Source organism: Methanothermobacter sp. K4 (genome assembly GCF_022014235.1).
Classification (GTDB): Archaea; Methanobacteriota; Methanobacteria; order Methanobacteriales; family Methanothermobacteraceae; genus Methanothermobacter.
Genome location: NZ_JAKLTD010000003.1, coordinates 84781 through 141007, shown reverse-complemented (window position 1 = coordinate 141007; position 56227 = coordinate 84781). Strand labels below are relative to the sequence as shown.

67 protein-coding genes (1 of these 67 cut by a window edge) are annotated in these 56227 nt (G+C 48.7%); 24 read left to right on the top strand and 43 right to left on the bottom strand.

The genetic code is table 11. The features are described from left to right. From argJ to L5462_RS07565, 10 genes are all read right to left on the bottom strand, one after another. Positions 1–222: the beginning of a bifunctional ornithine acetyltransferase/N-acetylglutamate synthase gene (argJ, locus tag L5462_RS07610; RefSeq protein WP_237780177.1), read on the bottom strand. 978 nt of this gene lie to the left of the window's left edge; only the first 222 of its 1200 coding nucleotides appear in the window; its start codon is at positions 220–222; its stop codon lies off the left edge, out of view. 41 nt (positions 223–263) lie between these two features. Continuing rightward, positions 264–551 carry a hypothetical protein gene (locus L5462_RS07605; RefSeq protein WP_237780176.1) on the bottom strand — a complete coding sequence of 96 codons (288 nt, stop codon included), beginning with the start codon at positions 549–551 and terminating at the stop codon, positions 264–266. A gap of 50 nt (positions 552–601) precedes the next feature. Further along, complete coding sequence (locus L5462_RS07600; protein ID WP_237780326.1) at positions 602–1807, bottom strand: hypothetical protein; 1206 nt, start codon at positions 1805–1807, stop codon at positions 602–604. Further along, entirely contained in the window at positions 1807–2832 is a 1026-nt protein-coding gene (locus L5462_RS07595) for a Zc3h12a-like ribonuclease (RefSeq protein ID WP_237780175.1), read from the bottom strand. Before L5462_RS07595 ends, L5462_RS07600 begins: the two co-directional genes overlap by 1 nt. A 17-nt stretch (positions 2833–2849) precedes the next feature. Continuing rightward, on the bottom strand, positions 2850–3587 hold the full coding sequence (locus L5462_RS07590) for a metallophosphoesterase (RefSeq protein WP_237780174.1): 738 nt from the start codon (positions 3585–3587) through the stop codon (positions 2850–2852). Continuing rightward, a complete protein-coding gene (locus L5462_RS07585) occupies positions 3587–3940 on the bottom strand; it encodes a nascent polypeptide-associated complex protein (RefSeq protein ID WP_237780173.1) in 354 nt (117 codons plus the stop codon). The genes L5462_RS07590 and L5462_RS07585 overlap by 1 nt, the downstream gene beginning before the upstream one ends. Next, the gene (gene tgtA, locus L5462_RS07580) at positions 3941–5878 is read right to left on the bottom strand and encodes a tRNA guanosine(15) transglycosylase TgtA (protein ID WP_237780172.1); all 1938 of its coding nucleotides are present in this window, start codon (positions 5876–5878) and stop codon (positions 3941–3943) included. Between the two features lie 112 nt (positions 5879–5990). Then, positions 5991–7193: a tRNA (5-methylaminomethyl-2-thiouridine)(34)-methyltransferase MnmD gene (locus L5462_RS07575; protein ID WP_237780171.1), complete on the bottom strand. Its 1203-nt coding sequence runs from the start codon at positions 7191–7193 to the stop codon at positions 5991–5993. A gap of 41 nt (positions 7194–7234) precedes the next feature. Next, entirely contained in the window at positions 7235–9598 is a 2364-nt protein-coding gene (locus L5462_RS07570) for a PAS domain S-box protein (protein WP_237780170.1), read from the bottom strand. A 230-nt stretch (positions 9599–9828) separates the two neighbouring features. Beyond that, on the bottom strand, positions 9829–10956 hold the full coding sequence (locus L5462_RS07565) for a glycosyltransferase family 4 protein (RefSeq protein WP_237780169.1): 1128 nt from the start codon (positions 10954–10956) through the stop codon (positions 9829–9831). A 209-nt stretch (positions 10957–11165) separates the two neighbouring features. Between L5462_RS07565 and L5462_RS07560 the strand changes: the two genes are divergently transcribed. Further along, positions 11166–12161 carry a glycosyltransferase family 2 protein gene (locus tag L5462_RS07560; protein WP_237780168.1) on the top strand — a complete coding sequence of 332 codons (996 nt, stop codon included), beginning with the start codon at positions 11166–11168 and terminating at the stop codon, positions 12159–12161. Between the two features lie 26 nt (positions 12162–12187). Here L5462_RS07560 and L5462_RS07555 read toward each other — a convergent pair whose 3' ends face one another. Together L5462_RS07555 and glmS are read right to left on the bottom strand one after the other, a co-directional pair. Continuing rightward, positions 12188–13078, bottom strand: a complete 891-nt coding sequence (locus L5462_RS07555) for a bile acid:sodium symporter family protein (RefSeq protein WP_237780167.1) — start codon at positions 13076–13078, stop codon at positions 12188–12190. 5 nt (positions 13079–13083) lie between these two features. Continuing rightward, positions 13084–14856 (bottom strand): glutamine--fructose-6-phosphate transaminase (isomerizing), encoded by a 1773-nt coding sequence (glmS, locus tag L5462_RS07550; protein WP_237780166.1) that lies wholly within the window; start codon positions 14854–14856, stop codon positions 13084–13086. Between the two features lie 131 nt (positions 14857–14987). Between glmS and purC the strand changes: the two genes are divergently transcribed. Genes purC through L5462_RS07510 form a run of 8 tightly spaced genes read left to right on the top strand, consistent with a single transcriptional unit; the run spans position 14988 to position 20625 of the window. Next, positions 14988–15734, top strand: a complete 747-nt coding sequence (gene purC / locus L5462_RS07545) for a phosphoribosylaminoimidazolesuccinocarboxamide synthase (protein WP_237780165.1) — start codon at positions 14988–14990, stop codon at positions 15732–15734. A 9-nt stretch (positions 15735–15743) separates the two neighbouring features. Further along, the gene (gene purS, locus L5462_RS07540; RefSeq protein ID WP_237780164.1) at positions 15744–15998 is read left to right on the top strand and encodes a phosphoribosylformylglycinamidine synthase subunit PurS; all 255 of its coding nucleotides are present in this window, start codon (positions 15744–15746) and stop codon (positions 15996–15998) included. A 3-nt stretch (positions 15999–16001) separates the two neighbouring features. Beyond that, positions 16002–16652, top strand: coding sequence for a phosphoribosylformylglycinamidine synthase subunit PurQ (purQ, locus tag L5462_RS07535; RefSeq protein WP_237780163.1), 651 nt, complete (start codon positions 16002–16004; stop codon positions 16650–16652). A gap of 23 nt (positions 16653–16675) precedes the next feature. Beyond that, on the top strand, positions 16676–17392 hold the full coding sequence (gene cobA, locus L5462_RS07530; protein ID WP_237780162.1) for a uroporphyrinogen-III C-methyltransferase: 717 nt from the start codon (positions 16676–16678) through the stop codon (positions 17390–17392). Further along, positions 17358–18158, top strand: a complete 801-nt coding sequence (locus L5462_RS07525) for a uroporphyrinogen-III synthase (RefSeq protein WP_237780325.1) — start codon at positions 17358–17360, stop codon at positions 18156–18158. The genes cobA and L5462_RS07525 overlap by 35 nt, the downstream gene beginning before the upstream one ends. After that, entirely contained in the window at positions 18155–18424 is a 270-nt protein-coding gene (locus L5462_RS07520) for a signal recognition particle subunit SRP19/SEC65 family protein (RefSeq protein WP_237780161.1), read from the top strand. Before L5462_RS07525 ends, L5462_RS07520 begins: the two co-directional genes overlap by 4 nt. A 12-nt stretch (positions 18425–18436) precedes the next feature. Further along, positions 18437–19834, top strand: a complete 1398-nt coding sequence (gene recJ, locus L5462_RS07515) for a single-stranded-DNA-specific exonuclease RecJ (RefSeq protein ID WP_237780160.1) — start codon at positions 18437–18439, stop codon at positions 19832–19834. Next, positions 19831–20625, top strand: a complete 795-nt coding sequence (locus tag L5462_RS07510) for a MarR family transcriptional regulator (RefSeq protein ID WP_237780159.1) — start codon at positions 19831–19833, stop codon at positions 20623–20625. The genes recJ and L5462_RS07510 overlap by 4 nt, the downstream gene beginning before the upstream one ends. 31 nt (positions 20626–20656) lie before the next feature. Here the strand turns inward: L5462_RS07510 and L5462_RS07505 are convergent, their stop codons facing one another. Together L5462_RS07505 and L5462_RS07500 are read right to left on the bottom strand one after the other, a co-directional pair. Beyond that, complete coding sequence (locus L5462_RS07505; protein ID WP_237780158.1) at positions 20657–21088, bottom strand: ACT domain-containing protein; 432 nt, start codon at positions 21086–21088, stop codon at positions 20657–20659. A gap of 15 nt (positions 21089–21103) precedes the next feature. Next, entirely contained in the window at positions 21104–22399 is a 1296-nt protein-coding gene (locus L5462_RS07500) for a phenylacetate--CoA ligase family protein (protein WP_237780157.1), read from the bottom strand. Positions 22400–22602: 203 nt separating this feature from the next. Here L5462_RS07500 and L5462_RS07495 point away from each other — a divergent pair, with 203 nt between their 5' ends. Further along, positions 22603–23043 (top strand): hypothetical protein, encoded by a 441-nt coding sequence (locus L5462_RS07495; RefSeq protein WP_237780156.1) that lies wholly within the window; start codon positions 22603–22605, stop codon positions 23041–23043. 109 nt (positions 23044–23152) lie between these two features. Here the strand turns inward: L5462_RS07495 and L5462_RS07490 are convergent, their stop codons facing one another. From L5462_RS07490 to L5462_RS07465, 6 genes are read right to left on the bottom strand one after another with little or no spacing between them, the layout of a single operon-like run. Continuing rightward, positions 23153–23761, bottom strand: a complete 609-nt coding sequence (locus L5462_RS07490; protein ID WP_237780155.1) for a superoxide dismutase — start codon at positions 23759–23761, stop codon at positions 23153–23155. Further along, positions 23762–24448: a peroxiredoxin gene (locus L5462_RS07485; RefSeq protein WP_237780154.1), complete on the bottom strand. Its 687-nt coding sequence runs from the start codon at positions 24446–24448 to the stop codon at positions 23762–23764. It abuts the gene before it with no gap. A gap of 3 nt (positions 24449–24451) precedes the next feature. Continuing rightward, positions 24452–24970 carry a ferritin gene (locus L5462_RS07480; RefSeq protein WP_013295428.1) on the bottom strand — a complete coding sequence of 173 codons (519 nt, stop codon included), beginning with the start codon at positions 24968–24970 and terminating at the stop codon, positions 24452–24454. Next, positions 24960–26132, bottom strand: a complete 1173-nt coding sequence (locus tag L5462_RS07475; protein WP_237780153.1) for an FprA family A-type flavoprotein — start codon at positions 26130–26132, stop codon at positions 24960–24962. Before L5462_RS07475 ends, L5462_RS07480 begins: the two co-directional genes overlap by 11 nt. Beyond that, entirely contained in the window at positions 26133–26294 is a 162-nt protein-coding gene (rd, locus tag L5462_RS07470) for a rubredoxin (RefSeq protein WP_237780152.1), read from the bottom strand. It abuts the gene before it with no gap. Between the two features lie 11 nt (positions 26295–26305). Continuing rightward, positions 26306–26467 (bottom strand): rubredoxin, encoded by a 162-nt coding sequence (locus L5462_RS07465; protein WP_237780151.1) that lies wholly within the window; start codon positions 26465–26467, stop codon positions 26306–26308. 317 nt (positions 26468–26784) lie between these two features. On the opposite strand from L5462_RS07465, the gene L5462_RS07460 reads away from it, so the two are divergent. Further along, positions 26785–28881: a pseudomurein-binding repeat-containing protein gene (locus L5462_RS07460; protein WP_237780150.1), complete on the top strand. Its 2097-nt coding sequence runs from the start codon at positions 26785–26787 to the stop codon at positions 28879–28881. Positions 28882–28943: 62 nt separating this feature from the next. Here the strand turns inward: L5462_RS07460 and L5462_RS07455 are convergent, their stop codons facing one another. From L5462_RS07455 to L5462_RS07440, 4 genes are all read right to left on the bottom strand, one after another. Then, on the bottom strand, positions 28944–29132 hold the full coding sequence (locus L5462_RS07455) for a hypothetical protein (protein WP_370005135.1): 189 nt from the start codon (positions 29130–29132) through the stop codon (positions 28944–28946). A 95-nt stretch (positions 29133–29227) separates the two neighbouring features. Further along, positions 29228–29623 carry a universal stress protein gene (locus L5462_RS07450; protein WP_237780149.1) on the bottom strand — a complete coding sequence of 132 codons (396 nt, stop codon included), beginning with the start codon at positions 29621–29623 and terminating at the stop codon, positions 29228–29230. 10 nt (positions 29624–29633) lie between these two features. After that, positions 29634–30185, bottom strand: coding sequence for a flavin reductase family protein (locus L5462_RS07445; RefSeq protein WP_237780148.1), 552 nt, complete (start codon positions 30183–30185; stop codon positions 29634–29636). Between the two features lie 5 nt (positions 30186–30190). Further along, positions 30191–31897, bottom strand: coding sequence for an ABC transporter ATP-binding protein (locus L5462_RS07440; RefSeq protein WP_237780147.1), 1707 nt, complete (start codon positions 31895–31897; stop codon positions 30191–30193). Between the two features lie 179 nt (positions 31898–32076). Here L5462_RS07440 and L5462_RS07435 point away from each other — a divergent pair, with 179 nt between their 5' ends. The 7 genes from L5462_RS07435 (at position 32077) to L5462_RS07405 (ending at position 36672) form a co-directional block, all read left to right on the top strand. Next, a complete protein-coding gene (locus tag L5462_RS07435) occupies positions 32077–32604 on the top strand; it encodes a nicotinamide-nucleotide adenylyltransferase (protein WP_237780146.1) in 528 nt (175 codons plus the stop codon). 9 nt (positions 32605–32613) lie between these two features. Next, complete coding sequence (locus L5462_RS07430) at positions 32614–33045, top strand: molybdenum cofactor biosynthesis protein MoaE (RefSeq protein ID WP_237780145.1); 432 nt, start codon at positions 32614–32616, stop codon at positions 33043–33045. A 10-nt stretch (positions 33046–33055) separates the two neighbouring features. Further along, a complete protein-coding gene (locus L5462_RS07425; RefSeq protein ID WP_237780144.1) occupies positions 33056–34276 on the top strand; it encodes an HD domain-containing protein in 1221 nt (406 codons plus the stop codon). 103 nt (positions 34277–34379) lie between these two features. Beyond that, positions 34380–34946 carry a UbiX family flavin prenyltransferase gene (locus tag L5462_RS07420; RefSeq protein WP_237780143.1) on the top strand — a complete coding sequence of 189 codons (567 nt, stop codon included), beginning with the start codon at positions 34380–34382 and terminating at the stop codon, positions 34944–34946. Positions 34947–34969: 23 nt separating this feature from the next. Then, the gene (gene cbiT / locus L5462_RS07415; RefSeq protein ID WP_237780142.1) at positions 34970–35539 is read left to right on the top strand and encodes a precorrin-6Y C5,15-methyltransferase (decarboxylating) subunit CbiT; all 570 of its coding nucleotides are present in this window, start codon (positions 34970–34972) and stop codon (positions 35537–35539) included. An 18-nt stretch (positions 35540–35557) separates the two neighbouring features. Beyond that, positions 35558–36316, top strand: coding sequence for a hypothetical protein (locus L5462_RS07410; RefSeq protein WP_237780141.1), 759 nt, complete (start codon positions 35558–35560; stop codon positions 36314–36316). Between the two features lie 152 nt (positions 36317–36468). Then, on the top strand, positions 36469–36672 hold the full coding sequence (locus tag L5462_RS07405; protein WP_013295413.1) for a pseudomurein-binding repeat-containing protein: 204 nt from the start codon (positions 36469–36471) through the stop codon (positions 36670–36672). Here L5462_RS07405 and L5462_RS07400 read toward each other — a convergent pair. The 14 genes from L5462_RS07400 to cbiM all read right to left on the bottom strand — a co-directional run bounded on the left by L5462_RS07400 (position 36662) and on the right by cbiM (position 47683). Further along, positions 36662–37261 carry a molybdenum cofactor guanylyltransferase gene (locus tag L5462_RS07400; protein WP_237780140.1) on the bottom strand — a complete coding sequence of 200 codons (600 nt, stop codon included), beginning with the start codon at positions 37259–37261 and terminating at the stop codon, positions 36662–36664. The genes L5462_RS07405 and L5462_RS07400 overlap by 11 nt on opposite strands. A 27-nt stretch (positions 37262–37288) precedes the next feature. Then, complete coding sequence (gene guaB / locus L5462_RS07395) at positions 37289–38770, bottom strand: IMP dehydrogenase (protein ID WP_237780139.1); 1482 nt, start codon at positions 38768–38770, stop codon at positions 37289–37291. A 32-nt stretch (positions 38771–38802) separates the two neighbouring features. Next, positions 38803–39513: a (5-formylfuran-3-yl)methyl phosphate synthase gene (locus L5462_RS07390; RefSeq protein ID WP_237780138.1), complete on the bottom strand. Its 711-nt coding sequence runs from the start codon at positions 39511–39513 to the stop codon at positions 38803–38805. 102 nt (positions 39514–39615) lie between these two features. Beyond that, positions 39616–40806, bottom strand: a complete 1191-nt coding sequence (locus tag L5462_RS07385; RefSeq protein WP_237780137.1) for an LUD domain-containing protein — start codon at positions 40804–40806, stop codon at positions 39616–39618. Positions 40807–40861: 55 nt separating this feature from the next. Continuing rightward, on the bottom strand, positions 40862–41545 hold the full coding sequence (locus L5462_RS07380; RefSeq protein WP_237780136.1) for a (Fe-S)-binding protein: 684 nt from the start codon (positions 41543–41545) through the stop codon (positions 40862–40864). A 102-nt stretch (positions 41546–41647) separates the two neighbouring features. Beyond that, positions 41648–42778, bottom strand: a complete 1131-nt coding sequence (locus L5462_RS07375) for a glycosyltransferase family 4 protein (protein WP_237780135.1) — start codon at positions 42776–42778, stop codon at positions 41648–41650. A 27-nt stretch (positions 42779–42805) separates the two neighbouring features. Next, positions 42806–43132 carry a DUF2304 domain-containing protein gene (locus tag L5462_RS07370; protein ID WP_237780134.1) on the bottom strand — a complete coding sequence of 109 codons (327 nt, stop codon included), beginning with the start codon at positions 43130–43132 and terminating at the stop codon, positions 42806–42808. 37 nt (positions 43133–43169) lie between these two features. Then, positions 43170–43865: a glycosyltransferase family 2 protein gene (locus tag L5462_RS07365; RefSeq protein ID WP_237780133.1), complete on the bottom strand. Its 696-nt coding sequence runs from the start codon at positions 43863–43865 to the stop codon at positions 43170–43172. An 80-nt stretch (positions 43866–43945) separates the two neighbouring features. Then, entirely contained in the window at positions 43946–44530 is a 585-nt protein-coding gene (locus L5462_RS07360; RefSeq protein ID WP_237780324.1) for a flavodoxin family protein, read from the bottom strand. A 20-nt stretch (positions 44531–44550) separates the two neighbouring features. After that, positions 44551–45009, bottom strand: a complete 459-nt coding sequence (gene ribC, locus L5462_RS07355) for a riboflavin synthase (RefSeq protein ID WP_237780323.1) — start codon at positions 45007–45009, stop codon at positions 44551–44553. A gap of 12 nt (positions 45010–45021) precedes the next feature. Next, positions 45022–45858, bottom strand: a complete 837-nt coding sequence (locus L5462_RS07350) for an ATP-binding cassette domain-containing protein (protein WP_237780132.1) — start codon at positions 45856–45858, stop codon at positions 45022–45024. Between the two features lie 81 nt (positions 45859–45939). After that, positions 45940–46704 (bottom strand): cobalt ECF transporter T component CbiQ, encoded by a 765-nt coding sequence (gene cbiQ / locus L5462_RS07345; protein WP_237780131.1) that lies wholly within the window; start codon positions 46702–46704, stop codon positions 45940–45942. A gap of 21 nt (positions 46705–46725) precedes the next feature. Beyond that, entirely contained in the window at positions 46726–47013 is a 288-nt protein-coding gene (locus L5462_RS07340) for an energy-coupling factor ABC transporter substrate-binding protein (RefSeq protein WP_237780130.1), read from the bottom strand. 1 nt (position 47014) lies between these two features. Continuing rightward, positions 47015–47683 (bottom strand): cobalt ECF transporter S component CbiM, encoded by a 669-nt coding sequence (cbiM, locus tag L5462_RS07335; RefSeq protein ID WP_237780129.1) that lies wholly within the window; start codon positions 47681–47683, stop codon positions 47015–47017. Between the two features lie 208 nt (positions 47684–47891). On the opposite strand from cbiM, the gene pyrF reads away from it, so the two are divergent. Further along, positions 47892–48545, top strand: a complete 654-nt coding sequence (pyrF, locus tag L5462_RS07330) for an orotidine-5'-phosphate decarboxylase (protein WP_237780128.1) — start codon at positions 47892–47894, stop codon at positions 48543–48545. A 110-nt stretch (positions 48546–48655) separates the two neighbouring features. On the opposite strand, the gene L5462_RS07325 is transcribed toward pyrF, so the two are convergent. The 4 genes from L5462_RS07325 to L5462_RS07310 form a co-directional block, all read right to left on the bottom strand. Beyond that, on the bottom strand, positions 48656–49183 hold the full coding sequence (locus L5462_RS07325; RefSeq protein ID WP_237780127.1) for a hypothetical protein: 528 nt from the start codon (positions 49181–49183) through the stop codon (positions 48656–48658). Next, the gene (locus L5462_RS07320; RefSeq protein ID WP_237780126.1) at positions 49176–50105 is read right to left on the bottom strand and encodes a deoxyhypusine synthase; all 930 of its coding nucleotides are present in this window, start codon (positions 50103–50105) and stop codon (positions 49176–49178) included. The genes L5462_RS07325 and L5462_RS07320 overlap by 8 nt, the downstream gene beginning before the upstream one ends. A gap of 186 nt (positions 50106–50291) precedes the next feature. Continuing rightward, the gene (locus L5462_RS07315) at positions 50292–51173 is read right to left on the bottom strand and encodes a CBS domain-containing protein (RefSeq protein ID WP_237780125.1); all 882 of its coding nucleotides are present in this window, start codon (positions 51171–51173) and stop codon (positions 50292–50294) included. 96 nt (positions 51174–51269) lie between these two features. After that, positions 51270–51452 carry a hypothetical protein gene (locus tag L5462_RS07310; RefSeq protein WP_237780124.1) on the bottom strand — a complete coding sequence of 61 codons (183 nt, stop codon included), beginning with the start codon at positions 51450–51452 and terminating at the stop codon, positions 51270–51272. A 68-nt stretch (positions 51453–51520) separates the two neighbouring features. On the opposite strand from L5462_RS07310, the gene L5462_RS07305 reads away from it, so the two are divergent. The 3 genes from L5462_RS07305 (at position 51521) to L5462_RS07295 (ending at position 54180) form a co-directional block, all read left to right on the top strand. Further along, a complete protein-coding gene (locus L5462_RS07305; protein ID WP_237780123.1) occupies positions 51521–52537 on the top strand; it encodes a B12-binding domain-containing protein in 1017 nt (338 codons plus the stop codon). A 49-nt stretch (positions 52538–52586) separates the two neighbouring features. After that, the gene (locus tag L5462_RS07300) at positions 52587–53657 is read left to right on the top strand and encodes a sensor histidine kinase (protein WP_237780122.1); all 1071 of its coding nucleotides are present in this window, start codon (positions 52587–52589) and stop codon (positions 53655–53657) included. Positions 53658–53724: 67 nt separating this feature from the next. Further along, positions 53725–54180, top strand: a complete 456-nt coding sequence (locus L5462_RS07295; RefSeq protein ID WP_237780121.1) for an NUDIX domain-containing protein — start codon at positions 53725–53727, stop codon at positions 54178–54180. 52 nt (positions 54181–54232) lie between these two features. Here L5462_RS07295 and L5462_RS07290 read toward each other — a convergent pair whose 3' ends face one another. Continuing rightward, the gene (locus tag L5462_RS07290; protein WP_237780120.1) at positions 54233–54457 is read right to left on the bottom strand and encodes a TIGR04165 family Cys-rich peptide; all 225 of its coding nucleotides are present in this window, start codon (positions 54455–54457) and stop codon (positions 54233–54235) included. Positions 54458–54601: 144 nt separating this feature from the next. Between L5462_RS07290 and L5462_RS07285 the strand changes: the two genes are divergently transcribed. Further along, the gene (locus L5462_RS07285; RefSeq protein ID WP_237780119.1) at positions 54602–55111 is read left to right on the top strand and encodes a nitroreductase family protein; all 510 of its coding nucleotides are present in this window, start codon (positions 54602–54604) and stop codon (positions 55109–55111) included. Between the two features lie 72 nt (positions 55112–55183). Next, positions 55184–56170 (top strand): ATP phosphoribosyltransferase, encoded by a 987-nt coding sequence (locus L5462_RS07280; RefSeq protein ID WP_237780118.1) that lies wholly within the window; start codon positions 55184–55186, stop codon positions 56168–56170. The last annotated feature ends 57 nt before the right edge of the window (positions 56171–56227 follow it).

Here is a 56227-nt window from a genome sequence, read left to right as displayed (position 1 = left end):
GGCATTGCCACTGTTTGCAACTATCGCTGAAATTCTGCCCCCCTCAATAACCCTCTCCGTCAGTTTAACAGGTTCTGCCCGGACCCTGTTGGATGTTAAAACACCCGCCGCAGTCGCGTTTCTGCTTACAATAAGCCCAACACCATATTTGCCCTCACGGCAACCCGCCGCAAGCACTCCATCAACAGCGCAGACGCCACCTTCAATAAACCTGATTTTCATAGTCTCCACTACTCCCAAAAAAAAGGTTCGCTGGAGTCCTCTCAGTAGGTTGTATTGTTGGAGGACCCCTGGTTGTTGTTAACAACGTTGACTTCCCCGTAACTGTTCTGGACTTCCTCCCTACCGCGCTCCTTTATCCCGTTGAGGGGCAGGTGGTTGGTGCTGCTGGGGGAGAGCTGGACATCACTGGATGGAGTATCGTTAATATCCACTGCAGTAATATTATCGTTGGAAAGGCCTATAACAATGCCCAGACCTGACCCGCAGCCGAATGCTATGAGGGAAATCAGGAAGCTAACAATGATTTTAGCCTCGGTTTCAGGTCTCATTTCAATTCCCCTTATTATTATCTTGAAGTACCCTTAAATAACTTTCCTTTTCATGCCGTGGCAGCATAGATAACGGCAAGGAGTATTGCGATAATGCCAAACTCCCAGTGCCCCATATTCCAGCCAAGGAAGGTGGCTACAAACACGAAGACGAATACAAGGAAGGCCACAGACTTTTTATGCATCAGAAAGTCAATAACGGACCTTGTGAAGGGTGAGGGGATGAAGTAACCATATATTCCATCTGCAACATCAAATATCATGATGGATGTGGGGTTCCATAGCTTTATGCTGTCGGCAATCTGGGCCCTCTCACCGGCCTCACGCCTGGTCTTCCCGATACCCACCCTTATGTTGGCACCGTTGTCCATTGCATGCCATGCGGAGTCTATCCCTGCCCTCAGAGCCATGTCCTTTGTGGGAAAGTTCGCTATGAGGTCGTCCCCGCCCTCACGGTAACCCTCAATCTTTCCGCTGCAGTCATTCTCCATGTAGGCCTTTATATCATTCATTATCTCAACAAGGCTGTCACGTCCAAATCTCTCTATGAAGCCTGTCGAGTCAATCATATCAATGAAGAGGTAGTTGTCACGGTATGATGGGCTGCCTGAGAGTGGTTCAAATTCACTGGTGAATATTATGGCAAATTCCCCTCCAAGCTTTGTGAAACCAACACCCGGGACCTCACCAATCTCCCTGTTGAGGTTTATTGCCCTCTCAATTGCCGCTGCCCCCGTCATCCCGGCGGCGGCCCTTACATTTATCCCCCTTCTGCTTCCTGCACCTATCAGTTTTATGGCGACCCTTATGGCGTCGTTCTTGGAGAGGAACCTTGCGAGTATCTCACTTGAACTCTTCTCGATGATCCTCCCCTTCTCCTTCTCTATTATGGACACGAATTCATCCATTATACGCCCGCCGTTGAAGACCTCAATGTAGAGGTAGCGGTCGCTTCCCATTATTATGTTGCTGAGGAGCGCATACTCATCAACCCGGTTCTCTGCAGGTTTGAGTTCAATGAACTTTCTGTTCTTGGGGATGTTATCGGTTCCAAGTTCCCTTGTGAGGTTATCGAAGATGTTGCTGGTGTTGATATGGGCCCTTTCTATCTCTATGAGCATCGTCTTTGTGTAGTTGAGCATGTCCACGTATTCCCTTTCTGTACTGTTGGTGGGCATGTACTTGGTCCCGATACTCAGGACCCTGTGTCCAATGAAAAATCCCAGTATCTTCCTTAGCAGATAATCCATGACCATCAATCATTGCCTCCCTTCTCAAGAACCACGTCGAATTCCCCTGGCTTCTCAAGCAGCATGCTGGGTTTAACAGATACTATGGGGAACCTCCATGATCCTATCCTGGCTGCGATTGTACTTGCTATGTTCCTTGAGTTCTTCTTAACAAAACTGTAATCGTGATCATTTATGGTTATGTTAACGTTGTAGGGGGCCTCCTCCATGACATCCTCAGAGTACATTATGTTCAGCTCAAAAGTGCCAGGTTTCAGGAAGAGGTCGTTCCTTACAGCCACCAGGGGGGCGTGCTCCAGTTTGAGCCTGTCACCAACCGTTACAGCAATGTTACCGGCGTACTTCACCGCCTCCCTGTAGTCCCTGGGGTGCACCAGTACGAATATTATGTAGTTGCTGGTCCGCTCCACCTCCTCCACCATGCTCATGAACTTCTCAAAGAGGGGGAGCTTCATGAATATACCCTCAAGTTTGGGTTCAAGGCCCTCCTCCTGACTCCTGCTTATTCTGTCAATGGCCTCCTTGGCTATGGCTATCCCGCTGAGTTTCTTGCCCCTTTTGGCCTTATATGCGTCTATCCTCTTCCTCTCGAATTCCTTTAGGGTTTCGTTACAGATTTTCTGGAGGATGTTCTTAACCTTCTTTGGCTTTCCAGAGGTCCCTATGAGGATCCTGCCATCCCTGAATGTGTAGGGTATCCTCCTGCTGTTTATATCCTGAAACTCGTCCTTATACTCCCTGAATACGTCATTCGAGAGTATCTTGGCATCCTCCTCCTCGGCCAGCTTGAGTATGAAGTGATCAGCCGTGGTACCTGAGGGCACCTGCTGGAATTTCCCCTCCTCAAGGAGTTTCCTGAACTTCTCCTTATCATCTATCTCATGACGCAGGGATGCATCGGCAATTATGACAGGGTCATAGCCGAGTTTTTCAAGTTCCTCTGCCGCTGACAGTATATTCTCTATGCATGGCCTATCATCGTCGTTTTTCCTTGAATGGGCGACGTTCGATGCATCTATAATTACCCTCAAGTAACCACCTGATGAGATTATTCCTGCAGGCTGTGGGATGCCAGTTCAATCCTTTCTCCCTGAACCTGGTTGAGAACTATTCTTATAGAATCCTCAGTAATGTAATATGTATTATATGAATTAATATCTTTACCCCTCAGTTTAAGGGATGAAACCGTCCCGGCGGTTACAAAGAACGTGTCCTCAACCCTCCAGACATGGGGGACATGCTTGTGACCCGATATCACAAGGTCAGCGCCCTTCCTGATTATTGAATAGAGTATGTCACCTGCATCTGCAAGGACGTTCCTCTCACGACCGGTCTTGGGAACGGGTATTATGTGGTGGTGGAGGGCTATAACCCTGAAATGTCCCCTCTCTGAGGCCCTCCCAAGTTCCTCCTCCATCCAGATCTGCTGGGACCTCCCTATCTTGCCGTAGTCGAGATCCGGCTCACTGCTGTCAAGACCTATTATTGTGAGGTCATCCATCACAAAGGTCCCCTTCCTGTACCTGAAGACATCCTCAAAGGTCTCGTTTCCCACATGTCTTGCATCATGGTTTCCTGGAACAAATATGTGGGGCCCCTTGAGGTCGCTGAGGTACTCTGCGGCCTGAAGGAATTCAAGGTAGTAGCCGTTATCTGTAAGGTCACCTGTTATAACGGTTGCGTCAGGTTTAAGCTCATTTATCTGTCTTATCGCCTCAAGGAGTATGTCCTCCTTGAAGTTGGGTGCGCCCACATGGAGATCCGAGATATGGGCTATCAAGACCATCAGCTCAACCTCATAATGGCCTCTGCCAGGTCACCCCCGGTTTCCTGAAGGGCCCTGGTGGCTTCCTCCCGGCTTACACCGGTCTGGTTCATGACAAGTTCAATGTCATCCTCGGGTATCTTAACCTCAGCTTCAAGGTCACGTTCACGGGCCTTCCCTGTCACCTGATAGGTCTTCTGACCCATGAAGTCCATGACATTCACGCGGGGATTTTTTATTATGATCTCCTTCTTCTTGAGTTTGATCACAACCTCCTCAACGCCACGGAGGTCCTTCATATCCATTCCCATCTGCTTCATGGCCCTCTGCATCTGTTTCAGCTGCTTTGGGTTCATTCCCATGCCCGGTATCATTTAAAATCCTCCTTTCCTGGTTTTCACTGCCTGGCCATGGTTGAGGTCCATCATCTCCTCGGCACAGAGGAGGGCCCTGCCTGTGGCCAGAAGTTCATCATGAGCATTAACAATTAAAACTTCATCACCGGCCCTTATATTATTGTCGCAGTCAATTATAAACTTTGCAAATACACTCCTGCCCTCCCTTGCAAATGGTTCAGACTCCTCATTCACAGCCACCCTGCAGCGGGGGTAGGCTGTGCCCCTATGAAGCCTCCTGGCACCCTCAGATGAGAGCACAAAAAGGCCGTCAGAGGCCCTCATGGTGCATATCAGTTTCTCTTCTGAGTAGATATGTCTTATCTTCCCTGTGTTACGGCTCCTCTCAATCCTCACATCAGCAGAAAACAGCGCATCACCCGCTCCCTCACCAAACTGGTACTCTGCAATCATCCTTATGCGGTCAAGGTCATCAACACATGTTTCCACCTCCCCGGAATAGGGGTGTGGAAGCTGAAGTTCAAGTTCACTGCAGAGGTCCTCACTGATGATCACATCCCCCTCAAGACCCAGGATCAGTTCTCTGAGGAAGTGCCTGGCCTCCAGGTCCATGATACCCGGCACATCGCTCTGGGCGAGTGGGTAGACCTGGTCAAGTTCAAGTGGTATGAGACCAAAGGGCACGTCTGCAACCACCACCCTCCACTCTCCATCGGGCTGGGGCTTCTTGGAGCGGAAACCACTGATACTGGAGGGTAAACTGGATGAGTAGGGTTTCCTTGATGGGCCGACGATGGCCATCCTTCCCTTCAGGTTTTTCTTAACCCACTGAAGATACCTGTGAACCTCAACACGCCCCAGTGACTCTGGTCCAGTGTAGAAGAATGCTGAGCGTTTGGACCTTGGCTCGAATCTCTCAGAAAGTTCAACATAAGCCGACATCCTCCTGTAACCCTCAAGGAGCCTTGGATGTGCCCTGCATCTCTCCTCAACAAGTTCCATTAGGCTCCCATCATAAATTGCCTGGCGGACCTTCCTTATCTCTGCAAAGCTCACATGGAGGTTGTGTTCAGCTATGAGGTTCCTTCTATCCTCAGCGTCCATCCCTCGTAGCTCAGATGGGGTATACTCCATGCATACCCTGCATGAGCACGGCATCTCCTGGAGGTTCTCAAGTTTATATGTCCCCTCTGTACTCAGAAGACGGCCATCCTCTGCATAGAGTATGTAGGCAGCCGAATCAAAGAGGTCACATCCCATGGAAGCGGCGAGGGCGAATATCATCGGATGCCCAGCCCCCATGAGGTGCCTTGGCCTTGATGGTGGAAGCTTCGAAACAGAGGATAGTACAGCGTCAACCAGTTCCCTGTACCTGTAGGACTCCATGAGAGGTACGACGGCACCTATGGGGTGGAGTTCCACCGGGAGCTCTGCAAGCTGTGAGGCACAGTAACTCCTGAGGTCCGGGTGGGTTGACCCCTGGACAACGGCATTGAGCATCATCCTCTCCCTGTACTCAAGGGACTCCCTCGCCCTTTGAAGTGTGATCTCAACCTCCTCAAGGGCCCTCCTGTGGCTCACACCAGGAGGTGTTGGTATATCCAGGGATGTCCCTATGTCTGTGCCTATCTCATCCTGGAAGCGGACTATTTCATGGTTTTCAACCTCAACGTCGCCGTACTCTGATAGCTGGAATGAACCCGAATCCGTCATTACAGGACCATCGAAGTTTATGAGTCCATGGACACCCCTTCTGAGTGCCTCTTCCCTGAGTTCAGGGTTCCTGTAGATTATGTATGCATTGGTTATCACAATCTCGGCGCCGAACCTCTTAACGTCAATGGTCTGCTTACCAGGATGTATAACCGGCATCAGTGCCGGTGTCTTAACCTCTCCGTGTTCTGTCTTCAGGATACCCGTTCTTCCCAGGTTGTCCTTTGATCTTATCTCAAACATGAAATCCTCCCAATATATCTTAAAAAAATTTTGAACTCATTGAATCCATTGTCATGTGATGATCAGTACAGTAGATCTATGAATGGCACCACTAAAAAACCCGATGAAAATATCAGACTGGATTCTCCTTGATCATCCCTCTGAAACTGACCACTTCCAGCAGTCTCCTTCTCATTGAGAGTATCCTCTCCCTGGAGGTTGCCAACCTTTCCTCGCCACAGCCACATACACACTCATCCATCTGGGGGCATATTATGTAGAGTGCCTCCTCTCCTGCCGGATCAGATATTCCCATCCTCTCAAGGTTCCGCCGGACTCTGCGCCCGATCCTATCCCCTTCAACGGAGACTCCAAGGTAGATCGGAGTTTTAACGGCGGACGATATCCTTGTAACACCGCGAGCAAGCCTGCGCTCAGCTCGACGCCTCTCTATTATGGTTTCACCATCTGAAGACAGCAAAGGATCCCTGTAGGGTATCCCCGCATCACTGAGGGCCACCATCCTCTCATCCATCCATTCCAGGGGCTCTTTAAGCTTTGAGGGGTCCTTTGAGGCCAGTGTACCTGCCGACTTCCTTCCAAATACAGGGCCTGCCCCAACATGGAAACCAGCCTCTATAAGGGCTGATCTCAGGGGAGCCGCGGAGGTGTAGGTCGCAAGGACTCCATCCGGCTTTATAACCCTGGCTATCTGTGATAGAAATTCCACAGTGTAGAGTTCAGGTGAAACCCCTGGACTGAACGCATCAAGGAAGATGGCATCATAGCAGTCAGCCTCAAGTTTCTGGAGTGTCTCCCTTGCATCCTCACAGTGAACCCGCAGGGTGACCTGAGGGGGTGGTGGGGGATATGCCCTAATGCCGACGATTCCCATATCCATTAGGCGATCCTCATAGGCAGCCTTAACCAGTTCATGGGATGGTACAGGTGATGGGACAATGAGGGCCGCTGAGAGTGTCTCAGGGGAGACCTCCACCATGTCCACTGTAACTTCAATGGCAGATGTGAATTCAAGGAGCGCCGCTGTATTGTATCCAAGGCCAGAGCAGAGGTCAAGAACCCTGATTTCCTCTGCATCATGTGGTATCGAGGGCCTTACAAATTTTTCAAAGGACTCTGTTATGGCGCCGCTCCTGGTGTGCATGGCCTCCCCGGGGGAATCTGACTCAAGGGTGTATGAGCCATCAGCGGTTCTTATGAAATTCTCTGAAAGTGAACGCCATGCCTCAGTGCGCCTGTTTATCCCAGAACGGCGCTCCCTTTCAAAGTAGTTTCTAACCTCCCCCAGAACATCATCCCTTGGTGTGAGTACCATGTTAAATGATCCAGTGGATTTCAACTTAAAGTTTGCCCTTCCTAGATTCGAGGTGTGTAGGGTACAACAGAGAATTTAACCCTGAATTCAGTTCCATCCTCCATGTTAACCTCAAGGTCCCCGTCCAGCTGATCCACAAGTCCACCTACAAGTTTCAGGCCCAGTGAATCAGATTCCTCAAGTACAAAGCCAGGTGAAAAACCCACACCATTATCTGAAATGGTGAGTATGAAATCATCACCCTCTGATTCCAGTTCCACTGTGATCTCTCCCCCCTCACTGAATGCATATTTCACGGAATTTGTGATAAGCTCATTTATTATGAGGCCCAGGGGCACGGCTGTCTCGATGGGGAGAGTCACATCCTCCACTGAAACATTGAGTTCTATTCCCGCTGCATGGTAGCTGTCCAGGATGGATGATGTGAGCCTCTCAATGTAGCGCCTCATGTCGATGCTGGTGATATCCTCAGATTCATAGAGGAGTTCATGTACGAGGGCCATGGATTGAACCCTGCTCTGAAGGTCCAGGAGCGGTGCTGGATCCTGGATTTCAGGTAACTGGAGGTTTATTAGGCTGGATATTATCTGGAAGTTGTTCTTGACCCTGTGGTGAACCTCCCTCAGCAGCGCCTCCTTCTCCCTTATGGAGGATCTCAGCCTGTCCTCGTACTCCTTCCTGAGGGTTATATCCCCGCATATTATGACAACCTCCCCTGTTGAAAGACTGTATATGTACACTTCAAGCCATCTCTCACCATGTTTAACCTCGGGGAGGTGCAGTGGTCCATCCTTCCCAGTCACCTCTTCAAGGGCCTCCATGATGCTGGATTCTGCGATTCCTGGAAGTGCCCTCTCAAGTTCCATTCCTTTCACGTCCCCGCAGACGACACCCTCCATCTCCTCAGCGGCGGGATTCATGGATAAAACCCTGAAACCTCCTTTAACAGGACCTAAAACGATTACCCCTGCATTCATGTTTCTGAAAAGCTCCCTGAACTTCTCCCTGCTCACCCTGAGGGCCTCCTCTGCGAGTTTATGCTCGTGTATATCCCTCAGGCTGAAGACGTAGCCACTGATACCACCATCACTGTGGATGGGCCTGTCAACGTATTCCACCCATCTGTAGCTTCCATCTGGCCTTTTTATCCTGAATGTTGCCCTGTGCATTTCCTCATCACTCATGATGAGCTCTCTGACATTCTCCCGGTCATCGGGGTGCACGTAATCCAGGAAATCTGTAGCGGATCGGTTGATGAGGTGCTCATGACTGTACCCTGTTATATTCTTCACTGATGGGCTGAGGTACCTGAAGTTGAAGTCCCTGTCGAATTCCCCGAGGCCATCGGCCATGTGTTCTGTGAGAAGCACAAGGCGTTCCTCCCTCCTTTGAAGTTTTTTCTCCATATCCTTAATTGGCCTTATATCTGAACCCGTGAAAAGGAAGCCGACATGTTCCCGGCCACTTCCATGTATATGGCCAGCGGATACAACAACGGGTACCACCCCCTCCCCTGATTTCAGGGTTGATTCCACCATTGATTCCATCATCCCAGCGAGTTTACCATCAAATTCCATGACCTCATCTATCCTCCGCCCCAGAAGTTCCGCTGCACTGAAACCCGTTAACCTCTCGGCTGCCGGGTTAACATAGGATATCCTGAATTCAAGGTCTGTTATGATGAGGAAACTGTTCATGTTCCTTACAATGTCCATTGCCGCGTTCATTGGACTGAGAAGTGGTATGTGAAACCTGAGCACCCCGTAGGCTATTATTGATACCCCTGCTGCAGCCGCAACATTTGTAAATGATGGGACCTCAAAGCCTATAAAGGGGAGCATGAGGTCAGTTAGGAACCCGGTTATAATGGGAACTATAAGGCCCGTGAAGAGGTAAGCCCCCTGAGTCCTCCCTCCACCCGAGGGGGACCGCAGGTGAATCACAACGAGGATAAGTGCAATTATCCCCAGAGTGAGTCCCCAGATTGTTGAAATTTCATATAACGCCGATACTGATGTTTTAAATGTCCATCCCCATGGTGTAAGTAGCGGACCTGCAGTTATGAGGCTGCTTGTAAGTTCAAGGGCTGAAAATATAAATGCAGGTACGTAGAGTGCTGCGAGAGTGTACCATCTTCTCATTCTTCCCGTGAATATCATTACCATGTGAAGGATCACCGGAACCACGAATGGCCAGAGGAACCCCATCCTCACCCAGATGGCTGCCATCCCATAGGACTCTGAGATGTAAAGGCCGAAATCTGTGAGTGAAAGGTATGCGACGAGTGCCGAAAAAGCAAGTAGTGCCCTGTTGAAACGGCTCCTGGGGTTCTTCACAAAGATGTATATTCCAGATACGGTTGCGGTTACAAAAGCAGAGATTGAAATCAGGGCCAGTGGATTCATGGGATCCCCCTCAATTACATGTACAGTAATATATGTATGTATCTGGTATTAAATCAATATTCACATTTATGTGACATCGTAGCTTTAAGATCATAAAAATTAAAAGTAAGATGGATACCATGGAGTAATAATAAGAAAGTTATCTCCGCTTTCACAGATCGAATTGCAATTAATTTCCAAGATAGAAATGATTCAAGGATCATCTTTAAATCCAAAGCCTCTAAACCAGATCATCTGACCTTTTTTAATTCTTCATAGATTTTTGGTACTATTTTATCCCATGTATATTCCTCTATAAGTTTGCTATATGATCTCTCCGCGATTTGTGCCAGTGATGAAGTATCCATTTCCAGTATTCTGCTGAGCTTTTTTTTTAAATCAGATGAACTCCCACCTTTAAATAAGAATCCATTTTCTCCGTCCTTTATTACATATGGTAAATCCCCAACATCTGAAACAAGAACTGGTAGTTTTGCAGCCCACGCCTCTAAAACTGTAAGCGGAAATCCCTCATAGAGTGACGGTAAAATAAAAAGATCAGCACTAACATATTCTTCTATAAGATCATTCCCACGTTTTTCACCCTTGAACTCAAAAATCCCATCAAGTCCATATTCATAAACAATAGAACAAAGTTCACTGCGTTGAGGCCCATCACCAACAATAATTATCCTTACATTTTTCTTTTCAAGAAGATTTTTAAGATCTCTGGAAGCATCTATGAGGATTTTAAGTCCCTTTTGAGGATGTAATCTGCCGACAAAGAGTATATTGAAAGTTTCTTTCTCTTTTTTAGGTTTAGCTTTAAAATTTAAGTGATCCACCCCATTAGGGATGTATACGGGCTCATTAACATTTTCAAAGTTTAAAAAATCCCTATCAACAGTTATTTCAAGATCATATTTTATTTTTGTCTGGAGGATGTCTTCAAGAACATAAATAATCTTTCCTGCAAGAGTTTCATTGTACATTTCACTGATCACCCTAACACCACTGCCATGCACATGGTAGACTGAAGGCACTTTGAGTATAAATGAGGCCAATTTGGCAATAATACCTGGTAAATTTGAATGAGCATATATCATCTCATAGTTACACTTTTTATTTTCTTTTAATAAGGTAAAAAAAACTTCAATCAGCCAAATTAATCTATCTTTAAATTTCCATTTCTTTTTTTTACCAATATGGATTATCCTGAAATTTTCATTCCTTTTTTCAACCTCTGGACCTGTGTAGCCCTCGAGGTTCATTACAAAAAGGTCTATCTCACAATTGTAATTCTCAGATAGTCCTTTACAGACTTCATAGGCAACTACTTGTCCCCCTCCACATATAGGCTTCCAGGCCTCTATTATCATCGCAATTCTCATTTGGTCCCCTCAAATAAGTTTTAAGAATCGGTTTTATAATACCTTGTTAATATGGGATAGTATACATAAGTCAACGAATCATATTTGTAATTTTGAATCAATAAAACTAGAACCAAATAAACATTTCGATACTAGATCTTGAATTGACCTGGAATTCCTAATTCATTAAAATACAATTATTCGATAAAAGTGATCCTATGACAGAAACGTATATAATAACCCCAAATTTAAATGGGCGCAGATTTCTCCATGGATATTTTAAATCAATCCTCAAACAGACTTATAATAACTTCAGAATAGTCTTCATTGACAATGGATCATCTGATGGGTCCGTTGATCTTATAAAAAAGAATTTTGGGGATCTAATCAATCAGAAGATCCTCTTAATTGAAAACGATGAAAACCTTGGCTTTGCAACCTCAAATAATCAGGGGATAAGGGTTGCGATGGCTGACCCTGAGTGCAGATATATAATCTGTCTCAACAATGACACCGTGGTTCTCGAGGATTTCATAGAGAATCTAATCAAAGAGGCAGAAAAAAATAAAAAGGTCGGTAGCGTTCAGGCAAAAATGATATGGGGTCAGAAGGAGGATCTGATGGATTCAGCGGGTCTTGAGTACTCGAAGAATGGTCTTGGGTTCAACAGGGGCGCCTATGAACCGGTGAAAAATTTTGATGAACGTGGCAGGATCCTTGGATGCTGTGCCGGCGCCTGTTTATACAGGAGAGATGCCCTTGAGGACATCGAAGTTGATGGCGAGTATTTTGATGAGGATTTTTTTGCCTATTATGAGGACTTTGATCTTGCACTCAGACTCAGGAATGCAGGGTGGGACTCCTGTTACACCCCAGATGCCATGGTATACCACTACAAGGGTGGTACCAACCCATTCATAAGTGATTTCACAGTCTATCATAACTGGAGAAACTACACATGGACCTTCATCAAAAATATGCCCCTCAAACTTCTGTTGAAGTATTTTCCACTTTTCCTTTTCACAGAGATCCTGCAGGTTTTTCTGAATCTGAAGAGAAGAAAGTTCGTCATCCTCAGAGCAAAATATGATGCCTACAGAAACCTCGGCCAGATTATACGTAAAAGAAAAAAAGTGAAGATGGTTCCAGATAGCGACCTTGAAGAGTATCTTATAATGAGGTGGAATGTCAGGGTCCCCAAAATTGAAGAATAACTGTTACTTAAAGGGTGTTTACCATCCTATTCTCCACCTCTAACCAGATAGTAAACAATTCCAGTGAATACCGGCATCACCACAAGTAAAATCGTGGCAGGGAGTGCAACTGCAGGTGAAAAGTAGGTGAGGGCCACACCAACAGGGATCACACCATCACGCATGCCCGCCGTGTAAACATATGCGGCCCCATCATCCCCTCTAAGCCTTCCGAGAATGAAGCCATAGGTGAAACCTGCAAGTAGCATCACAGACACCGTAAGGACGATCTCCATGACCCCCCCAGTTCTCGCAGAACCTGACATATGGGCAACCGCAACAACAATTATAACAAGCCCGAGTATCGCCGACAGTAAGTTGAGGGTCTTCCTTGCAGGTATGAGCCTCTCCTCCTCAAGCCTCAGAATTAGGGCAACCACCGCGGGCAGGAACACTGTGAATACAAGGAGTTCAAAGACCCTGAACGCCACTGAAGGTGAGGCCACACCCATTAGGTAGAGGACAGCGGGGTAAACTGCAACAGATAGTAGCATGGATGTAAGGGCAGCTGAGAGGGCAGGGGTGCCGTCCCCACCGGAGAGTTCGGTCCAGAGGGCCGCGACAACCGGGGATGGTGCAAATGAGAGTAGTATGACTCCAGCAACCATATCACCGCTGAAGTTGAATATTTTAATAAAAAGGAACCCCAGAAGTGGGTATAACAGAAAATTGGACACAGAGACCAGGCCAAGGAACTGGGGGTGCTGTATGATCCTCCCGAAGTCCTCCAGGCTGTGTTCAATGACAAGGGAGAAAACCAGCAACGCAAGAAGCAGGGGCGTGTAGCCTGAGAAAACTGAAAACTGGGGGAACAATAGACCCATGAGGACGCATAAAAGCGTCAGGGCCCCATAGTACTTCTTTATGGTTCCTGTCATCTCCATCATTCAACGGTTACACACTTTGCAAGGTTCTTTGGCTTATCAGGGTCAAGTCCCCGTTCAACACTCACATAGTACGAGAGTAGCTGGAGGGGAACGATGTACACAAGGGGTGAGAGTACCTCATCAACATCAGGGCTCAGACCTATGAAGTCATCGGCCTCCTTCATGAGGGCCTCATCAAGGGTGCTCCCAACACCTATAACCCTCGCACCGCGTGCTTTGACCTCCTCAACATTGCTCAGGGTCTTGTCATGGCATGGCCCGGGGGGTGAGATGGCAACAACAGGCACCCCATCATCGATGAGTGCCAGGGGGCCATGTTTGAGTTCCCCTGCAGCATAACCTTCCCCATGAATGTAGGTTATCTCCTTGAGTTTAAGGGCGCCCTCAAGGGCTGTTGGATAGGAGAATCCACGCCCTATGAAAAAGAAATCGCTCACCCTGCTGTAGCGTGATGCAAGTGCCCTTATCTTATTTTCATCTCCAAGGGCCTCCTCCATGACAGCGGGAACCATCTCAAGTTTCTCAATGAGTTCAGGGGCCCCCATTGCAGCCACCAGCATGTATATGATGGTTAGCTGACTCACATATGTCTTTGTGGCTGCAACACCTATCTCGGGACCCGCCCTCGTGTAGAGGACATGCTGGGCCTCCCTTGTTGCCGAGCTTCCAAGGACATTGACTATCGCCAGGGTCTTGGCCCTCGAATTTGCGGATCTCAATGCATTAAGGGTGTCGGCTGTTTCCCCGGACTGGCTTATGAATACTGCAAGGGTCCTGTCTGTGAGGGCACGTGCAGAGTACCTGAACTCACTTGCAAGGATGACATCGGTGGGTATGCCCAGGATGCTCTCAAAGAGGTACTTGCCGACCAGTGATGCATGGTAGGAGGTCCCGCAGGCAACAAAGCATACCCTTTCAACCTCACCTATCTCCTCCACCACACGCATAACATCCTCCATCTCTGTGAGGGTATCCCTGACGGCTCCTGGCTCCTCATGTATCTCCTTGATCATGAAGTGATCGTATCCTGCCTTTTCAGCCATGTCAGCTGTCCAGTCAATGACATGGACCTCCTTTCTCACAGTGTTACCATCAAGGTCCCTTATCCTCACATCACCATCAATTATGACCATCTCACCGTCATCCAGGTATATGATGTTCTTGGTGTGGTTCAGGATGGCCGGGACATCAGAGGCCAGGAAGAACTCGCCATCACCAACACCCACTATGAGGGGGCTTTCCTTCCTTGCACCCACCACCCTGCCGGGTTCCCTCGAGGATATGGCTGCAATGGCATATGCTCCCCTAAGTTTACTGAGTGCTGTGGCTGTTGCGGCTTCAAGGTCCATACCCTCATCCATGTACTTCTCTATGAGGTGCGGTATCACCTCTGTGTCTGTCTCGGACCTGAAGACATGTCCCTCTGATTCAAGCTCCTTCTTAACCTCCAGGTAGTTCTCTATTATCCCGTTGTGAACGACTGCTATCTCTCCAGTGCAGTCTGTGTGTGGGTGGGCGTTTTCGGCGGTTGGAAGGCCATGTGTGGCCCACCTGACATGGGCTACCCCCATGCTGCCTGGTAGATCAGCGAGATCCAGCTCTGAGTCCACCTCGTCGATTTTACCCCTGTCCTTCTTGATTTTTATCTGGGGGTCTGCCGTTGCAATACCTACAGAGTCATAGCCCCTGTACTCAAGTCTCCTGACGCATTCAAGGAGTACCGGCGCCGCCCTGTTATCTTTGAGTATACAAGCCACAATGCCACACATTTAATCACCCTTAGAAGCATGATAAGGTTCACAAGGTTATATAAACTGAATCGTAATATAACTCTAATAAGATTTACACATATATAAGTCTTAGAGGAGAGATCTAATCTCAAGGCTTTAAAAGTGATAGTATGAACGTGAAAATAGATGGCCCACTCTACAGTGGTAAGGCAAAGGATGTTCTCATGACAGATGACCCTGAAATCGTTGCCGTGAGGTTCAGGGACGATATAACCGCAGGTGACGGTGAAAAGAAGGACACCCTTGAAATGAAGGGCTACTATAACTCTGTTATTTCAGCCAAAATATTTGAGGTCCTTGAGGGGGCCGGTGTACCAACCCAGTACCTGGAACTCCCGGAACCCGGCTGCATGCTTGCAAGGAAACTTGAGATGATACCCATAGAGGTTATACTGAGGAACATTGCAGCGGGAAGTATTGTTAGAAGGTTCCCCTTCACTGAGGGGCAGGAATTCAGGCCCCCGATCATACAGATGGACTACAAGAGCGACGAACACGGTGACCCCATGCTCAATGAGGACATAATCCTCGCCCTTGGGATAGCAACCAGGGACGAGATCTCAGAGATAAGGAGGATGACACTGGAGATAAACGATGTCCTTGTGGAGTTCTTCAGAGAAAAGGGCATAATTCTGCCTGACTTCAAACTGGAATTCGGAAGGGATTCCTCTGGGAGGATACGTCTGGGGGATGAGGTGAGCCCTGACACCTGCCGCCTCTGGGACATGGAGACCGGGAAACCACTGGACAAGGACATATTCCGCCGGGGAGAGGAGGGCGTTGTGAGCGCCTACAGAAGGGTTGCTGAGATGATACTTGACAGGGAAGACATTGAAAGATGGAACGTTAAAATCTGAGGTGATGGGATGAAATTTATGGTTGAGGTCAGAATAAGGCTCAAGAAGGGCATGCTCAACCCTGAGGCGTCCACGATTGAGAGGGCCCTGGCACTCCTTGGATATGAGGTGGAGAATACCGATACAAGTGACATCATAACATTCACCATGGATGAGGAGAGTCCCGAGGATGTCAGGAGGGAGGTGGAGGATATGTGCCAGCGCCTCCTCTGCAACCCGGTTATCCACGACTACGAGTTCAGTATAACGGAAATGGAAGGCTGAAACATGAGGGTGGGAGTTATAAGGTTTCCTGGATCCAACTGTGACCGTGACGTTTACCATGTCCTTGAACTCGCAGGGGCAGAGCCCGAGTATGTATGGTGGAATCAGCGGGACCTGGGACACCTGGACGCGGTTATAATCCCTGGGGGCTTCTCATACGGGGACTACCTGCGTGCAGGTGCAATCGCAGCCATAACACCCGTTATGGATGCTGTTAAGGAGCTGGTGAAGGAGGAGAAACCTGTTCTCGGAATATGTAACGGTGCGCAGATCCTGGCGGAGGTCGGCCTTGTCCCGGGGGTCTTCACCGTGAACGAGCACCCCAAATTCAACTGCCAGTGGACCAGCCTCCAGGTTAAGACCACAAGAACCCCCTTCACAGGACTTTTCAGAAGGGATGAGGTTATAAGGATGCCTGTTGCCCATGCAGAGGGGAGATACTACCATGAAAACGTCAGCGAGGTCTGGGATAACGACCAGGTCGTGCTGCAGTTCCATGGTGAAAACCCCAACGGCTCCCTTGATGGGATAACAGGGGTCTGCGATGAATCAGGACTGGTATGTGCTGTGATGCCCCACCCCGAAAGGGCCTCAGAGACGATACTCGGATCAGAGGACGGCTTCAAATTCTTCAGGGGCATAATGAAGATCTGATTCAGAGCAAAAAGGTGATTATCATGGTGGTTTATCTTGTTGGGGCGGGTCCAGGGGACCCTGAACTCATAACACTTAAGGCCATAAGGGTTCTCGAGAGGGCTGACGTCGTTGTGTATGACAGGCTGGCAGGGGAGGAGATACTCAGATACGCCCCTGAAGACGCAAAACTGATATACGTGGGTAAAAAGGCCGGTGAACACCACAAAACACAGGATGAGATAAACAGGATCCTGGTTGAGGAAGGAAAGAAGCATGACACAGTGGTGAGGCTCAAGGGCGGCGACCCATTCGTGTTCGGAAGGGGTGGCGAGGAACTCCTTGCGCTCAGGGAGGCCGGAGTCGAGGCCAGGGTCATTCCAGGTGTGACCTCCGCTGTGGGCGTCCCCACATCTGCAGGGCTCCCTGTGACCCACAGGGGCGTTGCAACATCATTCACTGTTGTCACAGGACACGAGGACCCCACAAAACCTGAAAAACAGGTACACTGGGATTACAGGGCCGACACCCTCATAATACTCATGGGTGTCGGTAACGTGCGGGAGAACATGCAGGAGATAATGAAGCACCGTCCCCCTGAAACCCCTGTATGTGTGATTGAGAATGGTACAACAGAGGATGAGAGGGTTATCCTCGGCACCCTTGAGGACATAGCAGAAAAGGATCTGAGGCCGCCTGGAATCATAGTGGTGGGTGAGGTTGTTAATGTCTACCGGGAAATTAGAGGGTCTCAGGGGTAAGACCATCGCCCTCACAAGGCCCGCCGAGCGGGTGTCTGCTGCTGTTAAACTGATCGAGGGTGCCGGTGGAAGGGCCCTTGTCGCCCCAACCCTCGAGCTGCGGATCCTGAAAACAGATTCCCTCAGAGAGGTGTGCAGGAGGGCCCCTGAATGGGACCTGGTTATATTCACCTCTCCGGCGTCTGTTGAATCCCTGTTTGGCACATGCAGGGACTTTCATGAGAAAATCAGGGGTGACTGTATTGTCGCGGTCATAGGACCCAAGACCGCCCGTGCAGCATCCGAAAGGGGTCTCAGGGTGGATCTGGTGCCTGAAGATTACACCGCGGAGGGTCTCCTGGAGGCCCTCAGAAAATACGACCTCAAGGGGATGCGGGTGGCCCTTCCAAGGACACTCTCTGCAAGGAGGGTCCTCCCTCTGGGACTTGAGAAGATGGGCGCGGAGGTCCTTGTTGCAGAGGCCTACCAATCGGGGATACCAGCAGATACATCACCGGCAGAGGAAATGATAGATGGTATACTCAAAGGGAAGGTGGATGCTGTTACATTCACAAGTCCCCTCACAGTGGAAAACCTGTTTAAAATTGCAGGTGATAAGGAGGGGGATCTTATCCATGCCCTCAGGGGGATACACGTGGCTGCAATAGGCCCCATAACCCTCAGGAAACTTGAGGAGTATGGCCTTGATGCAGTCATCCCCGAGAGGTACACTGTCAGGGACATGCTAGCCGAACTTTCAGAGAGGATGATGGAGGGTGAACAATGATAATATGGCCAGCCTATCTCGATTCACGAAAGTCACGGAGCCAGGGGCGAAGGGTGCCCCTTGAATACGCGGTTGAATCCCCAACTGCCAGTGAAATACTCAGGGCTGCAAAAAAACTCCAGCTTGAAGCCCGTATGGAATCTGATAAGTCATACCCTTCCTCATGGTGGGAATCATCAGGGAGGGTTATTGTTGAATATGAGGGGAGCAAGAGGGAACTCCTCATAAAACTTGCAAGGCTTTTGAGGTCCTCAAAGAAGAACTGAGGGTATGGGATAATGAACATGGACGAACTTGAAGGTGCGCTCAGAAGGGCCCGTAAGCTGATTGAGGAGGCTGAGACGGTTACAGTCTACAGCCACACAGACTGTGATGGTATAACAGCGGCAACCATCCTCAGCAAACTCCTTGAGGGCCTCGGGAAGGACCATGAGATCAGCATAATCAACATCAATGAGGTCCCTGAGGTTGAACATGGCCCGGATCTAACAGTTTTCAGTGACCTTGGATCCGGACAGATGGTCCATGAAAACATGAAAAGGAGCTCCCGTGTTCTCATACTCGACCACCACCCCCCCGTGCGAAATAGAAACTTTGAACCTCCACGGGGTGAGCTCCTTGAAATAAATCCCATCTTCTATGGAATGGATGGTTCAACCAGCATCTCAGGTGGGGGCCTGTCATATCTACTTGCAAGGCAGTTCGGATACACTGATCTCAGCTGGATGGGACTCCTTGCCGCGGTGGGTGACATGCAGAACATCAGGACCGGTAAGATGGTTGGGGCCAACCGGCTGATCCTTGAGGACAGCATAAGGGAGGGTGCGGTTGAGTGCTGCAGTGACCTTACAATCTACGGTAGACACACCAGGTCCATCGTAAGTGCCCTCTCATACTTCGGGGATGTCACCCTCCCAACAACAAACAATACCAACGAGTGCATAGCAAGGCTTAAGAACCTGGGCATACCCCTGAAAAACGGCGAAACCCAGAGGAGGCTCTGTGACCTCACCGATGATGAGAAGAGGAAACTCTTCAACGAGATATACCGTATGATGGTCAACGAGGTCCCCAGAAGGTACCATGAATACCTCCCGAGGCTCATACTCGGTGAGGTCTACGAGTTAAGATCAGAGGAGAGGTACACAGTATTCAGGGACCTCTCAGAGTTCTCCACCGCAGTAAACGCATGCAACCGCAACTCAAGGTGGAAGCTTGCGATGGATATCATCGGGGGTGATCGCCATGAAAAACTGGAGGAACTTGAGGGTGTCCTCACGGAACACAGGGCCTACCTGGCGGTTACCCTTGACACGATAATGGACGAGGAACTCATAATGGATATGGATAATCTCCAGTACTTCCATGCCCCCGAAGTGAAAACCGAGGTTGTGGGTACCGTTGCCGGTATGCTACTGGGCTACGGTGACTGGAGGAGGCCCATGGTAGGGCTTGCTGAAACCGGTGATGGGCTTAAAATTTCGCTCAGATGTTCGCGCCTACTGGCATTTGACGGCATACACTTCGGTTCAATCATGCAGAGGGTGGCTGAGAAGGTTGGGGGTAGCGGTGGCGGTCATGCCACTGCCTGCGGAGCATACATACCAGCTGAGAATGGGGATGAATTCCTCAGACTCCTTAACAGGGCCATAGAAAAGGTGAAGGTGAATGGATGAAGGCTTTCAGAAAGAAGGGTGAACTTACACGTTTCCAGGTGCTGAGTGAGATAGCAAGGCGTCAGCCCTATGTGAGGCAACGGGATATAGCAGATGAACTGGGAATAACTGTCCAGGCAGTGTCTGAGAACATAAAGAGCCTCATAGCAGAGGGCCTTGTGGAGGCAGGGAGCGGAAGGTCCCACTACAAGATAACCCGTAGGGGTGGTGAGAAGCTCAAAATGGCTGCGGTGAGCCTCAGGCAGTATGCCGATGAGGTCCTGGAGTACATGAGTTCCTACAAGTCCATCTGGCCCGCCATCGCATGGGAGGACCTCAGCGCTGGTGACGAGGTTGAGCTCTTCATGGATGACGGCGTCCTCTACGCCCGGAGAAGAACCAATGGGAAAGCCCATGCCATAGTCATGAACAGTGCCTCAGAGGGTGAGGATGTGGCCCTAACAGAACTTGGCGGCACCATACCCCTCCAGAGGGGGAAGGTGACCATCGCGGTTCTCCCTGGGATATCAGAGGGCGGTTCAGGGACAGCGGACCTTGAAAGGATAAGGGAACTAACGCATGGTCAGGACAGGATAGGAATAATGGGGACCGTTTCAAGGGCTGCTGCGACCAAATTAAACCTGAATGTTGATTTTGAATTTGCAACCCCATATGCTGCCCTTGCAGCCGCAAAGAGGGGCTTGAATGTCCTTGTACTTGCGGTTGGTAAAATGAGCAGGAGCATAACAAAGAAGCTGGAAGAGGAGGGCATAGAGTATTCGGTTGAGGATGTCCGGGTGAAGGGGGAGTAAACCCCCAGCATGATATGCTTGAATCTTCCGCTCAGAGGGAGTAGACCTCCTCTGGTGGAACCATCCGGATCCCTGCATCCCCCAGGGCACCTTCAAGGGCATCCAGGTCCTCTGTACTCACAAAGAGTATCGCCTTATCCTTCTTTTCATGGACAAATGCGTATATGTAGTCAAGGTTCAGGTCATAGTCCTTGAGGACCTCAAGGATTGATGCAAGGCCCCCTGGCCTGTCATCCATCTCAACTGCGACTACGTCCTTCAGCTTAACAACAAAGCCGCTCTCCTCAAGTACATCTGCCGCGCGTTCAGGTTCAGGGACTATGAGCCTGAGTATCCCGAATTCTGATGTATCTGCAAGTGATAGTGCCCTCAGATTTATACCTGCCTCTGCAAGTGTACTCAGAGCCTTCCAGAGCCTTCCCTTCTTGTTTTCAAGAAATATTGATATCTGCTTAACCCTCATGGTATCACCATAAATTTAAAGGTTCCTCTTATCTATCACCCTCACTGCCTTACCCTCACTCCTGGGTATCGTGCCTGGTTCAACCAGGGTCACCTTAACCCTGAGGCCTATCTCGTTCTCTATGAACTCCTCTATCCGGTCCCTGGTCTCCACCATCTGCCGGATGTCATCTGAGAAGAGTTCAGGGGAGGTCTCCACCCTCACCTCAAGTTCATCCATGAGGTGGGGCCTTGTCACTATTATCTGGTAGTGTGGCTCAATACCATCTATGCGGAGGAGCGCCTTCTCTATCTGGGAGGGGAACACTGAAACACCCCTGACCTTGAGCATGTCATCGACCCTGCCGGTTATCCTTGAGATCCTTGCAAGGGTCCTGCCGCAGGCACAGGGCTCATAGTCTATTGAGGTTATATCCTTTGTCCTGAACCGTATGACCGGCATCCCCACCCGTGTGAGGGTTGTGAGTACCAGTTCTCCCCGTTCACCTGGGCCGACCCTTTCCCCGTTCCTGTCTATGATCTCAGGGTAGAAGTGGTCCTCTGCAACGTGGAGGCCATTCTTCTCACCGCACTCCATTGCAACCCCCGGGCCCATGATTTCGGTGAGGCCGTATATGTTGAAGGCCGGTGCATTGAACCTCCTCTCTATCTCGGCCCTCATCTCCTCTGTCCACATCTCAGCCCCGAATCCTATGGCCTTTAACTGGGATTCGGCAGGGTTAAAGCCCTCCTCAGCTGCAACCTCAGAGAGGTAGAGGCCATAGGAGGGGGTGAATATCATGACCGTTGTCCCGAAGTCCTTCATTATCTCTATCTGCCTTCTTGTCTGTCCGGTTGAGATGGGGATAACGGTTGCCCCGATCTTCTGGGCACCGTAGTGGACCCCGAATCCCCCTGTGAATAGCCCGTAGCCATGGGTGTTCTGGATGACGTCATCCTCTGTGAGGCCCATCATTGTTAGGCCCCTGGCCATGACCTCACTCCATATCTCTATGTCCTCCCTGGTGTAGCCTGATACCACGGGTTTTCCTGTGGTCCCTGAGGATGTGTGGACCTCCACTATCTCCTTCCTCGGGACAGCGAACATTCCAAAGGGGTAGACCCTGCGGAGGTCATCCTTGGTGGTGTAGGGCAACCTTGTGATGTCATCCAGTGACTCTATGTCCTCCGGGTACACACCCTCCCTCTCGAACATCTCATGGTAGTAGGGTACGTTTTCATATGCCCTCCTTACTGTGTCCTGAAGCCTTTTAAGCTGAAGTTCCTCCAGTTCCTCCCTGCCTATGCATTCCATTTCCCTGTTCCAGATCATCTGAATCATTCCCGAATCAGTGTAACTCTTAGATGTTTATGGTGATTTAAAAATAAATATTGGCCTTTTTGTCTACTTTAATCCGCTATTGACATACTTATACTTCCAATAATAATACATCAGGGTTTCAGCACAGGTCTTTTCTCAGAGTAATATCATATAAACTTTCAGGAATAAAAGTTTTCAATAAATGGGGTGTTGAGTTGAAGGTTAAATGTAAGGAATGTGGCCATGAATACAATCTAAAAGATGATGAAAACCCTGAAGACTACACATGCGAATGTGGCGGAGAATTAAGGGTCATGAAAAGGGGGTCTACTGTTCCTGTTCTGGAGGGGAGCATCTTTCTAATCCTCCTCTACGTATCCACAGTTGATGTCGCTGATAGGATGAGTGGACATATGGAATGGGTATTAACATTCATAACACTGATTCTGCCAATAATCCTTATACTGGCTATTATTTACAGAAAGAGAAACCCTCCATTGCTAATAATAGCAGAAGGCATACTCTTCTCCCTCTTAGGAGGTATACTTCTGTGGCACTCCAACAGTATATTTCGTTTTTTACTAGGTGCAACAACTTTTATACTTGGGATCCTCTCATCAGTTGAGGGTATCATGATGAAACAGGACACCGTATAAATTCATAAATTCTGTTTCTTGATTTAATAAACTTTATATACTTAATCAGCCTCCAATATCGTGAATGAACCAAAGTTAAGAAATAGAAAACTGTTCTAAAAAAATAATATTAAAAGAGGTCGTTGAAGCGTTTTTCAACCTCTTTCCAGTTTACGATGTTCCAGAATGCGTCAACGTAGTCGGGTCTCACGTTCCTGTAGTCAATGTAGTAGGCGTGTTCCCATACATCCAGGACCATGAGGATCCTGAAGTGGGGTATCACGTTGACATTGTGCTTCTCAACCTGCATTATGAAGAGCCTGTCGGTCCTCTGGCAGTAGGTGAGTACAGCCCATCCTGAGCCCTCCGCACTCACAGCAGCCTGAGAAAACTCTTTTTTAAATCGTTCAAAGCTTCCGAAGTCCTTCTTTATGTACTCTGCAAGCCGTCCCCCTGGTTCTCCTCCGCACTCATCTGCGGGTCCCATGTTACCCCAGAAGAATAGGTGCAGGACGTAGCCCCCAACGTGGAATGAGAGTTCCTTGAGTGCCGCCTTGATGTCAACTTCTTCGTCATTCTCCCTGGCATCGTCCAGTTTTCTGAGGATGCCGTTGGCCCCATCAACGTAGGCCTGATGGTGCTTCTCATGGTGTATCCTCAGCTGCTCCTCTGATATGTATGGTTCAAGGGCATCGTAGGGGTATGGGAGTTCAGGGAGTTCATAGAATTTTTTCTCCATCTAATCACCACCTGTGCTGCGGTGGCAGAGCCACCAGTCGTAGCATTCGTATTCCTCTTTCCTTTTCCTGGCGGTTTCAATATCAGATGCCGGTGGGACTATCACATGGTCACCTATGAGCTGGTTATTGGGCCAGTTTGCAGGTGCAGCGACCCCCTCGGCATCTATGACCCTGAAGGCTCGTATCATCCTCACGATCTCAGGTATGTTCCTTCCAAGTTCCTGTGGATAGTAGAGTATCGCCCTGATTATTCCCTGGGGGTCAACCACGAATACCGCCCTCACCGTATTTGTGGGCCTCGCCGGGTGTATGAGGCCAAGGGTATCAGCGACTCTCCCGGTATCCGCTATCACAGGAAACTCGATCTCAGTGTCAAGGTTCTCCTCTATCCATTCGATCCACTTGATGTGTGAGAAGACCTGGTCAACACTGAGGTCCACAAGTTCACAGTCTAGTTCCCTCAGTTCAGGGTAGACCTCCTGGAACGCCACAAACTCCGTTGTGCAGACAGGTGTGAAGTCTGCAGGGTGGCTGAAGAGTATGAACCATTTCCCCTTGAATTCAGCCGGGAGTTTCATCATCCCATGGGTTGTCTGGACCTCCATTTCTGGGAATTTATCCCCTATGAGGGGCATGCCACGCCCCTTCTTCTTAACCTTTCTGAGTTCGTATACCTTCTCCCCCATAAATTATCCCCCCTTCTCATTTGCTGGTGGGTTGTAAACCCTCTTTCCAAGTTCCGCGTCAAGCATGAGGAGGCCGCTTGGTGAATCCGATGCAAGGCGCACCTTCTGGAGCACTGAACCCGCGGATTCCTCCTCCTCAACCTGTTCTGCCACGAACCACTGGAGGAAATTGTTGGTTGCATGGTCCCTCTCTGAGATTGCAAGGTCAACAAGGTCATTTATGAGTCCTGTCACCTTCCTCTCATGTTCCAGGACATGCTTGGATACCTCCAGTGGGGACTCCCACTCGAATGGTGGTTTCTCTATCTCCTCAAGCACGACCCTTGCACCCCTCTGGACAAGGTAGTCGTAGAACTTCATTGCGTGCGCAAGTTCCTCCTGGGCCTGGACACGCATCCAGTTTGCAAATCCCGGGAGGTCAGAGGCCTCATAGTAGGCTGCCATTGAAAGATAGAGGTATGCTGAGTAGAGCTCAGCGTTTAGCTGCCTGTTGAGGGCCTCCTGCATCCTTTCACTTACCATTTAATTCACCCCCTATTATTTTCTTTATCTGAATGGCAAGTTCATCTATCCTCTGAAGGTCCTCCTCCGTGGGAAGGCCCTTCACAAGGACTGGTTCAAGGTACTCCACGTTCATGTTGGATAGCAGACCCTTGACCTCGGATTCAATGAGTGTCCCCCACCCATATGATCCAATCAGTGCAACGTGCTTCACAGGGGGTCTCAGTGCATTAACAAGGTATAATGCCGATGCAACTGCCGGGTGGGGCCTTGTGAGTACCGTGGGTGATGCTACAACCAGGATTGAGGCATCGACGAGTTCCGTGAGGAATTCCCCTGTATCGGACTCTGCAACATTGATGGGTCTCACACTCACATCAAGTTCCATGAGCTTCTCTGTGAGTCTTTCAACCATGATCCCCGTGCTCCCGTGCATGGTGGTGTATGCGATCACCGTTTTACTGCCCCCTGAGGTCCATCCCCTGTATGCATCGATTATAAGGTCGGGTATGGATACAAGGGGGCCGTGGGATGGTGCTATGAGTGATATGTCAAGGTCCGAGATCTTCCTGAGGTTGGATGTGACCATCTGGCTGAAGGGCATCATGATATGGGCGTAGTACCTCTTGGCCTCCCTCAGGAAACCCTCAGGCACCTCCATGATGTCTGATGTTGCAAGGTGTGATCCAAAGAAGTCGCAGGTGAAGAGTATCCGCTCCTCCTCAAGGTAGGTTACCATGGTGTCAGGCCAGTGCACCCATGGTGTTACAATGAATCTCAGCGTCTTATCACCCAGGGAGAGCTTTTCGCCATCCTCAATTGCCCTGAAGTTTCCATCGATCCTTAAAAGTTCCCTGAGGAGTTCAATGCAGGCAGGTGTCCCCAGGACCTCCGCGTCAGGGTACATGTCAAGGAGTTCCGGGATTGTACCTGAGTGGTCCTGTTCTGCGTGCTGGGAGATTATGTAGTTGATGTCAGTTTCCATCTCCCTTATGGTCTCAAGGAATTCGCTGCTCTTTGAGGGCTCTGCAGAATCAATGAGTGCCGTGGCACTGCTTCCAGAGACGATGTATGAGTTGTAGCTTGTGCCCCGTGGGAGGGCTACAAGCTCATCGAAGGTCCTCCGGTCCCAGTCAATGATACCGGTGTAGTAAACCCCATCTGCAATTCTTCTGGCTTTCATTTAATCCATCTTCTTGAACTGGTCCTTTCCAACTCCACATACAGGGCATACCCAGTCGTCGGGGAGCTCCTCAAATGGTGTTCCGGGTTCTATCCCTGATGTGGGGTCTCCCTCTTCAGGGTCGTAGATGTATCCGCACATCTGGCAGACGTATTTATCCATTTATTCACCTCTCAGTCCAGTGGTTTGAACATCTTCTTCCTTGCACCGCATGATGGGCACCTCCATGTTTCAGGGAGGTCCTCAAATGGTGTTCCGGGTGGTGTGTCTGTCCTTGGTTCACCCTTCTTAGGGTCGTAGATGTATCCACAAACCCTGCATTTGTATCTTTTCAAGTTTAACACCTTTCTCTTTAATTTTAGAGACACTATATTATTATTACTCTTTAAAAATTTAAAATTATCTATAATGTTTCCATGAGAACCTTTAAATCATCGAATCGCCTCCTTCAGGAAGACCCATTAGATGCTAGAGGAAAGAATAAATAAATTCTTGAACAATTAACAGAGCTTTTAAAATAAATTAAACGAAAAAATCCTTAATATTTTAATTTCAAAAGATTTTAAAAAAATTTAATAGTTGCCACAACTATATCTATACTGTACCAAGTCATTGTACTGAAGGTGCAATAGAAGACTCAGAGTTGATTTAAATGAAAAGACATCTTCCTTTAATCTTGCTGGGTCTTATTGCAATAGCCTTTTCTGGGACGGCCAGTGCAGTGGACATCTACGTTAATGCCACTGGGGGGAATGACAACAACGATGGACTCTCATGGGCAACGGCAAAGGCCACCATAAAGAATGCAACTGGATCAGCTGCAGACAATGACGTTATATGGCTTGCAGACGGCGAATACACCGGCCCAGATAACAGGGCCGTGACCATCGACAAGAACCTGACAATCACAGGTCAGACAACAGAAGGCACCATCATAAACCTCGAAGGAAACCCAAGATTATTCACAGTCACAAAGGACCTCAAACTATCAAATCTAACAATAAGAAACGCTTACTCAACCACCACCTCAGGGACAATATACATCTACAATGCAAACCTCACAATCCAAAACTGCCTACTCCTAAACAACACATCACGATTTGGAGGAGCAATATTCGCAGATTCCTCCTCCAGGGTAACAATAACAAACAGCACATTCACACAAAACACAGCAAACTCGTATCATGGAGGAGCAATAGGAGCACTTTTCTCCACGGTAACAATAACAAACACTACACTGATCAACAACACCGTAAACCTGTATCATGGAGGAGCAATATACGCACAGTCCTCCAGGGTAACAATAACAAACAGCACACTGACCAACAACACAGCACCCAATTTAGGAGGAGCAATATTCGCAGATTCCTCCATGGTAGCTATAGGGAACACCACAGTGACCAACAACACAGCACCCAATGGAGGAGCAATATACGCACATTTTCGCTCCACGGTAACAATAACAAACAGCACACTGACCAACAACACAGCAACCAATGGAGGAGCAATATACATATATTTATCCTGCACATTAACCATGACAAACACCACACTCACCAACAACACAGCAAACCTTGCTGGAGCAATAATTGTGCGTAGTTGCTCACAGCCAGCCAAAATAATGTTCTGCCGTATATTCAACAACCCGGACCAGACAGGTCTAAATGTCTACGCAGATTATAGTGCTGTGGATGCCCGATTCAACTGGTGGGGATCCAACAATCCAGACTTTTCAAGCCTTGTCTCAGCAAATGTAACATACAACCCATGGATCGTCCTTAGAATAAATGCCAACCCAGACACAGTACTCATAGGGGAAACCTCACAGATAACCGCGGACCTCCAGCACGACAGTGACGGAGCACTGCACGACCCAACTGAAGGCATAATCCCATACAAAGGACTAGCAAACTTCTCCACAACCTTCGGCTCAATAACCGACACAAACTTCACAGATGGCACCGCCACCTCAACACTAACCAACCTCAACACCAGGGGGAGCGCCACAGTATATGCCAAAGTTGACAACGAAACGGTTAACATCACAGTCACAGTCCTGCAACCAGCAACCTTCGCACTAAGCAACTTAACAGTCACACCCACAACCGGAGTAGCACCACTAACCATCACAGTCAAAGCCAACATCACCAACACAGGAGACATCCCCGGAGACTACACAGCAACCCTCAAAATAAACCAGAAACCCATAAAAAACCAGACAGTCACCCTAAACCCTGGAGAAACAAAAACCATTGAATTCATAAAAACACTGCAACCAGGAACCTACAACGTAACAATCGACACACTCCCACCTAAACTGGTAACTGCAGTTATAACAATAAACCAGCTCGCAGGAACTGCAAACTGGGTCAAAAAATACTACGTGCTTTATAAAAGACTCCCATCTTCAGTGACAATCTCAGGAAAAGGATTCACAATGGCACAGTTCCTGGACCTCCTTGTACGTGCAACCATCCAGATCAATGCAGGCAACCTGAAACCACTAAGCCCACGAACCGTCGGCTACGCAGGCTCAACAGGAACCTCCAGATCAATCAAACTCTCAAAATCAGCTTACATATCCACAGCAATCACCATAAGAAACTTCATAAACACCTACAAACGGGCCCCCAGATACGCAACAACCGGGTATGGGAAAATACCATTCACAAGACTCGTCTACATCTACAGTAAAACCATAGGGTTCTATGGAACCTACAAAAGACTCCCAAACTATGTGAGTATCTAAAACCCCATTTTTCCATTTTTTTATTAAGGAAATAGAATAAGAGAAATAGAATGTTAATTTGTTCAGTCAAAATATTTCATCCTGACCACATTGAAGCCCACTACACAGCCAACAAAACCCATCCTCACATAAGGACTTACAGGGGCATAAACCGCAACTGCTAGTATAAGCACACCCACAACGGTATGGGTTAACAGGTTCTTCCAGTCCGTAAGGTACTCCCGGATTCCTCTAAACACCCTTCTCAACATAACACCTCATACATCGAAATACTATATATCAAATTTTGATATATCAAATAATGATATATCATTTATATATAGCTTTCGGTGGGAAAAAGGGAGTTCTATTTAACAAGGAGTACCGGTACCTCAACTGTTTTGAGGGTGGTCTCGGCCACACTGCCCATAAGAAGCTTCTCAAGACCTGAACGCCCATGGGATGCGATAACCACAAGGTCCGCCCCTGTTTTCTCAGCTATCTTCTTCATATCATGCGCGGGACTCCCAAATACCAGGACCTCATCCACCTGGACACCGGCCTCCCTACCCTTCCTCTGCACAGCCGCCAGGATCTCCTTTCCCTCGTCCTCAAGGACATCAAAGGGGTAGATCAGCTTCTCATCAATAACATGCACAGCAACCACAACAGACCCCAGACGCCCTGCAAGTTCAATGGCAAGGTCCTCAGCCTTTGCTGCATACTCTGAACCATCGGTTGGGACCATGATCCTCTCAAACATCATAAACCACCTATTCAATGCGCTTCACATGATCCCCAACAACAAACACTGTACCGCCCACATGGAGGACTGGCTTAACCGATTCAACATCAAGGAGACCATCCCTTATGCATCCAGAGCAGACCGAGGCATTCACAACGGACCCCACTATGAGGTTGTGGTCCCCGACCTCACACATCCTGAGGAGTTCACATTCAAGGTGCGCGACCGCCTCGGCTATCCTTGGGGGCTTAACCCTCTCCGATGGAATCCAGTTAAGACCTGCGGCCTCAAGTTCATTCTCACCCGCCGGGAAGTCCCTGGCGGTTACCCACATCTCATCAATTATATCCACCGGCGTTATGTTAAGTACAAACTCATGGGTGTCCTCAACATTCACTGCGGTGTGGTGGCTAGGTGCAGATGCAAAGGCCACAATTGGGGGGTCAATTGACACAGGCATGGTGAAGGAAAATGGGGCCGCATTTATATTCCCCTCCTCATCCACCGTGGTTACAATGACGGTTGGCCTTGGAGTAAGTATTCTGTGTGCATTCTCCACAGGAAAATTCTCGAATTCCATTTATATCACCCCTTAACCCTTTGAAGATATTTTGCATGGCTTCTTTCAACAAACTCATCGCAGAGGCCATCTGGTTCGCCGTCCATTACAAGACGGCCGTCCTCAACCATCACAGCCCTTGTGCTGAGCTCCCTTATGAAATCCACATGGTGGCTCACCATTATTATGGTTGTCCCGAACTCCATGTTGATCCTCTTGAGGGAATTTGAAACCATCCTGAGTGTTATGGGGTCAAGGTCCCCGAATGGCTCATCAAGGACAAGTACATCGGGCCTTGATGCAAGGACAAGGGCAAGGGTCGCCCTCACCCGCTCACCCCCTGAGAGCTCATATGATTTCCTGTCAAGTATGTCCATGGGGAGGTCCAGGGCCCTGAATATGGGCTCAGCATACCTCTTAACCTTACTGTCAGGGAAGCTGGGGAAGAGCTCCTCGAGTATCTCAGGTGAAAGGCCAAGTTTCTCAAGCCTGTATCGGGCCTCTGTTTCAGGAAGGTCTGTGAGCTGGTAGAGCACATCAAGGACCATGTCACTTATACCCAGCTCCTCGGCCCTCTTCCTTGCCTCTGCAACAACATGTTCACCTTTAACACCAAGCCTTGAGGCTATCTGGCTCCTTAGGGTGGCGTGATGTACAAGGGCAAACTCCTGATGCATGAAACCCATCTTTCTCCGTATACCCATCCTTTTAACGCCAGGTTCATGCATGTTAACCCATTCACTGTTAAGCCTGAACTCCACCGTACCCTCATCAGGAAGGTCCAGACCCCCTATCATCCGGAGGAGCACCGTCTTGCCGGCCCCGCTGGGCCCTATTATGGATACTATCTCACCCTCCCTGATATCAAGGTTAACATCCCTCATCTCAAGGACCGCCCCGCCCTTGAGGAGTACGAACCTCTTGGCCAGGTCCCTGACCCTGAGGATCTCCCTCTCTGAGCTGTGGGGTGTGTAGTCAACCGGGGGTTCAATGTCCCTCATGAACCGCTCGATAATCCTCCCGGGTTCCCCCTCATCAACGATGCGGCCGTCCTCCATCAGGACCACCCTGTCTGCAAGGTACTCGTGGACTTCAGGCAGGTGTGAGACCAGCACCACCGTGACACCCAGTTCCCTGTTGATGTTCTTTATGGCATCCAGTATCTCCTGCTTCGTCCCCGGGCACGACATGGTTGCGGGTTCATCAAGAAGAAGTACCCTGGGTTTTTTTGCAAGCTGCCTGGCCATTATGAGCCTCTGCTTCTCGCCGCCGCTGAGGACAGGTGCAAAGTGCTCGGCCTTGTGGTCAAGTCCAACCACCCTGAGGAGCTCCATTGCCTCCTCACCGAATTCATCATAGGCGAAGTCAAAGTCTGTCATTGACTCGTCACCATATTTTGCAGCATACAGCTTCCTTATTACATTCTGAAGGGCGGTCTCCGACCAGAGGCCAAAGGACCTCTGGAGGTGAATTGCAGTTTTCTTTTTGAGTTTTGAGAAGTAGTACTGTCCCGAATCATGCTCAACGGTTACATCATCCAGGGTTATCCTCCCTGAATCAAAGGGTTCAACACCCCTCAGGATCCTCAGAAGTGTTGTCTTACCTGAACCGCTCATGCCAAGTATTCCCAGGATTTCTCCCTCAGAAACCTCAAGGTTAACATCGGAAAGTGCCCTGAATTCATCTCCATTCTCAAGTTTATAGGTCTTTGTCAGGTTCTCCACCCTTATCATTGCATCACCGCAACCATTCCTTCAAGGTTCAAAGATACCAGATCTCATGGCAGTGCCTGAAAAACTGCCAGTGAAAATTTCATCTAATCGCTACAGCAACGTGCTGCCATGAATATATACTAGAACCACTATAGTTCTAATAGTTTTACTGACATAATAACCTTTATGCGGTGATATGAATGAGGGGATTACTGGTTGGAAGGATGCAGCCATTCCACAGGGGACACCTACAGGTTATAAAGAGGGTGCTCGGGGAGGTTGATGAACTCATAATATGTATCGGGAGCGCCCAGCTGAGCCACAGCCTCAGGGACCCCTTCACCGCCGGTGAGAGGGTGATGATGCTGACAAAGGCACTCAGTGAGAACGGTATCCCCGCATCAAGCTACTACATCATACCCGTCCAGGACATAGAGTGCAACGCCCTCTGGGTTGCACATATAAAGATGCTGACACCCCCATTTGACAGGGTATACAGTGGAAACCCCCTTGTACAGCGGCTCTTCAGTGAGGACGGCTATGAGGTGACTTCACCCCCCCTGTTCTACAGGGACAGGTACTCAGGGACAGAGGTGAGGCGGAGGATGCTGGATGATGGCGACTGGCGCTCACTCCTTCCAGACTCAGTGGTTGAGGTTATAGAGGAGATAAATGGCGTTGAAAGAATAAAACACCTTGCAAAAAAGGAAGTTAGTGAACTGGTTTAGGTGTCAGAAATGATGGTCATGGTGACAGATGAAAAGGAAGCCTTCAGAATGGATGACCTCCTGGAACATGTGAAGAAGAGCCCCTACCTCGATGAATGCGGCGCAGTATTCACATTTGAGGGCATCGTCCGTGGTGTTGATGATGAGAGGACAGAGAAGCTCATACTGACAACACCAGACATTGAAAAGGCCCAGAGGGAACTTGAGGGGATAGTTGAGGATGTGATGGGGAAGTACCCTGTGAGGGACGTGGCCGTTGTGCACTACGTGGGGGAGTTCTACGTATCAGAGACCCTCTTCATGGTGGCGGTTGCGGGACCTCACCGTGGGGAAACCCTTGAAGCCCTCAAAGAGATAATCGAGAGGACAAAGTATGAAATAGACTTCAAAAAGGAGGAGTACACCAGCAGTGGCAGGAACGTTATCATGTCAGGCGGCTAGGAGTCTTAAAATGAAGTTCATAAGGGACAGCGTCCACGGTAACCTGAAGCTCACCGAATTTGAGGTGAGGGTGGTTGACACTCCCCAGGTTCAGCGACTCAGGAGGATAAAGCAGCTGGGATTCACAAATCTGATATACCCCGGAGCGAATCATTCAAGGTTCGAACACTCAATAGGTGCCATGTACCTGGCATCGAGGCTGGCAGAGCACCTCAACCTTGGACCTGAAAAGAAGAGTATACTGAGGCTCTGCGCCCTCCTCCATGATGTGGGTCACGGTCCATTCTCCCATGTATCTGAGGGTGTCCTTGAAAGGTCCCATGAGAGCCTCACAAGGGAACTCATAAGGGAATCGGTGCTCGGTGAGATAATATCAGAGGAGTTCGACCTTGAACAGGTTATGAGGATACTGAGGGGTGAGGGTGTCCTTGGACAGGCAATCAACGGGGAGCTTGATGTCGACAGGATGGATTACCTGCTGAGGGACTCCCACTACACAGGGGTGGCCTACGGTATAATAGACGTTGAAAGGCTGATATACAATATGAAGATGGAGAACGACCTTGTCCTTGACAGGAAGGGTGTCCAGGCCGCAGAGTCTGCCCTTCTTGCAAGGTACTTCATGTATCCCAGCGTCTACCAGCACCACACCACAAGGATCGTGAACTCCATGTTCAGGAGGTGCCTCAGGAGTCTCATATCTGAGGGGGTGCTGGATGAATCCAGGATATACAGGTATGATGACATGGACCTCATCGTAATGTGCAGAAATCAGGAGGGCCTTGCAGGAGATATGATACAGAGACTGGACAACAGGGACCTCCTCAAGACCGTGGACTCTGTGAAACTCAATGAACTCGAGGACCCCCAGAGGGTATTCAGGATCACAGATGCTGAGATAAGAAAGGCCGAGAAGGAAATTGCAGAGGACATGGACCTGGACCCGGATTATGTTGTGGTTAACCTTCCTGAGTACCCTGCATTTGATGAGATGAGGACCCAGGTTTCTGTGGGGGACTCCATCGTGAACCTGAGCCATATATCAAGTCTCGTGGGGGCGTTGAAGGAGGCGCGGTTCAACCATGCAGATATCTGTGTATACGTGCCCCGTGAATCCGCCGCAGCATTCAGGGAATTCAGCCTCCACGACTACATGGATCTCCCTGAGAGAAGACCGGCACACCCCAGGCAGCTCCGCCTCACGGTACCTGATTACCTTAAATTCAGATAAATAACACCAGATTATGACAGATAACAAAACCTCCGCGAATACCTTAAATTCAGATAATTCTCATCAGATGTGATCATCCATAAAACACTCAGAAGTGATTCAGATGATAATACTGGCAATGACAGGTGCAAGTGGCGTTATCTACGGGGATAGAATACTCAGGGCCCTGAAGGACGCCGGAGTGAATGTTGGACTCATGATAACCGATACCGCACGTGATATAATCCGATATGAGCTTGGAAGAGACCCTGAAACCCTGGAAGAGATGGCTGATGAGTGCTTTGATTCTGATGACTTCACATCATCAGTTAACAGTGGCTCCTCCAGTTTCAGTGCCATGGTCATAGCGCCATGCACAATGAAGACTCTATCAGCGATAGCCAACGGATATGCGGGCAATGCACTCACAAGGGCCGCTGATGTGTGCCTCAAGGAGAGGCGTAAACTCGTCCTTGTGCCAAGGGAGACTCCCCTTAGAAGCGTGCACCTTGAGAATATGCTCAGGGTCTCAAGGGAGGGGGGGATAATACTCCCTGCCATGCCCGGGTTCTACCACAGACCATCATCCATAGAGGAGATCGCCGACTTCATAGCGGGTAAGGTGCTGGACGTCCTGGGGATAGAGAATGAACTCTTCAGAAGGTGGAGCGGTGAGGACATGAAGCCTTAAAGTGAGTTTAACGGTGGTGTGAGTTGATACCTGACCATGAATTTATAAAGAACCCCTCTGTACCAGGCCCAACAGCCATGGAGGTGAGGTGCCTCCTTATGTGCCTTGCAGATCCCCGGAAAGGGGACACTGCAGTTGATGTGGGGTGTGGCACCGGTGGAGTGACCCTTGAACTTTCAAGGAGGGCTGGAAGGGTCTATGCAATCGATAAAAGCCCCGATGCGATTTCAACAACAGAGATGAACCTTAAGAAGCATGGACTGGGGGATAACGTCACCCTGATATGTGGTGATGCGGTGGAATCTCTCTCTGAAATTGATGCCGTGGATATAGCTGTAATCGGGGGAAGCGGCGGTAAACTGGGGAAAATACTTGAAGTGGTTACAGATAAACTTAGAGATGGTGGAAGGATCCTTATAACCGCAATACTCCTTGAGACAAGGTGCGAAGCCGTGAAGTACCTGCGAGACCTTGGATTCGATGTGAACATAACCGAGCTGAGCATAACAAGGGGCCGTGTACTTGAAAGGGGAACCATGATGGTTTCAAAGAACCCCATTGCAGTGGTTTACACAGAAACTTCAGATTACTGAAGATTCTAAGGTGGTGGTATGAACTCAAGGTTAAACTGGAAATTCAGGCTGGGGATTCTGCTTGTACTTGTATCAGCATCCATCTACCTTATCCTCTACTTCATATTCCATAAGCCAGAAACTGAACTTTTCTATATCGGCATAGACCTTGCATTTGTGCCCCTGGAAATTCTGATAGTTGTTATAATCGTGGAGGCTGCCATATCCCGGCGGGAACTTGTTGAGAGACTTGAGAAACTCAACATGGTCGTAGGGGCATTCTTCAGTGAGGTGGGCACCGAATTCCTTAAGAGTGTATCCCCATTCGAGTCAAATACAGATATGATTGCATCAGAACTTAAGATAGATGCATCATGGAGTCCAGAGGATTTTAAGGAAATGCTCAGAGATATAAGGGGATGCGAATTTGATTTTGAGCTGGGGTCCCCTGAAAGTATTGAGCTCCTCAAGTACCTGAAAGTTTTCCTCACGTCCCGGAGGAAGTTTCTCCTGGGGCTTCTTGAAAACCCCAATTTACTTGAGCATGAAAGCTTCACAGACATGCTCTGGGCGGTCTTTCATCTCATGGAGGAACTTGAAGCAAGAGAGGACCTCTCATCTCTACCTCCCACAGACTATGAGCACCTGGCCGGTGACCTCCAGAGGGCCTATTCTGCCGTCGTGTCCGAGTGGCTTGGATACATGGAACACCTCAGTGAAAACTACCCCTACCTCTTCTCACTTGCCGTGAGGAAGAACCCCTTCAACAGTGATGCGCGGGTGGAAATTCTTGAGTGATACCCTAAAGAGGCCCATAAGAGGAATATAAAGATACACATGCATTCATATTTTAATTTAAATTTTTAATAATGTCTTTTTTCGAAAATAAAATCGCATAACTTATATATTATAACAGAGAGATTATAAAAAAACTCCAATGGTTGATATCCATGGAACGTTTGACCCTTGAGCAGTATAGGGAAATGGTTAATGAGATAATCGAATTCAAGAATCTGTACGGGTCTTTACCGGAATATGCCCTGGTCGATGGGAAGAAAATCCATAAAGAACACTACATCGACATGATCGAGAGGGTAAACAAGTTTGTTCTTGAGATGGGAAGGAATCCACGCACAGTTGATATCAGATCCTGAGGTCCTCCGGCCGGTTGAAGTTCCTGAAACTCCGAAGGGTTGGATCCAGACTGATAGCGTCTATGCGGCAGGATTCAATGGAGTCAAGGAGAACCCTAACCCTCCTTTCATTTTTGGCGAGCAGACCCTCTATGTGATCCCTTATTTTTACCGAGTAGATTGAGTGGAGTGGCTCAGGTAGGCCATCCCTTGAGGGTACAATGGCATCACACCTACCCCCCATCACCCTGAAGGCATCCTTCATATTCAGGAGGAACTCCCCGGTAACAAGGGGAGAATCACAGGGCAGGAAGAGTGCTGCGGAACCTGATATTCTCCCAAGGGCCGTGAATATACCCCCCAGTGGACCGACACCAGGCACCTCATCTGTGAGGATCCTGATACTGGAATCAAGAAGGTGCCTGTAATTGCCTGCCTGGCTGCTGTCACGGAGGACCACAGCAACCTCACTGAAATAATTCAGGAGTTTATCTGTTATTATCTCAATGAATGCCCTTCCATCCATCACAAGAAGGCCCTTATCTGATCCCATTCTCCTGCCCATTCCCCCGCAGAGGACCACAGCAGAGTTCAGTTCACGGTTCTTCATGGAATCTGAAATTACAGAAAAAATGAGTTATTTGAGTGTGGGGTAGTTGGGGCTTTCATTGGTTATGAGAAGGTCATGGGGATGGCTCTCCTTGATACCGCTTGATGTTATCCTCACAAGCCTCGCCCTCTCCTTCATCTCACCGAGATCTGCGGCACCGCAGTATCCCATGGAGGCCCTTAGACCTCCAATGAGCTGGAAGAGGACCTCGCTCACCGTTCCCTTATATGGGACAACACCCTCAACACCCTCAGGGACAACCTTGGTGTGCTTCATGTGTCCCTTGGGCTCCTGGAAGTACCTGTCTGTCCCGGCACCTATACCGCCGGTCATTGCACCCAGGGACCCCATGCCACGGTACTGCTTGTACTTACGGCCATTCATAACAACAACGTCCCCCGGGGCCTCATAGGTACCTGCAAGTAGATTCCCCAGCATGACACAGTCTGCCCCAACTGCCACTGCCTTTGCAATATCCCCTGAGTACCTTATACCACCATCGGCGATCACAGGCACATCGTACTCTGCTGCCACATCAGCCACCTCTGCTATTGCGGTGAGCTGCGGCACACCCACACCTGCAATTATCCTTGTGGTGCACATTGAACCTGGCCCTATACCAACCTTAAGGCCATCAACGTCCTGTGCTATGAGGTCCTCTGCAGCCTCCCTTGTTGCGATGTTACCCACTATGAGGTCTGCGTCTATCTCCCTCTTCATTTTCCCGGCGCTCTTAACCAGGTTCATGTTGTGTCCATGGGCGCTGTCGATTGCCAGTATATCTGCCCCTGCATCATCAAGTGCATGGGCCCTTTCAAGGTCAAATGGTCCTGTGGCCGCTGCAACCATGAGGTAACCGTCACTGTCCCTTGATGCATTGGGGTACCTCTTCCTCTCAAGTATATCCTTCATGGTGAGTATACCCACGATCTTCCCGTCCTTCACAACAGGGAGCCTTTCAACCTTGTTCTCGTAGGCTATGTCAAGGGCCTCTGATGGGGTTACCGATTCATCAACCGTGACAACATCCCTTGTCATCACCTGGTCAACCTTTCTGTCGGCCTCGGAGTTGAATATGGGCTCAATGTCCCTCCGGCTTATTATACCTATGAGTATTCCATCCTCAACCACGGGCAGCCCGCTGATCTCCTCCTGATCCATTATCTCATGGGCCTCCCTGAGGGTGGAATCCGGTGAGATCGTTATAACATCCCTTATGGTGAGATCCCCGGATCTCTTGACCTTCTTGACCTGCTCCACCTGGTCCTTGATGCTCATGTTCCTGTGGATAACACCCATCCCACCCTCCTGGGCCATTGCGATGGCCATTTCGTACTCTGTAACGGTGTCCATTGCAGAGCTTATTATGGGTATCTTGAGTCTGATATTCCTTGAGACCCTTCCAGATGTCTCCACATCCTTCGGTTCCACATATGATGCCTGGGGAAGAAGGAGAAAATCATCAAATGTGTAACCTGTTTCTGCTTCCTTCAATTTTTTCGTGTACATTATTAACCACCTGAGAGGCCGCCAGGGTTATTTCAGAAGCTTTCTATCAGTTCTTTGAGTTCCCTCACAGCTGTCCTGTGGATCCTGCCAGTGTTGCGGTCTCCACCCACACATGCGGCGCCCCTTATGCCAACCACATCACATCCAATATCATGTAATGGTTTGAGGTGCTCCCTTCCAACGGACCCTGCAAGGGCGGATTTCAGTCCATGGTCCCTGGTTTCTGAGACGAATGATTCCAGCCGTTCCATGTCCATGAAATCGAACAGTGACTTACCATCCTTTACAGCGGTGTCAAGCATTGCAAGATCGGCCCCTGAATCTGCAGCGACACGGGGTATCTCCATTGGGTCCACTGCACCCACACGGTGGGCGTCGGCATAGCCAGCCGCAACGACGATTGCGTCGGATTCATCCTTAACCGCCCTCACAACGTTCTTCATGACATCAACAGCCTCTTCATAGTTCCTTGTCCCGTATAGGCCGACCTTTATGTAGTCCGCCCCTGATACGAGGGCCCCCATGGCTGCCAGCGCCACGGTCCCTGGTTTGTAGGGCACATCACCCAGGGTGGCGCTCACAAGCATCTCATCAGGTGTCATCTCCCTGACCCTCCGGATAACCCACGGGAAGTTGGCCCCAAGAGATCCCTCGCTGGGGTTCTTAACGTCAACTATGTCTGCACCGCCTTCTATGGCTTCAAGTGCCTCCTCTGTGTTAACTGGACTTATCAATAGAAGCAAACCAATAACCTCCTGGTAAAAATTATGGAATGATATCCCAAGAAACATTACATGATAATTTTTTTAATTTATCTAGAACAGCACCCTTTTATACCTTTCTTTTCAGAGTGGTGAACCCCTTCTTTTTATCCTCTCAGCCACCCTCAGATGTGACCTGTGGTATAGACCAGCGGCATTGCACTCACCCCTGAGCCTCTCCATGAGCGATGCTGTTGGCGTCCCCACCGGGCACTTCTCTGTGCAGAGGCCGCAGAGGGTGCACATGTAGAGTCCTGATTCAACCGCTGTTTCTCTATCGGCAAGGAAGGAACTCATAACAACGCCCCTCCCCCCAAGGTAACCCCTGTACCCGAACCTGTTCCCGACAGCATTGTAAACCGGGCAGCTAACTATGCAGCTCCCGCAGCCTATACAGAGGAGAACCTCAGGGTAAGCTGAGGATCTGCCATTATCAACTGCAACTGCAATTACCCTTGATGCGCCGTACATGCCCCTGAGGAGCATCTTCTCTATATCAGCTGTCTTTGATGGTCCCGAGATCACATTTATGTATGATGGGACCCCTGTACCTGTTGCATAGGCGGTTTCGAGTTTCACAACTGACACAGCATCCTCTATTTCATGTACAAACTTATCTATTCCAAATACCAGTATATGGGTGTCCATGAGGGATAGCCTTCCCACATTACCCTCATTGTGGACTATAACAGCCGCTCCATCATGTGCTGCCACGGAATTTGCCCCTGTCACTCCATTTGTGCATGATCCGATTTTACTGAGAATATCCTCCCTTACCGCCTCCATTATCTCATAAGGATCATCTGAAATATCAACCCCCAGCTTCTCCCTTACTATCTCAGCTATTTCAGAAACTCCCAGGTGAAGTGCCGGTCCAACAGGATGTGCTGGTTTCTTAATTCCTGCAAGCTGAAGTATCCGATCCCCCAGATCTGTCTCAATAACCCTCACGCCTTTCCTTTGGAGATAATCAGAAAGGCCTATCTCAGAGAGGGTGTTGGATTTGGACTTTGCAACAGGATCCCCATCAAGTGACTCATGAATTATCCTGCAGGCCTCATCAGCATCCGCCGCAAGATGGAATTCAACACCGTTTTCCATGAAGCGTCTCTGTGCCTCTGACAGGAGCTCCTCCATTTTTTCAACTGCCAGCTCACGTATCCCTGCCACCCTGTCTTTCAGCCCATCAAGTTCTGGAGTGTCCAGGAGTCCTATACGCCTTTCGTCAAGTTTGCTGAAGGATATCCTCATCTGACGGATTTCATCATCATTCAACCTTCATCCTCCCCAATAATTTCAGATATCCCCATCTGACGAATCTCATCATCATTCAACCTTCATCCTCCCCAATAATTTCAGATAGAAGCTCTGTTATGTCCATTACCCTCATGGAGGTGGATTCAAGGTTCATGCGGCAGAATGGGCAGGATGTGCAGAGTACATCGGCCCCCGTCCTCTCAGCTTCATCTATGCGTGATGATGCAACCCTGGCTGATATGTCGCTGTGGGCTGACCTCAATCCACCCCCTGCCCCACAGCACCTTGAGTCCCTCCCATGGTGTTCCATTTCCCTGAAATCTGTAAAAACCTTGAGGATCTCCCTGGTGGCGTCCTTCTCGTCTGTGTGCCTTGAGAGGTGACAGGGGTCATGGTATGTCACCCTAAGGTCGGTTTTATCAAATTCAATGTCACCTGCATTTAAAAGGTCAAGGATAACCTGTGAGATGTGTTTCACCCCTATCCCGTAGCCCATCCTCCTGTAGTCCTCGGTGAGTGTCCGGTAGCATCCAGCACATGATACGATAACTTCCTTTCCCTGGAGCATTTTTCCTGTCCTGTGAATCTGCCTTTCAGCATCCTTAAGAAATCCCGTTCTAAGTAGTACCGAGCCACAGCAGGTTTCATCGTCCATAACCCTGTATTCAAGTCCTGCTGCCTCGAGAATTTTCTCTGTGGCCTCTTCTATTACTGTTAGTCTTTCCCTTGCAAGACATCCCCTGAAGTAGATAACCATGATATCAGTTATGCCAGCGACTCTATTAATATGTTGGAGTTTTCAGGGAAAATGAAATGAATTCTGTTGTTGGAAGGAGATGCTGCAATCTCAAAGAAAAGATCAAATGCAACCTTTAACCTCTCTCAGGATCTCCTCAAGTTTTTTACCGATTGCATCTGCACTGTAATCCCTGAAAACATCCGATGCCTCCTCTGTGAGTCTTCCGTGGAGTTCACTGTCAGATAAAAGGGTTCTGAGCTTATCTGCCAGGTCCCTCCAGTTGCAGGGTTCAAAGAAGAGTCCGCCCATCTCCCTGCTTGCCTCCATTACAGGGGGTATCCGTGAAGCCACAAAGGGTGTCCCGCAGCCCATTGCCTCCACAACGACTATACCGAAACCCTCCACCACACTTGGAAGGCAGAAGACCCAGGACTCCGCTATAACCCTCAGGACATCCTCATGTTTCTCCACAAACCCCAGAAATTCAACCCTATCCGCCACTCCAAGTTCAGATGCAAGGTCCCGGAGCTCCCCCTCAAGTGGACCAGTACCTATTATCCTGCACTTCAGGTCAGGAAAATCGTCTGCCAGAACTGAAACCGCCCTTATGAGGTCCCCTATTCTCTTGTATTCAACGAGCCTCGAAACGCATGCAATGGATGGGCTGGGGGTTTTCTCAGCCAGGGGCGGCCTGAAGTCAACCATGTTGTGGACAACTGAGACCCTCTGCCAGGGGTACCTCTCAAGTATCTTCCTGGCGGTGTACTCTGACACCGCTATTATCCTGTCAAACCTCCTTGAGAGGGTGTATCTCTCAAGTATCTCGCCGAGTATTCCTGAAAAACCAATGTTTTTGAGCCATTCACCGATCCAGACATCATGGTAACGTGCCAGGGCCTTCGCATTGGTTTTCCTTGCTATCATCCAGGCCACAGGATGTGTTATGAAGTTGTACCCTATAACAGCGTCAGGTTCAAGTTTCAGGCCCTCCCTGTAGGCTGAAAGCATGAATGATACTCTCCCCACTATGGAGCCTGCCTGCACATAGGACCTCATGGGGCCGCAGCAGATGACATCCATGTTTCCACTGGTGTATCCATCAGGATTTTCAGGTGTCCTTGATGTTAGGACCGTCACTTCATGTTTCTCTGATAATTTAAGGGCCTCGTTGAATGCACAGGCCTCTGCTCCGCCCCTTATGCCGAGTTCCTCACCTGCTGGAAAGTACTCTGTCACGATACATATTCTCATATCAATCACTGAGATGTGGAAGTGGATCTACTCATCATCCCCTCTAAGTGCAATCTCATGTACAAGCTCTGTTATCTCCTGCTGTAGCCTGTCCACCATCAGGTATATCCTGAAGAGCAGGTAGTAAGCCCCAAGTATGCCTATTATGAGGAGAAAATCAAGACCCCTACCTATTCCAAGGATGTTCGCGATTTCAGTCGAAAAGGAGGGTATCAGTGAGAAGAATATGACGGAAACCCAGAGTATCAGCCACAGTATGAGGCCGCCAGGGGACGTCCTGGAATCCCTGAACCTCAGAACGGAGATCAGTATCCCTGCAATTCCAATTAAAATTCCCAGAACCTGGTATATCATGAACCCACCGCCTTTTTAAGTATTCATTGGCAAAAAACTAAATCTTTCGGAATATATTGAGAAGAAGCCTCAGGAGTATCCTTATACCCACCGATGTGCTTGTTCCCTTGGCAATTGTTTCAGGCGTATATATTGTCCTTATTGTAACCTCGCGCATTCTGAGGTCATTCCTGCTGATCTCCCCTATGATCTCTGACGAAACACCGTAGCCCCTGCTTTTTATATCAATAAGTGATGCTGCCCTGGATGTGAATGCCCTGAGACCAGACTGGGAATCCGAGACCCTGCACCCATAGAAGATCAGGGTGAGGAGGTTCATTATGGTGTTCCCAAGGTTCCTTGAGATGGGCATGTCCGCGAAATCTCTCCTTCCAATAACCACATCTGCAGAACCCTCCAGGAGGGGTTTTAAGACCCTTTCAATGTCGTCGGGGTCATGCTGCCCATCGGCATCGAAGGTCACCACATAGTCTGCACCCTCCTTCAGGGCAGCCCTGAGACCCGTCCTGAGGGCCGCCCCGAGGCCCCTGTTTATGACGTGGGTATAGACGGATACCCTGTCATTCGTGGAGGATATCCTTTTGAGTATCTCTGGCGTCGAGTCCCTTGAGCCGTCGTCAACCACCAGAACCCTGTAGCCCCTTTCAAGGAGGGCCTTCAGGACATCATCTATGGTCCTCTCCTCATTATAGGCCGGCACAACCACGGTGACATTTCCTGGTATCATTGGCATTCACTCATACATCTGTTAACCATGAATCTTCATTGGATTATGTGGCATGTTACAGTCGAACAGCGAATACTCCTGCTCAATTAACCATGAATCTTCATTGCAAGGGACGCTACCCTTCTTCCAGTGTTCCTGGCCGTATCAATACCTGCAGTATCATCTGCAGAGTCCCCCTTTGCACCTCCGACACCTGTACCCCCATAGTGGGCTGTTGGTGCCGCATCACCCACAACCACAGCCTCGTGTATCAGGAAGAAGTTGTGTATGTCACCGCATGCTGTCTCCTGGCCACCGTTCCTTGAGCCCCCGACGGTTACTGCCCCTCCAACCTTATCTGATAATCTGAAATTGCTCCTGAGGGGCCTTGTCCTGTCCATGAACATCTTGGTCTGGGCTGTTACAGAGCCAAAGTACACCGGGCTCCCGATTATTATCCCATCAGCCTCTGCTGCGAGCTCAATCACCTCATTGAGGTCATCGTCGATATCACATTCCCCTTTAGTCTTACATGAGTCACAGGCCCTGCAGGGGTTTATGTCCCTGCCTGCGAGCCTCACAAGCTCGGTTTCGGCACCCTCACGGGCAGCGGCCTCAAGGGCCTCCCTGAGCAGGATCTCAGTGTTACCATTTTTTCTTGGACTTCCACAGATTCCAATAACCTTAACCATCATATTCACCTCCAATCTATTTAGAGGGGCCCCACATCCGGTTTGCCCTCACGCATACCCATCCCAGCATCCCGTGTCAGCCTCTCTGGCCTGAAGAGCATCATGATGAGGTTCTGGGCATGTTCCCTTGCCCTGTTATCTGCAAGAACCTTCAGGTCCTCAGGGTCATCCTCCTCATCCTCATGGACAAATACCTCAAGTATATGGGTGTTTGTCATAAGCTGGGCCTGTATGAGGCCAGTGGATGCCTCATGGGCACATACCTTATCCTTCTCCTCTGGACCTGGCATTCCGAGGGCCATGACCATTTCACAGCCCTCCTCCTCGATTAATTTTTTGCAGGCCACCGGAAGATCCTTTATCCCCGGGACCGTTCTCCTTATGATCTTTATACCTGTGGCGTGCTTTTTAAGTTCATCGATGGCCGCACCACCCATGTCGTACCTTGCAAAGGTTGTGTCACAGATCCCGACCTTTATCATGATATCACCCTATTTCAGCTGATCGCGGAGTTTTCTCCTGGCCTCCCCGATTGTGAGGGGGTATGGTTCCCCGAATGGTAAATCATCCTCCTTCTGAAGTATCTCCACAAGGTGTGCTATCCTTGGAAGGCGGAGGTTGGCGCCCCTTATGGTATCTATATCTGAGAAAACATCTCCCGGTGTTCCCTCACTTATTATCTCTCCCCCACTTATTATGTATATCCTGTCAGAGTAGAGGGGTGCCAGGTCAACATCATGGGTGGATATGATTATGGTCATGCCCTCCTCATTCAGCTCATGGAGGAGTCTCAGTATCTGCGATGCCCCCCTGGGGTCAAGGCCGGAGGTTGGCTCGTCCAGTATCATTATATCAGGTTTCATGGCGAGTATCCCTGCTATTGCAACCCTCTTCTTCTCACCGCCGCTGAGGTGATGTGGGGGCCTGTCCTCGTAGCCTGACATTCCCACCTTCCGCAGGGCGTCCTTAACCCTCTCCTCAACCTCATCATCAGGGAGTCCCAGGTTGAGGGGTCCAAATGCAACGTCCTCGTCAACCCTCGGTGCGAACAGCTGGTCATCAGGGTTCTGGAACACAATTCCAACCTTCTGCCTGACTTCTATGAGTCCTGATTTGCTGTAGTCGATTTCTCTGCCATCTACCAGTACTTTCCCGCTGGTTGGCTGCAGTATGCCGTTGAAGTGAAGGAAGAGTGTGGACTTTCCTGCCCCGTTGGGGCCAAGAAGGGCCACCACCTCACCCCTCCTGGCATGGAAATTTATACCCTTCAGTGCCTCGGTGCCATCCGGGTAGGTGTACCTGATATCTACTGCCTCAATAATCTTCATGTTCACACCACTGGAAACTGACCATATGATGAATAGTGTTCATTTAATATTTAACTGTGCCCCGGTGGTATCCTCACAGAATTAGAAGATGCCACCCTTTGATGTGAAAAGAAGCCCCACTAAAAGTAAACCATCAAATAATGCTATCATGACCGCTTCACGGGTTCCGATGGATTGCCTTCTGATGGATGGCATGGTCCCCTGATAGCACCTCGCCTCCATGGAACGGTACACGGTCTCACCCCTCAGCCAGGACCTTATAAAGAGGTTACCTGCAAGGAGCCCCATGGACCTGTAGGAATTTCTAATACCGCTGTAGCCGAGCCTTGAATCCTGGGCATGATACATCACCGATGCCTCCTCAATGAAAACAAATATGGACCTGTACATGAGGAGGGCTATTTCAATGAAAGCCGCCGGAAGACCCAGCCTTCCAAGTTCATGGAAGACCTCATTGAGGGGTGTTGTGAGTGCAAGAAAGGCAAGGCAAGAAAAACCGCCGAGTATCCTTGAAAATACAAGAATACCCGTCTGCAGGCCGTCACTGTAGACCGTGAGGCCCATGAATGTTACAAGGGGGTTCACACCAAAGAACAGCGCCATGAGCACGAGTGTCAGAACACCGAATCCCACAGGGATGGCAGCAAACCGCAGGTAGTATGAGGCAGGTATATCCGCTGCAAAGAGAATCAGGAGTGTCATTAAAAATGTGATTATGAGTGGTATGACTGGATTTGGTGAGAGGACTGATATTATCATCGTGATAATGGCCAGGCTCATCTTAAAGCCGGTGCTCATGTTTCTGAGGCCATTGGTATGTGCATAGTGGTCAACAGATATGTTCATCGCCCTCACCATCAAAAAATATCATTCGGGGGATTCGCCCCTTCCACGGTAGTAGCCAAAAACGTATCCTATTATGAGGGCGCCTATGGCGGCCTGGAGCGCAAATAGCAGGCTCTCTATCTCACCACTTGGTGGCTCCCATATGGGCTGGAACCAGGGTTTATACCCTGTTTCGGATATTGCCTCGCCGGCACTGTCATCTGCCCCTCCAAAGTAACCCTCATCCTCTCCAAGTCCGCTGTAGATTACAAGGGGTGCTATGGCAATCACCGCAACTGCAATGAGCATTATAATGTGTCTTTTATCCATTTTAACCCTCCACAGCAGGTTTTCCTATAACCTGAAGTTTTTCCATTATATCCGGTTTGAGCTTGAGGATGTTCTCAAATATCACCACGGTGAGAAGGCCCTCAGCAACCGCCAGTGGAAGCTGGGTGTAGGCGAATATCACCATGAACTTCACAAGGGCTTCCATGAACCCTGGTTTAGGGAATGCAACCGCAAGCTGGACTGATGTTGTCACATATGTCATCAGGTCCCCCAGAAACGCTGCGAGGAACACCGAAGCAGATGATGGTATCGCTGACCTTGTGATCCTGTAGATTCCCCAGGCGCAGAGCGGACCAATGATACCCATGGAGAACACGTTTGCCCCCAGGGTTGTTATGCCACCATGGGCAAGGAGCAGTGCCTGGAATATTAGAACAATGAGTGCCATGACAGATGTGACTGCAGGGCCGAAGAGTACGGCCCCAAGCCCATTACCTGTGGGGTGTGAACAGCTACCAGTTACAGATGGAAGTTTAAGGGATGATAGAACAAACATGAATGCCCCGCTAACTGCAAGAAGCGGTTTTGCCTCGGGCCTCTCCTCTGAAATCCTTATTATCTTTATTAAACCATAAACTATGACAGGTGCCGATAGAAGATACCAGAAGAGACACCACTCGGGTGGCAGAAATCCTTCCATGATATGCAATTTATCACCTTCTTGAATCTTTCTAAAGTAAACTTTAAGATATGAGTATATAATATTTTCTATAATTTCTGATTTAAATTAAAGTTTTCTTGAGAGGTGTGTTTGCCCAGATGAATGACATAACTCCTGTTATTCCACATACCAACACACCACCAAACACATCATATCCCAGAAAAATAGATAACATAACTCCAATAGAATGGTTAACATGAAAATCAAAAACAGACTCATCCTTGCAATGGACCTCATGGACCCCGGTGAAGCCCTCAGGGTCACTGGAGAGGTCGCTGAATACATTGACACGGTTAAGATAGGGTACCCCCTGGTACTCTCAGCCGGTATTGAGGTTATCGGGGACTTCAGGGAGAACTTTGGCTGCAGGGTGATAGCCGATTTCAAGGTGGCGGATATACCTGAAACCAATGAGAAGATATGCAGGGCCACCTTCAGGGCAGGAGCCGATGCGATGATAGTCCATGGATTCACAGGTGCAGATAGTGTAAGGGCATGCCTAAAGGTTGCAGATGAAATGAAAAGAGACGTTTTCCTGCTGACGGAAATGTCACATCCAGGTGCAGAGATGTTCATACAGGAAGCCGCAGATAGAATAGCAGAGATGGGCGTTGAACTCGGCGTCAAAAACTATGTGGGCCCCTCAACAAGGATAGAGAGGCTTTCAAGACTCAGGGAGATCATCGGCCCCGAAGCACTCATCATATCCCCAGGCGTGGGTGCCCAGGGCGGAGACCCCTCTGAAACACTGAAATTTGCAGATGCTGTGATCGTTGGAAGGTCAATATACCTTGCAGAGGACCCCTCTGCCGCTGCAGGTGAGATTCTGGATTCAATAAAAGGTAAATAATTCATTTTAACTTTTGATGTCCCGCCAGGTCCATAAAAAACTGTCAGAGAAACTATTTATCCACTGTGACAGCTTAAATACACAACAACAATCAGGGACCAAGCGAACACCTAAATCCTGATTCTTCCTGCAATTTCATAGGCGACCTCAAAGAGTATGAAAAAAAGTACCGTCACAGGACCAAAATCTGTATCTGAAACTCCAAGCAGTGAAATAACAGCAAGGAGGACTATCACAGCCTTGAGGGAGAACCTGTAATCAAAGAAAAACCTGAAAAAACGACCCTTTTCGTATACCCTGGGGTTATCATTACCATATTCATCAATGTAGGCTCCCGCTGTGCATACAACAAGAGCGGGGATGCTCAGTGAGGGCACTCCACCCAAAAAAAGAACCAGAAGGAATACCACTGCAGCAATCGCATGGCTGGGGCAGTCTATCTTACATGATATGAGGGTGCCTGCAAATATGCCGAGGAATATACATGCAGCCGCCGTATCAGCAGTGGAGAGAATACCCGAGGAAACTCCACATAGGGCACCCGCCACCATCCCTGTGAGGGGCTTTCCCCACTCATCCTCGGCGTCATCCGCAACCTTCATGAGGAAACCTGAAACAGGAAAAAGAAGTTCAATCATAAAAAGACCTCAGACCTCCATCAACCCCGTCAGAGAGTGCAGCTGAAAGTATAAGTGGAAACAGGGCTGTTGCATCCCCAACCACCGTTACAAGATTCGAACCCGCCTGTGCCTTGGCCCATGATTTGGCCTCCTCAAGGGGGGCGCCGCTGAGGCTTCCAGTTTCACTTCGATCCATGGTTATCTGAATCGCGGCATCCACGCCACCCCTGAGTAGGGTGGATGCGAGTGTGTAATGCTTTGGAAGCCCCCCTCCAAGTATAACAGCCCCTATCCTCTCATGGCTGAATACAAGGTCAGAGAGGCTGTGCATATCCCTCACAGCATCGAGGCATACCCTGTTGTCCTGTGTGTACATCCAGAGCTGGAGGCCAAGCATGCTGTCAATGATACCCGGGGCATAGATGGGAACACCCCTCATGTGTGCCGTTCTTATGATGGACATTTCATCCTTCAGATGAGCCCCTATATCGTCAATGAGTTCCTGAATTGAAATATGGGGTTTTGATTTGAATATGGATGAGAAGATGTCCTGCATCCTGGCTTCAAAGACCTCAAAGTCCTCTGACCTTGTGTATATGTCACCTATACGACCTATCCCCTCCTCATGAAGCCTTTCATCATCGAATCCATATTCCCTGTAATGGGCCCCTCCAAAGGCCTCAATGAGGTCATGTGTAAGGTTAGCCCCGCTTGTTATTAGTGCCGATATAACCTTCTGATCTATGAGATCCCTTATGATCCTCCTCATCCCTCCAGGGACCAGTGGTCCCGCCACACTCATGAATAATCCCATTTCACTGTCATTAATCATTTCACGGAGCAGCCCTGCTGCCCTGTGGACCCTGCCTGCTCCAAGGACCCCTGAACGACCCATCTCCCTTATAAGGTCCCCTGCCTTCATGTCAGGTTTTATATTCATATGATTCACATTCAAAAGTAACACTTCCCATTATAGTGATAAATGCATGAACTCCGTGAGCACCCAGAGAACTACAGAATTGTTGCACATTAATATATATCCAGATATCTATTAAATATTCAGAGCTCTAATATGAATCCCTGATTTTGCTGTACCTTTACTTAAAAATCAGGAAAAACTGAAGTCTCAATCGAGACCCGCTATACTGTCAAGGATATCTGTACGGGTTATTATACCTTCCAGTTTACCCTCGCTGTCTGTAACAATCAGTCTTCCTATATTGTGTCTGTTCATGATTTCTATCGCATCAGAGATCATCATTTCAGGTTTAACCGTTATTATATTTTTTGACATGATCTCTGAAACCGGCATATTCTCGGTACCCTCTGCTATGGATGCTGTTATGTCGCTGAGGGTCACTATGCCCTTCACCTCATCGTCCTCCACTATCGGGGCACCCTCGATTCCCAGTGATGATAGTTTAACCGCGGCATCCTTCACACTAACGTCAGGGGTGAGAGTTATGAGGTCATGGGTTGCAACCTCCTCAACCGTCCTCTTGGGTATGCTCCTTATGGCGGTGGTGTCCAGGAGGATTATGTTATCCATATCATCCCTTCCCACAACAACCCCGTCAACAACTAGTTTGTTAACCGGTGTTGGGCCTATCCGCACATGATCACCCAGGTCAAGTTTCCTTATGCTGCCAACCAGTTTTATTGCGGCCTCACACTCCCCCGGATCAGGGATGCTTGTGAACTCTATCTTTGCAACAGAAAGGTCATCGATTCTCTCACCGTCCCTGTAGATGGGGACGGCGGTTTCCCTCCCTGTTGATGATATGTTCAGCTGATGATATGCCTTTATGGTTGGCTTGTATCCCCCGCGCGGTCCGGGGACTCCCTTCACAAGTCCCAGACTTCTAAGGGACTGCATCTGGTTTCTTATGGTGCCCGGATTTCGGTTCATTATGGCTGCTATTTCCTCACCCTTGATGGATTTGCCGTTTGAATTTCTGTAGAGGTTGATGAGCGTCTGGAGTATTTCCTTCTGAACAGAGGTAAGCATCTTAACACCTGATGATCCATTATGAATAATAATTATAATTATTTTTAATTAATATGTTTTTTTATGTTGTATCAATTAATAAACCTTAAAAGCTGATCATCTGCTGATTTTCCCATCCCTCTTAAAGTATATGCAGTGTGTGGGGCTACCCGGTCCCATGGGGTGCCTGCAGTAAAGTTTAACCTCTCCAAGATCCTCAAGGACAACCTCGCATCTGTAGATGCATTCAGGACACTCTCCTGTGGTCGAAATTATCCTGAAACCCTCTGATGAATTCATAGTTAACACTGCAAAAAATGATAAATCTCTTATTGTGGTTCCAACTTAAATATATTGGGGTGCTTTAATTGGGGGTCAATGTTTCAAGGGAATCCCTTGTATCCGCGGTATATGACGATCTTAAGGGTAAGGGGCTTGTAAGCCCCGAAGATAAGGAGCTGTGCATACAGGACATAAATTACCATCTGGACTACCTGGAGGAGGCAATCAGAAATACAAGTCCAGAACTCTTCGAGGACTACGTCCTCTGGGCCGATGTACTTCTCAGGAACCTCGGGCTTCCTGAAGAGTGCCTCAGGGGTTCGCTTAAAAGTATAGAAAAGGTGATGATGGAAAGTCTAGACGATGAAACCGCTTCCCTTGCTTCCGGTTACATCTCAGGGTCCCTAAGGAAACTTGAAATGGAACATAAACCGCCAAGCTACATCAGGGATCAGCCACTGAGGGACCTTGCAGAGAGGTACCTTGAACTTGTTCTGAATACAGAGGCAAAAAAGGCCCGGGACCTCATAATCTCATCCCTAGAGTCCGGTGTGAATGTTGAGGATATATACCTCCATGTTTTTGAGCCGGTCCAGCATGAAATCGGCAGGCTGTGGCAGACCAACCAGATATCGGTTGCCCATGAACACTATGCAACATCAGTGACACAGATGATAATGTCAGAACTCTACCCATACATATACCGGGCATCAGACCGGAAAAACCTCAGGCTTGTTGCTGCATGTGTTAACAATGAACTGCATGAGATAGGAATAAGGATGGTCAGTGATTTCTTTGAAATCAATGGCTGGGATTCCGTTTACCTCGGGGCTAACACCCCACCAGAGGATTGCAGGAAAATCGTGGATGAGCTGAAACCTGACCTTGTTGCTGTATCAGCCACCATGACCTTCAATGTTGGACATGTGAGGAGTCTCATAGAACTATTTGGAGAGCTGGATGATGCTCCACCCATAATGGTGGGGGGCTACCCATTCAATGTGGACACTGACCTCTGGAGAAAGGTTGGCGCCGACCTGCACGCTGCCAGTGCCTCCAGCGCTGTGAGGGTGGCTGAAGAATTCCTGGGAATAGAACTATAGTAGACCAGAATCGTATTAAAAGACTCCATGTACTATTGAAGGTTATAAAATGGATGATAATGGACCTGAGGGTGTTTTCCTTATCCTGAGGAAAGATGGACTCATCGAGGAAATAATAGACCATGGTTCTGGCATACCCCTGAGCGTAGAATCCTTCGTTGATCTTATGGATAGGGGTAGCCAGGCAAAGGCCTCCCTTTTTATACAGGAAATCAATGATAAGGGGGCTGCATATAACTGGGAAATGAATTTAAAGAACCTTAAAACCTACCATTTTTCAGGTTTTATGGCTGATGAAAGGATCTATGCTGTTGGCGCAGCCAGAAAGGAGGATATGATAAAAATCTACCGCCTTGTTGATACTGAGCTGCCTGAAACACCAGGAATGGGTCCATCTGCTGGTGAGGATGTGAGAGAAGAACTTTTTGATGAACTCACAAGGCTCAACAACCAGCTTTCTGCAGCCAGAAGAGAACTTCTAAAGAAGAACATGGAACTGGAGAGAGCCCTCAAGGAAAAGGAGATGCTCCTCCGGGAGATAAACCACAGGGTCAAGAACAACCTCATGATAATCTCAAGCATCCTCAATATCCAGTCAAGGTATGTGAAGGACAGGGATGATCTAATGCTCTTCAGGGAGGCCCAGTCAAAGGCCAGGGCAATGGCCATGCTTCATGAGCGGCTTTACACTTCAGGTAAACACAGGAGGGTCGAATTTGGTGAATACCTGAGGGGACTTGTGAGGGACCTCTACCAGACATTCCTATCGGATCCGGGCCGCATAGCCCTTGAGACAGAGATAGATGAAGCTGAACTCGATATAAATACTGTCGTCCCCCTGGCACTCATTGTAAATGAACTCTTCACAAATGCAATCAAACACGCATTTCCTGAGGGAAGGAAAGGTAAAATAAGGGTTTCGTTTAAAAAAGGAGGTGAGAGTTATATTCTTGAGGTGGAAGATGACGGCGTAGGTCTTCCAGAGAACTTTGACCTCTACACCACATCCAGCATGGGTATGCAGCTTGTAAGAAGCCTTACTGACCAGATAAATGGTAACCTCAAAGTTGAATCAGAGGGTGGGACCCGTTTCTCGGTTGAGTTCAGGGACTGGAAGTAGCCCAGCAACCATTGCAATCGATACCCCGTTTATATATTTAGAGTCCCAATCATAAACAGGGATTCTTATGGTGGGAAGTGTTTATATACTGGCGGTTAGGGCATTCATTGAGGATGATAACGGAAGGGTCCTGATAATCAAAAGATCGGAAAATTCAAAGACCAACCCATCCACATGGGAGCTTCCCGGTGGGAAGATAGGTACCGGCGAGTCCATTGAGGAGGCCCTTAAAAGGGAGGTCAGGGAGGAAACAGGTCTTGAAATCACCCCCAGCGAGGTCATGGGGGTCGTTGAACAGAAATTCCCGATAATAAACGCTGTTCATATAATAATCAGGTGCAGGGCCTCTGGTAATGTGAAGCTGAGCCACGAACATGAGGGCTTTGCATGGGTTGAACCTGATGGTCTCCCAAGGTACAGACTTGCAGACTGGCTCGCAGACTTTTTGAAAGATATAAAGGTAGAAAGAAATGATGAAGGGTTCAGTTTAAGGGATATTCTTGGATTCATAAGAAGGTCATGAATACTGATCAGTCTGAAGGCTTCTTAAACATCTGCCCTATAATTTGAACCCTCTAATCAAGTGAAACCTTCTTAACCTCTATACTGCACTTTCCTCCTTCACAGTACTCAAATACATATCCACATTTACTGCATTTTATGGCCCCGACTATCTCCTGGTCCTCAGGTATTCCGGCCTCTTTCAGTTTTTCCTTGTTCTGGGGGTATTTAACCGTTGATACGTCCTTATCCACCTCGCCACACTCGGGGCATGGCTTTTTTAAATCCTCGACCCTCATAGTATCACTCGTTCGTATTCTATAGAACTATTATGGGTTTCCCAATATATAAAGGTCACTCTTCATATAGTTTTAAGGTGAGCTGTGGTGAAGAAAACAATATCACCACAGAGTCACTGTTCACATAGTTGTAAGGTGAGGTAAATGGAGGTCCTCGAAGCAATTAAGACAAGACGAAGTATAAGGAAATACACCAGGATGGATGTACCGGATGAACTGATCCAGAAGATACTGGAGGCAGCCATGTGCGGACCATCAGCGGTTGATCAGAGACCATGGCATTTCATAGTAGTGAAAAACAGGGATATGCTTGAGAAGATACCAGAGGTGCATCCCTACGGGGCAATGGTAAAGGATGCTCCAGTTGCAATCATAGTATGCTGTGATACCCGCCTGGAAAAATTCCCTGGATTCTGGGTGCAGGACTGCTCCATTGCATCACAGAATATACTCCTTGCAGCCCACTCCCTTGGTCTTGGTGCGGTCTGGACAGGTGTATACCCCCTTGAAGACCGTGTTGAGGGTATAAGAAGGCTTTTCCAGATTCCAGACCACGTTATACCCTTCTCAGTGATACCCATAGGTTACCCTGCAGAGGACCCTGGTACAAGGGACCTGTTTGACCCTGAAAGGATACATGTTGAGAAATGGTAAGAAATCATTTTAATCGATGGACCTAGAAACAGTTACAAAAGTTAAGATGATCAACTGATTACAGGTGAAACTATGAAGATAATTCTGGGATTACCCAAGGGTAGTTTGAACAATGTTAACCGTGGAAACACCTACAGGCTCTTCAAGGATGCAGGTTACGAGGTTAAAGGCTATGAACCCGGACGTGAAGAGAACGAAATAGAAATCACCAACGACCCTGAAATAAAGGCTTACCTCACAAGACCCCAGAGTGCGCCGGTGGAGCTCAACCGTGGGATGCTTGATATTGCAATAATCGGTGAGGACTGGGTGCGTGAGGAATCCATAAACAGTGGCGATGAATCCATAAAAAAGATAGGAGACCTTGATTACGGTCAGACAAGACTTATAGTGGCCCTTCCCAGAGAGGAACCCTACATATCACTGGAGGACTTCTTCCTGAAAAATGCTGATAGGAAAACCCCTATACTCTGCTTCACAGAGTATCCCAACCTCACAAGGGACTTTTTCATGAATAACCCTGGTTACAGGGAACTATTCGGCGATTCAAGACCCGTAGTGCAGATAAGGGGTCTCAGGGATGGCGACAATGAAATGGTCCAGATAATAAACTCGGATGGTGCAACCGAGGTTTACATCGCCAAGGGCGCAGACCTCATAGTGGACAACACCCAGACAGGAAGCAGCCTGCGAAAGGCTGGCCTCAAGATAATTGACACCATAATGGAATCAAGCGCCGGCCTCTACGCTGGGCCATCATGTACCGGGGAAAAACTTGAAAAGGCTGAGATGATATTCAAACAGCTCTACGGCGCCACCAAGGCAAGGAACTACTTCGATGTTAAATTCAACATAGCAAACCACAGGGCAGAGGATGTCGTTGAATTCCTTATGAAGATGGAGTACTGCTCAGATGAGCCAACCGTTGTGCCGGGGAGGGAATTTTCACAGATCAACGTCCTCATAGATAAAAGGAGATTCCCTGAAATGCTTGAGGAGATAAAGGGCTTTGGAGCATCAGCAATAGTACGGGAAAACGTGAAACAGTACATAAGATAGTGAGCATCAGCAATAGTACGGGAAAACGTGAAACAGTACATAAGATAGTGAGCATCA

Coding starts and splice junctions, on each gene's coding strand:
- L5462_RS07605 (WP_237780176.1), bottom strand. CDS start 551: ATGAGACCTGAAACCGAGGCTAAAATCATTGTTAGCTTCCTGATTTCC.
- L5462_RS07600 (WP_237780326.1), bottom strand. CDS start 1,807: ATGGTCATGGATTATCTGCTAAGGAAGATACTGGGATTTTTCATTGGA.
- L5462_RS07590 (WP_237780174.1), bottom strand. CDS start 3,587: ATGGTCTTGATAGCCCATATCTCGGATCTCCATGTGGGCGCACCCAAC.
- L5462_RS07585 (WP_237780173.1), bottom strand. CDS start 3,940: ATGATACCGGGCATGGGAATGAACCCAAAGCAGCTGAAACAGATGCAG.
- tgtA (WP_237780172.1), bottom strand. CDS start 5,878: ATGTTTGAGATAAGATCAAAGGACAACCTGGGAAGAACGGGTATCCTG.
- L5462_RS07575 (WP_237780171.1), bottom strand. CDS start 7,193: ATGGTACTCACACCAAGGGATGATGTTCTGGGGGAGGTTAGAAACTAC.
- L5462_RS07570 (WP_237780170.1), bottom strand. CDS start 9,598: ATGAATCCACTGGCCCTGATTTCAATCTCTGCTTTTGTAACCGCAACC.
- L5462_RS07565 (WP_237780169.1), bottom strand. CDS start 10,956: ATGATAATAGAGGCCTGGAAGCCTATATGTGGAGGGGGACAAGTAGTT.
- L5462_RS07560 (WP_237780168.1), top strand. CDS start 11,166: ATGACAGAAACGTATATAATAACCCCAAATTTAAATGGGCGCAGATTT.
- L5462_RS07555 (WP_237780167.1), bottom strand. CDS start 13,078: ATGACAGGAACCATAAAGAAGTACTATGGGGCCCTGACGCTTTTATGC.
- glmS (WP_237780166.1), bottom strand. CDS start 14,856: ATGTGTGGCATTGTGGCTTGTATACTCAAAGATAACAGGGCGGCGCCG.
- purC (WP_237780165.1), top strand. CDS start 14,988: ATGAACGTGAAAATAGATGGCCCACTCTACAGTGGTAAGGCAAAGGAT.
- purS (WP_237780164.1), top strand. CDS start 15,744: ATGAAATTTATGGTTGAGGTCAGAATAAGGCTCAAGAAGGGCATGCTC.
- purQ (WP_237780163.1), top strand. CDS start 16,002: ATGAGGGTGGGAGTTATAAGGTTTCCTGGATCCAACTGTGACCGTGAC.
- cobA (WP_237780162.1), top strand. CDS start 16,676: ATGGTGGTTTATCTTGTTGGGGCGGGTCCAGGGGACCCTGAACTCATA.
- L5462_RS07525 (WP_237780325.1), top strand. CDS start 17,358: ATGTCTACCGGGAAATTAGAGGGTCTCAGGGGTAAGACCATCGCCCTC.
- L5462_RS07520 (WP_237780161.1), top strand. CDS start 18,155: ATGATAATATGGCCAGCCTATCTCGATTCACGAAAGTCACGGAGCCAG.
- recJ (WP_237780160.1), top strand. CDS start 18,437: ATGAACATGGACGAACTTGAAGGTGCGCTCAGAAGGGCCCGTAAGCTG.
- L5462_RS07510 (WP_237780159.1), top strand. CDS start 19,831: ATGAAGGCTTTCAGAAAGAAGGGTGAACTTACACGTTTCCAGGTGCTG.
- L5462_RS07505 (WP_237780158.1), bottom strand. CDS start 21,088: ATGAGGGTTAAGCAGATATCAATATTTCTTGAAAACAAGAAGGGAAGG.
- L5462_RS07500 (WP_237780157.1), bottom strand. CDS start 22,399: ATGATCTGGAACAGGGAAATGGAATGCATAGGCAGGGAGGAACTGGAG.
- L5462_RS07490 (WP_237780155.1), bottom strand. CDS start 23,761: ATGGAGAAAAAATTCTATGAACTCCCTGAACTCCCATACCCCTACGAT.
- L5462_RS07485 (WP_237780154.1), bottom strand. CDS start 24,448: ATGGGGGAGAAGGTATACGAACTCAGAAAGGTTAAGAAGAAGGGGCGT.
- L5462_RS07480 (WP_013295428.1), bottom strand. CDS start 24,970: ATGGTAAGTGAAAGGATGCAGGAGGCCCTCAACAGGCAGCTAAACGCT.
- L5462_RS07475 (WP_237780153.1), bottom strand. CDS start 26,132: ATGAAAGCCAGAAGAATTGCAGATGGGGTTTACTACACCGGTATCATT.
- rd (WP_237780152.1), bottom strand. CDS start 26,294: ATGGATAAATACGTCTGCCAGATGTGCGGATACATCTACGACCCTGAA.
- L5462_RS07460 (WP_237780150.1), top strand. CDS start 26,785: ATGAAAAGACATCTTCCTTTAATCTTGCTGGGTCTTATTGCAATAGCC.
- L5462_RS07455 (WP_370005135.1), bottom strand. CDS start 29,132: ATGTTGAGAAGGGTGTTTAGAGGAATCCGGGAGTACCTTACGGACTGG.
- L5462_RS07450 (WP_237780149.1), bottom strand. CDS start 29,623: ATGTTTGAGAGGATCATGGTCCCAACCGATGGTTCAGAGTATGCAGCA.
- L5462_RS07445 (WP_237780148.1), bottom strand. CDS start 30,185: ATGGAATTCGAGAATTTTCCTGTGGAGAATGCACACAGAATACTTACT.
- L5462_RS07440 (WP_237780147.1), bottom strand. CDS start 31,897: ATGATAAGGGTGGAGAACCTGACAAAGACCTATAAACTTGAGAATGGA.
- L5462_RS07435 (WP_237780146.1), top strand. CDS start 32,077: ATGAGGGGATTACTGGTTGGAAGGATGCAGCCATTCCACAGGGGACAC.
- L5462_RS07430 (WP_237780145.1), top strand. CDS start 32,614: ATGATGGTCATGGTGACAGATGAAAAGGAAGCCTTCAGAATGGATGAC.
- L5462_RS07425 (WP_237780144.1), top strand. CDS start 33,056: ATGAAGTTCATAAGGGACAGCGTCCACGGTAACCTGAAGCTCACCGAA.
- L5462_RS07420 (WP_237780143.1), top strand. CDS start 34,380: ATGATAATACTGGCAATGACAGGTGCAAGTGGCGTTATCTACGGGGAT.
- L5462_RS07410 (WP_237780141.1), top strand. CDS start 35,558: ATGAACTCAAGGTTAAACTGGAAATTCAGGCTGGGGATTCTGCTTGTA.
- L5462_RS07405 (WP_013295413.1), top strand. CDS start 36,469: ATGGAACGTTTGACCCTTGAGCAGTATAGGGAAATGGTTAATGAGATA.
- L5462_RS07400 (WP_237780140.1), bottom strand. CDS start 37,261: ATGAAGAACCGTGAACTGAACTCTGCTGTGGTCCTCTGCGGGGGAATG.
- guaB (WP_237780139.1), bottom strand. CDS start 38,770: ATGTACACGAAAAAATTGAAGGAAGCAGAAACAGGTTACACATTTGAT.
- L5462_RS07380 (WP_237780136.1), bottom strand. CDS start 41,545: ATGGTTATCTACTTCAGGGGATGTCTTGCAAGGGAAAGACTAACAGTA.
- L5462_RS07375 (WP_237780135.1), bottom strand. CDS start 42,778: ATGAGAATATGTATCGTGACAGAGTACTTTCCAGCAGGTGAGGAACTC.
- L5462_RS07370 (WP_237780134.1), bottom strand. CDS start 43,132: ATGATATACCAGGTTCTGGGAATTTTAATTGGAATTGCAGGGATACTG.
- L5462_RS07365 (WP_237780133.1), bottom strand. CDS start 43,865: ATGCCAATGATACCAGGAAATGTCACCGTGGTTGTGCCGGCCTATAAT.
- L5462_RS07360 (WP_237780324.1), bottom strand. CDS start 44,530: ATGGTTAAGGTTATTGGAATCTGTGGAAGTCCAAGAAAAAATGGTAAC.
- L5462_RS07350 (WP_237780132.1), bottom strand. CDS start 45,858: ATGAAGATTATTGAGGCAGTAGATATCAGGTACACCTACCCGGATGGC.
- cbiQ (WP_237780131.1), bottom strand. CDS start 46,704: ATGAACATATCTGTTGACCACTATGCACATACCAATGGCCTCAGAAAC.
- L5462_RS07340 (WP_237780130.1), bottom strand. CDS start 47,013: ATGGATAAAAGACACATTATAATGCTCATTGCAGTTGCGGTGATTGCC.
- pyrF (WP_237780128.1), top strand. CDS start 47,892: ATGAAAATCAAAAACAGACTCATCCTTGCAATGGACCTCATGGACCCC.
- L5462_RS07325 (WP_237780127.1), bottom strand. CDS start 49,183: ATGATTGAACTTCTTTTTCCTGTTTCAGGTTTCCTCATGAAGGTTGCG.
- L5462_RS07320 (WP_237780126.1), bottom strand. CDS start 50,105: ATGAATATAAAACCTGACATGAAGGCAGGGGACCTTATAAGGGAGATG.
- L5462_RS07315 (WP_237780125.1), bottom strand. CDS start 51,173: ATGCTTACCTCTGTTCAGAAGGAAATACTCCAGACGCTCATCAACCTC.
- L5462_RS07310 (WP_237780124.1), bottom strand. CDS start 51,452: ATGAATTCATCAGAGGGTTTCAGGATAATTTCGACCACAGGAGAGTGT.
- L5462_RS07300 (WP_237780122.1), top strand. CDS start 52,587: ATGGATGATAATGGACCTGAGGGTGTTTTCCTTATCCTGAGGAAAGAT.
- L5462_RS07295 (WP_237780121.1), top strand. CDS start 53,725: ATGGTGGGAAGTGTTTATATACTGGCGGTTAGGGCATTCATTGAGGAT.
- L5462_RS07290 (WP_237780120.1), bottom strand. CDS start 54,457: ATGAGGGTCGAGGATTTAAAAAAGCCATGCCCCGAGTGTGGCGAGGTG.
- L5462_RS07285 (WP_237780119.1), top strand. CDS start 54,602: ATGGAGGTCCTCGAAGCAATTAAGACAAGACGAAGTATAAGGAAATAC.
- L5462_RS07280 (WP_237780118.1), top strand. CDS start 55,184: ATGAAGATAATTCTGGGATTACCCAAGGGTAGTTTGAACAATGTTAAC.